Genomic DNA, 57671 nt, shown 5'->3' with positions numbered 1-57671 from the left:
AAAATTTTCAATATGCTGTTTTGGTATTATTAAAACATGAATTGGAGCTTTAGGACTTATATCATGAAATGCCAAAAATTCATCATTTTCTAAAACTTTATTTGCTGGAATTTCGCCTTCAACTATTTTACAAAATATGCACATTTTTACTCCCTTATTGTTGAATTAAATGCTAATAAGAGTATATAACATAAAATCTTATCTTTTTATAATGAAAACTATAATATTATTTTGCAAAATTAAAAATAGGGGTGTTTTTTGGAAGAATGGTTAAAAAAGATTGAAGAGGCAATAAATTTAGAAGAAATTGAAAAAATAAGAGTTGCTATTTTTGGTAAAAAGGGAATTTTAGCAAAAGAGTTTGCTAAACTTAGAGAATTACCAAATGATGTAAAACCAAAAGTTGCAAAAGAATTAAATGAATTAAAAGATAAACTAAATAAAGTTTTGGCTAAAAAAAGAGAAGAATTAGAGAAAAAAGAGTTAGAAAATGAATTGAAAAAAGATGCTATAGATGTATCTTTATATTCTCCTTTTAATAACAAAGGTGCACTTCATCCTGTTCAATATACATTAGATAGAATAATTGAATATTTTATCTCTATGAATTTTTCAATTGAAACTGGCCCTTTAGTTGAAGAGGATTTTTATAATTTTGAAGCATTAAATTTACCAAAATATCATCCTGCAAGAGATATGCAAGATACATTTTATTTTAAGGATGAAAAGCTACTTAGAACTCATACCTCCCCAGTACAAATAAGAACAATGTTAAAACAAGAACCCCCAATTAGAATGATAAGTCCTGGAGCTGTGTTTAGAAGAGATTTTGATTTAACTCATACTCCAATGTTTCATCAAGTAGAAGGACTATTGGTTGATAAAAAAGGTAAAGTAAGTTTTGCAAATTTGAAATTTATATTAAGTGATTTTTTACATTTTATGTTTGGAGATGTTGATATTAGATATAGACCAAGTTTTTTCCCTTTTACCGAACCAAGTGCTGAAGTTGATATCAGTTGTATTTTTTGTAAAGGAAAAGGTTGTAGAGTATGCTCTCAAACTGGGTGGCTTGAAGTTTTAGGATGTGGTATGGTAGACCCTAATGTTTTTAAAGCTGTTGGCTATGAAAATGTAAGCGGTTATGCTTTTGGACTAGGAATTGAGAGATTTGCTATGCTAATTCATAAAATACCAGATTTAAGAAGCCTTTTTGAAGGTGATTTAAGATTATTGGAGCAGTTTAGATGATAATAACAAGAAGTTGGTTACAAGAATGGATTGATATTTCACAAATAGAGAGTGAAGATCTTATAAAAACTCTTAATAATATTGGATTAGAGGTTGCTGAATATAAAAAAATTGATATTCCATCAAAAGTAGTTGTTGGGAAAGTAGTTGAGTGTGAAAAACATCCAAATGCTGATAAATTATCAGTTTGTAAAGTTGATATAGGTAGTGAAATTAAACAGATTGTATGTGGAGCAAAAAATGTTGCTGCTGGACAGTTTGTTCCTGTAGCTGTAATTGGAGCCGTACTTCCTGGTAATTTTAAAATAAAACCAGCAAAATTAAGAGGCATTGATAGTGAAGGAATGATATGTTCATCAACCGAAATAGGCCTTCCAAAATTAGAAGATGGGATTATGGTTTTAGATGAAAGTATAGGTGAATTAAAATTAGGAAAAGAGTTAAAAGAGTATAAAATATTAAATGATGAAATCATAGATATAGAATTAACTGCAAATAGAGGAGATTGCTTAAGCATTTATGGTATAGCAAGAGAAATTGCAGCTGCATATGATATATCTTTAAAATCTCCAAAAGATATAGAATTTGAAAAAAAAGATAAAATGCAATTGGGAATAGGTCGAGTACTTCATGTAAAACATGAAAGCAATATAGTATCAAATCTTGTATATAAAGTTTTTTCAAATGAAAAAATTGAAATACCTTTGAAAATAAAAGTAAGATTATCTTTTGTTGATGAAAAATTTGATAATAAACTAGAAAATATGACATTTTACACTACATATACTACAGGAGTAATTTTAAGAGCATACAGTTATGATATCTTTAAAAAAGAGGATACTGCTACTATTGAAGTAAAAAAAGATGAAAATGATTTAGATGCAATTTTTGATAGTAAAAAAGTTTCAATAGTAGGTATAAATCAAATTGAAGAGTCAAAACCTACAGATAAAAATGAGTATTTTATAGTTGAAGCAAGTTTTATTGACCCGCAAATATTGTCTAAAAAATATTATGAGGCTTCAAAAAAATCAAAAATTACTACAGATTGGGTATATTATAGGAGCAGTAGAGGTAGTAATCCAGAATTGAATTTTGGAATGGATTATTTTTGTTATATTATAAGAAAATATAGTGAAATAGATATATTTTCAGGAAGTCATGAAATTTTACAAGAAATAAAAGAAAAAAATATCAATGTCAATCTTTTTGAAATTAATAATTTAATAGGTCAAAATATCTCTCAAAGCAAAATTGTTAATATATTACAAAAATTGGGATTTGAGATAGTAAAAAAAGAGGATGAAAATATTGTTGTAAAAGTTCCAGAGTTTAGACACGATATTGAGAATGAACAAGATATTGCAGAAGAGTGTATAAGATTTATAGGGATTGATAAAATTGAGCCAATTCCTTTTGTGTTTGAAGAGGAAAATAGAATAAATCAAGCCTATTATCATTTTAAAAAGAAAAAAGAACTTAGAGAATATGCAGTTGCTGCAGGATTTTATGAAACTACAAATTATATTTTTACCAATAAAGAAAATCTTAAAAAGTTTGGATTTAAAACTGTAAAAAAAGAGTTAGATTTAATAAATCCAATTACAAATGAATTAAATACTCTTAGAACATCTTTGGTTCCTGGGCTTCTAGAACAAGCTATATATAATTTTAAAAACGGAAAAAGAAAAATATCTCTTTTCGAAGTTGGAACAGTTTTTGATGAAAATAGAAATGAAAGAATAAAGATTAGTTTTGTGTTTAGTGGTGTAAAAGAGAGTGATAATATAACAAATCAGGGAAAACCCGAAGAGATAGATTTTGGTGATTTTGTAAAAAAAATCTCAATGGTAATTGGTGATTTTGATTTAGTTAAAAAAGAGCCTCAAAATAGTCTTGCTCATCCATTTGTTTGTGCAGATATTATAAAAAATGGTAAAAATATTGGTGAAATTTATAAACTCCATATTCTATATCAGAAAGGTTTTGATCTTCTATCAACATTTTTTTGCGAAATAGATTTTGAAAAAATTCCATATGAGTTAAAAGAGGCAGAAGAATATTCTAAATTCCAAATATCTTTTAGAGATCTTAGTATATTGATAGATAAAAATATGCAATATTCTGAGATTAAGCCAATTATAGAAGATATAGTTCCAAAAGAGATAAAAAGATATTATCCAGTTGATATATATGAGAGTGAAAAATTGGGTGAAAAGAAAAGTTTGACTATAAGATTTGTTGTTCAATCAGATGAAAAAACATTATCAGAAGATGAAATAAGCCAAATTATCGAAAAAATCTTAAATAGTTTAAAAACAGAAATTGGAGCTGAACTTAGATGAGTTTTATTAAAGTAAAAAAGGCTGATAGGTTTGATATCTCAATTGATTCAATAGCTGCAGACAAATCTATTTCTCATAGATGTGCTATGTTTTCACTTTTAAGTGATAAGCCTTCTTATATAGAAAATTTTTTAATGGCTGAAGATACATTAAATACATTAAATATAGTCTCAAAACTTGGTGCAAAAGTAGAGATAGACAAAAATAGTGTAGCAATTATACCTAATAGATTAAAAGAGCCTGATGATATTTTGGATTGTGGAAATTCTGGAACTGGTATGAGACTATTTTGTGGGTTACTTTGTGGATTTGATGGATTTTATGTTTTAACAGGTGATAAATATCTTAGAAAAAGGCCAATGAAAAGAGTCGTTGAGCCTTTAAGAAAAATAGGTGCAAAAATTGATGGGAGAGAAAATGGTAATTTGGCTCCTCTTGCTATAAGAGGTTCTAAATTAAAAAATTTTAAATATGAAAGTCATATTGCCTCAGCGCAAGTAAAAAGTGCACTTATTTTAGCAGCATTAAAAGCTGATCAAATTAGCTATTATAAAGAGCCAGAATTAAGCAGAGACCATACTGAGAGAATGCTAAAAGGAATGGGAGCAAGGCTTGATACAAAAATTAAAAAAGATGGTTATGAAGTAGTAATATATCCTCTTAATAAGCCTTTGAAACCTTTAAAAATGAAAGTGCCTTCTGATCCTTCAAGTGGTTTTTTCTTTGCAGTTGCTGCAGCAATAGTTCCAGGTAGCAAAGTTTTAATAAAAAATGTTACTTTAAACCCTACAAGGATTGAGGCATATAAAGTATTAAAAAGAATGGGAGCAAAAGTAGAATTTATTGAAAAAGAGAATATTTATGAGCCAATAGGAGATATTTTAGTTGAATATGCACCATTAAAAGCTATTGAAGTTAGTAAAAATATTTCTTGGCTTATTGATGAGCTTCCGGCTCTTTCAATAGCAATGGCAGTTGCCAAGGGAAAAAGCATAGTTAAAAATGCAAAAGAGTTAAGAGTAAAAGAGAGCGATAGAATAAAAAGTGTAGTTGACAATCTAAAAAAATGTGGTATAAATGTAATAGAGTTTGAAGATGGATATGAGATTGAGGGAGGAGAAATAAAAAAGGCTGTTATTGATAGTTATGGAGACCATAGAATTGCAATGAGTTTCGCAATTGCTGGTCTTTTAAATGGAATGGAAATAAAAGATATTGATTGTATTGCAACATCTTTTCCAAATTTTTTAGATTTATTAAAACAGATTACAGAGGTTGAAATTGGAGATTAAATTAGCAAAAAATTATGGATTTTGTTTTGGTGTAAAAAGAGCTATAAAAATTGCTGAAACAACAAAAAATAGTAATACTTTAGGGCCATTAATACATAATAAAAAAGAGATAGAGAGATTAAAAAAAGAGCATAATATCGGTTTAGTTGAAGAAATTGATGAAGTAAAAGAAGGGGATACTGTAGTTATTAGGACTCATGGAATTGCAAAAGATAAATTAAAAAAACTACAAGAAAAAGATGTAAATATAATAGATGCAACTTGTCCTTTTGTAACAAAGCCTCAACAAATTGTAGAACAGATGAGTAAAGAGGGATATAGTATTGTTATTTTTGGAGATATTAATCATCCTGAAATAAAAGGTGTTATGAGTTATGCAAAGGATCCTATTGTAGTTTTAAGTGCTGATGAACTTAAAGATAAAAAATTAAAAGAAAAAGTTGCAACTGTTGCACAAACAACAAGAAAATTTGATGAATATAAAAAAATAGTTAACTATCTAATGGAAAATCATAAAGAAGTAAGAGTATTTAATACTATATGTAATGCAACTTTCGAAAACCAAGATGCAGCTAAAGAGCTAAGTAAAGAAGCTGATGTAATGATAGTTATTGGTGGTAAAAATTCATCAAATACAAAACAGCTTTATAATATTTGTAAAGAAAATTGCAAAGATAGCTATTTAGTTGAGGATGAAAACGAATTAAAAAAAGAGTGGTTTGAAGGGAAAAAGCTTTGTGGTATCACTGCAGGTGCATCAACTCCTGATTGGATTATAGAAAAAGTTATTGGTAAAATAAGGGAATTTAAAGTATAATAAGCAAATTTAAATTAAGGAAGAGTAATGGATAGAGAGGAATTATTACATGGTGGCGAATCAAGTGAAGATTTTGCATCTATGCTTGAGGAGTCGTTTAAAAAAAGTGAATCTAAAATTTTAGATGGTACTATTGTTGAAATACAAGGTGATGAGAAAGTTCTTGTAGATGTTGGTGAAAAACAAGAAGGTATTTTGAATATTAATGAGATAAAAGATGAAAATGGAAATCTGTTATATAATGTTGGCGATAAAATAAAAGTATTGATTTCTGGTTTTAGAAATGAAAGACCAATAATTTCACATAAAAAAGCTGTCTCAAAGGCAAAAACAGCAGAATTTATAAAAGAGCATAAAGATGATTTTGAAAATATTGTTGTTGAAGGAAAAATTGTTGGAAAAAACAAAGGCGGTTACAATGTTGAAAGTGAGGGCGTACACTTTTTCATGCCAAATTCTTTGTCATATTTAAAAGGAAAAATAGAACCAGGAAGAAAAATAAGAGCTAAAATAGTAAAAATTGATGAAGATAATAATTCAATAATCATATCTAGAAAAAAATATATTGAAGATGAGAAGAGAAGAAAAAAAGAGATCATTGATCAATTAATCAATGAAGATAAAATTGTAGAAGGTTTAATTAAAAAAATTACAAATTATGGAATGTTTGTTGAAGTTGCTCCAGGTGTTGAAGGTTTAGTTCATTATAATGAGATAAGTTATAAAGGTCCTGTGAATCCTGCAAAATATTATAGCGAAGGTGAAAAGGTTAATGTAAAAGCGCTAAAATATAATGAAGAAAAAAATAGACTTTCATTATCAGTTAAAGCAACAATGCCAGATCCTTGGAATGAGATAGAAAAAGAGCTTGAAGTTGGTGATACTATAAATGTAACTGTAAGCAATATTGAACCTTATGGCGTATTTGTTGATTTAGGTAATGATGTTGAGGGATTTTTACATATATCTGAAATAAGCTGGGATAAAAAAGTAAAAAATCCTAAAGATTATTTAAATATCGGTGATGAAATTGATGTGGAAGTTATTGAGATAGATCCTGAAAATAGAAAATTAAGAGTCTCTTTAAAAAGATTATTGCCTAAGCCTTTTGAAGAGTTTATGAAAAAATATAAAGTAGGTGATATTGTCAAAGGCAAGGTTACAACAATTGCTGATTTTGGAGCATTTGTAAAAATTGGAAATGTTGAAGGATTGCTTCATAATCAAGATGTTAGCTGGACTAAAGAGAAAGCTAAAGATATATTAAATGTAGGTGATGAAGTAGAAGTTAAGATTGTTAAAATAGATGAAGAGAATGAAAAAATTTCTCTTAGTAGAAAAGAGTGTATGGAATCTCCTTTACAGCAATATGCTAAAAATAAAAAAGTTGGTGATATTGTTAAGGGAAAAGTTAAAGATATTAAAGATTTTGGTGTATTTGTAGAGGTAGAACCTGGAATAGATGCTTTAATAAGAGATGAAGATTTGGCTCCTTTGAAAAAAGATGAGTTAAAAGTTGGTGATGAGATTGAAGGTGTTATTACATTATTAGATACTAATAGAGATAAAATGAGAATTTCTGTAAGAAGACTTTCAAAAATTAAAGAAAAAGAAGCATTAAAAGAGATAAATAAAAAAGAGAATGACAAAATAACTCTTGGCGAGATTATAAAAGATAAACTGAATAAGTAATTAGTTATTAGTTATTAGTATATTGGAGTTAAGAATTTATATTATAAAGCAACAAAATGAAATTATTTTCAAGCATCAAATTTCCAATAACCAATACACTAATACACCAATTACCATTTTATTAAATTTAAAGGATATGGATGGAAAAGAAAAAAATTGTAGTTTGTGACCATATTCATGAAAAAGGTTTAGAGATATTAAAAAATGAGCAAGATATAGAAGTTGTAAATGCTGCTGATGTACCAAAAGGCGAATCTTTATATAAAGTAGTTAGTGATGCTGATATTGTTATTACAAGAAGTCCAACACCAGTTGATGAGCCATTTTTAGAGGCTGCAAAAAATTTAAAAGCAATTGTTAGGGCAGGTGTTGGTGTTGATAATGTAGATATAGATGGATGTAGCAGAAGAGGAATAATTGTTATGAATGTTCCAACTGCAAATACTATTGCTGCAGTTGAATTAACAATGGCCCATATGTTAAGCTGTGTAAGGTCTTTTCCTTATGCGCATAATCAATTAAAACTTGAGAGAATCTGGAAAAGAGAAAATTGGCTAGGAACTGAGCTTAAAGGCAAAAAACTTGGAATTATTGGTTTTGGTAATATAGGAAGTCGTGTTGGAATTAGAGCAAAAGCATTCGAAATGGATGTAATTACTTACGATCCATATATTCCACCTGAAAAAGCAACAGATTTGGGCATTAAATATACTACAAATTTTGATGATATTTTAGCTTGCGATATTATTACTATTCATACTCCTAAAAATAAAGAGACTATCAATATGATAGACCGTGATGAAATCGCGAAAATGAAAGATGGAGTAATTTTAATAAATTGTGCAAGAGGTGGTTTATATAATGAAGAAGCTCTTTATGAAGGTTTAAAAAGTGGAAAAATAAGATTTGCTGGAATTGATGTATTCGCTAAAGAGCCTGCAACTGACAATAAACTTTTAGAGCTTGATAATATTATAGTAACTCCTCATCTTGGTGCAAATACGATAGAGTCACAAGAAAAAATAGCAACTCAAGCTGCCCAGGCAGCAATTGAAGCAGCTCGCGGAAGCAGCTATCCAAATGCATTAAATTTACCAATAAAAGAAGATGAAATTCCACCATTTGTTAGACCATATCTTGAACTTTCTCAAAAGATAGGCTTTCTAGCTGCTCAAGTAAATAAAGGTGCCTTTAAATCAATAAAAGTGGTAACTGAAGGTGAAATTGGTGAATATTTAAAATCATTAACAACTTTTGTGGTTGTTGGAGCGTTAAAAGAGTCTTTGGGCGAGGCAGTAAATTATGTAAATGCTGAATTTGTTGCAAAAGAGAGAGGAATAGATATCATAAATAAAACTCAGCCAAATACAAGTGGCTATAAAAATAAAATAACTGTAAAATTAACAACAGATAAAGATGTCATTGAAATTAGTGGAACAATTTTTGAAGAGAGTGTTCAAAGAATTGTTGAAATAAACAATTTTGCTATAGATGTTGAACCAAAAGGTAAAATGATACTATTTAAAAATACTGATGTTCCAGGTGTTATCGGCCAAGTTGGTATGATACTTGCAAAACATAACATTAATATTGCAGATTTTAGACTTGGACGTGACCAACATGGACAGGCATTAGCAGTTATTATTGTAGATGATGATGTATCTAAAGAAACTCTTAAAGAGTTATCAAATTTAGAAGCCTGCATTTCTGTACATTATGCTATTCTTTAACAAAACGGTGTTTCCGTTTTGTTACTTCCTCATAACAAATACTTATAGAAAACTTCAAGTTAAACAATGATTAAGAGATAAGTTAATATAATCTTATGCTAATAAAATAGAGTTTTGGAGGAATTAATGAGATATCTTTTTATATTGATTTTTGCGAGTATCTCACTATTTGCAGGATTGGAAAATCTTAAATTAGATGATGCAATAAATCTTCTTAAAAAGAATAACAGCGAAATAAAAATTGCGAAATTTAATGAAGATATTGCAAAATTTAAGACAAAAATAGCAAAAAGCTACAATTATGGTAGTTTGGATTATACATTTTTAGCTCTTAGAAGTAATGATGCTGGAAATGTATTTGGTTTTAAGCTTCAAAGTAGAGAGGCTAGTTTTGCTGATTTTGGATTTGATGAATTCTTGGCTCCTATGGGACAAGTATTAGGACTATTGGCACAGGAAAAAAATACTCAAGCTGCAGCTGCAATATCGCAAATGGGATCAATTTTAAAAATTCAACCCAAAAAACTTAACTATCCAGATCCAAGAAATCACTTTTTAAATAAATTAACCTATCAAATCCCTCTATTTACTGGATTTAAACTTACTCAATATGAGAAAATCTCTAAAGCTATGGAAGAGATGAGTCATCTTGATGCAAAAAAAATTATAAATGAAAAGATTTATCAGACAAAAAAGACATTTTATGATATTACATTAGTAGAAAACTATATAAAAAACTTGCAAACTTTAAAAAGTAATATCGATAAACTTGAAGAAATTATTAAAGCTTTTATGAGTGAAGGTTATGCAAAAGATACAGATCTTTTAGAGGTACAAGCAAAAAAAGCAGAAGTTTTAAGCTATCTTAACCAAGCAAAATTAAATAGAGACTTGGCTTATCAATTTTTAGAGTTTTTAATAGGTGAAAAAGTGGATTCAATATCTCATGTTGAAGAGTTGGCACCTTTACCAAAAGGTAGCGTAAAAGAGCTTGTTGAAAAAACTTTTGATATGAAAAAAGTTAAAATTGGTCTTAAAATAATGGATGAAAATATAAAACTTCAAAAAAGTGGTCTTTATCCTATGATAGGTGCTTTTGGAGAGTATAGTAGTGCTGATGATAAGCCATTTAATGATTTTGAGGACCATGATGCATATACAATTGGTGCTCAACTAAAATGGAATCTTTTTAATGGCGGAGAGACAACTGCTCAGATACAAAAGGCAAAAATTGAAAAAATGAAAATGGCTGAGCAATATATTTTAGCTAAAAGAGGATTGGCCCTTAAAATAAATCAAATAATTACAGAAGTAAAAAGCAAAGATTATGATGTAAATGCAAAGAAAAAACAGTTTGATTTTTCAAAAAGAGTGTATGAACATTATGAAGGAAAATATAAAGAGGGTCTTGTAAAAATAAGCGATGTTTTAATTAAACATTCTGAAGAGATAAAAGCATTGCTTGATCTTTTGAAAGTGAAAACTCAAAGAAATGAAAAAGTATTTGAACTTGAAAGTTTAATAGATAAGGAGAACTAATGAAAAAAATATTTTTATTTATATTGATTTTCGCATCTTCAATTTTTGCAGCTGGAATGAAACTGTCTGGTACTGTTATGAGTGATGATACAAAAATGATTGCGAGTAGATTTATGGGTTTTGTAAAAAAAGTTTATGTTGATGAGGGAGATTATGTTAAAAAAGGTCAACTTCTTTATACAATTGATTCTAAAGAGATAGACCTTGCAAAATCTCAAGTTGAACTTGCTATTTCTCAAGCAAGACTCGCTGTACAGATGAATCAAAATATGTATAACAATGTTCATTTAAATTATGAAAGATATAAAAGATTATATAAAAAAGGCATGGTTGCTAAATATGAGCTTGAAAATATGGAATTAATGGAAAAAAATACAAAAGATATGGTAGAAATTGCAAAAAAACAGCTTTCTCAAGCAAAAGCAAAATTAAAAGAAGTTTTACATCAATATGAATATTTAAAACTAAGAGCTCCAAATGATGCAGTAGTTATTCAAAAAAATATAAAAGAGGGGCAAATTGCAATACCTGGCATGCCTGCACTTATAATTACATCACTTGATAATCTAAAAGTTTTGGTAGAGATTAGTGAAAGTAATTTAAATAATATTTCACTTGGAAAAAGCGTTGATGTTTATATTCCTTCTATAAATTTTAAAACTAAAGGAAAAATTGCATCAATAATTCCTGCTTCAAATCCAATGACTCATAAATTTAAAGTAAAAATTAAGTTTGATAAAAAAGGAAATAAAAAAATTATTCCTGGAATGTATTCAGAAATTATTATTAAATAAGGGTAGAAAATGGCAGAAATTAAATGTAAATATACCCCTAAAGATTATGCTGGGAAACTGGCTTTAACTTTTTTGCACAATCCTTTAACAGCACTTTTGGCAGTTTTTATATTAGCTGTTGGATATTTATCGCTAGAAATTATGCCAAGAGAAGAGGACCCACAAATTGCTATAAGTGGTGGGGCTATTATTGTTCCTATGCCAGGAGCTTCTCCAAAAGAGATTGAACAAGTTATTGTGAAACCGCTTGAAGAAAAAATCAGAGAGATCTCAGGTGTAGAATATATTTATGGTATGGCAATGGAAAATGTAGGTATAGTAAATGTTCAATATTACATTGGTGAAAATAGAGAGATTTCAAATGTAAAGTTATATGATAAAGTTATGCAAAATATGGATAAACTTCCTAAAAATGCAATGCAGCCTATTGTTAAACCTTTTGATATTGACATAGATATACCTATTTTAAGTTTTGCTTTTTATAAAAAAGACCCAAATTTAAGTGATGCCAAGCTTTATAAAATTGTAAAAGATATCCAGTATAAATTTAATAGAATCAAAAATGTATCAAAAACGGAATTAAAAGGTGCACATAAAAGACAATTTAATATATTGGTTGATTTAAATAAACTCAAAGGTTATCATCTATCTCTTGGCCAAATTATGATGGCTGTAAAATCTGTTGCTTTAGAAGTACCAGAGGTTAAAAATAGAACAAAAGATAATAAAATAGTTATTTTTGGCGTTCCAAATGCAATTGAGAGTATCAAAGATGTTGAAAATATTATGGTGGCAAATTATATGGGGAGTCCTATATATGTAAAGGATATAGCAAAAGTTGAAGATGGTATAGATATTCAAAATTTTAAAAGTGCACAAATTTGGAGTAAAGATATAAAGAAAAATATACCTCAATATACTTTAACTGTAGCAAAATTAAAAGGAACAAATGCAGTATTTGTTGCAAATGATGTTTTGGATGAGATTAAAAAATTAAAACCTATGCTTGAAAAAGAGGGTATAGGATATGTTTTAACAAGAGATTACGGGAAAAGAGCAAATGATGCAGTTAATGAATTGGTTGATCATTTGTTGATTACTATAGCAATTATTGCTGTAATGCTTGTTTTCTTTCTTGGATGGAAAGAGGCAGTAATTGTTACTTTTACAGTGCCAGCTATTCTAGCAATTACTCTATTTATAGCATACATTACTGGACAGACAATAAATAGGATTACACTTTTTGCATTTTTATTATCACTTGGTTTATTAGTTGATGCTGCAATTATCGTAATAGAAAATATACATAGACATCTACATGAGCATGATGCTGTTAATAAAGATATGGATACTATAATGGTTGAAGCAACTGATGAGATTGGTGCTCCAACGAATATTGCAACTTTGGCAATTATTTTAACTATGGTACCAATGGGTTTTGTTGGCGGTATGATGGGTGAGTTTATGAAACCAATACCTTTAAATGTCCCAGTAGCTTTAATTGCTTCATTAGTAATTGCTTATATTTTTACGCCATATTTAGCTAGAAGATTACTTAAAAAACCTCATTACCATCATCACCATCACCATTTCCAAAAAGAGGAAAAATTGCCTGAAGAGTGCTCAATTGAAGGAGATAAGAAGTGAAAAGGTATGAAAAATTTATTTATAAAATTTTAGAAAAAAAGAGCTTAAAAAATTTAGTAATTTTATTAACATTAGTTGCTTTAGTAGCATCAGTTGCAATGATTCCTACAAAAATAGTTCTTGCTAAAATGCTTCCAGGAAAAAGTGCAAATACTTTCAGTGTTTATGTTGATTTACCAACTGGAAGTTCAATTGAGGAGACAAAAAAAGTTACTCAGTGTGTTATAGATATATTAAAGAATGAAAAAGAGGTTACTGATATTGAAACCTATCTAGGAATGGGTGCACCTCTTGATTATGCAGGTCTAGTTAAATGGAGTGCATTTAAAAATAGTGAAAATTTAGCTGAACTTGTTGTAAATTTAACAGATAAGCATGAAAGAGAAGAGAGAAGTTACAATATGGTTCATAGATTGAGACCTGTTATTCAAAAAAAGTGTGAGCCAATAAAAAAAGGTACAGTTATTAAACTTATTGAACAACCTGCAGGACCTCCAACTTTAGCTGCTATAGTTGCTGAAATTTATGGAGAAAATCTTGATAGTGTTAGAAAATTTGCAAAAAAAGTAGCTAATGTATTTAAAAAAACTCAAGGTTTAGTTGATATTGACATTTTAGAAGATGATATCTATAAAAAATATAAACTTATTCCAAATATTGATAAGATTCAAAAAAGTGGACTTTCAGTTGAGCAAGTTCAAAAAATTATGTATCTTGCATTTGAAGGAATGGGAATTGGTGTTAAAAATTTTGAAGATTATCCATCTCAAGTGGATCTATTTTTAAGATTAAGTGATGAAACCAGAAGATTTGATAATCAAAGTTTAGAATCAATAAAAGATAGACTCTCTTCGTTTGAACTTATGAATAAAATGGGTATGATGGTGCCTTTAATTGAGGTTGTTGATATTGTTGAGAGTAAAAATGAACCTATGATTATGCATAAAAACTTAAAAAGATATGTAGATGTTATAGCTGAGACTGATCTTGTTTCGCAAGTATATCCTCTGCTTGAAGCAAGAGATACTATTATGAAAGAGTTTAGTAAAGATTATGATATAGAGACTACAGATTATCTATTTAATTTAAGATTTACTGATAAAAAAACTGGCGAGGTTATTGATCTTAAATGGGATGGAGAAATGAAAGTCACTCTTGATACTTTTAGAGATCTTGGTCTTGCTTTTATTGCAGCTTTAATTTTAATATATCTTTTGATGGTTATATATTATAAAAATTACACATTAAGCTCTATTGTAATGGCTGGAAGCTTTTTATCAATCATAGGTGTAATTGTAGGCCACTGGGTTGCAGATTTGGTAACTGAAGATGTATTTTTCTTAACTGCAACAAGTATGATTGGTTTTATTGCTTTAATGGGTATAAGTTCAAGAAACTCACTACTTTTGATTGATTTTGCAAAAGCGTTGATGGAAAATAAAGGAATGGATAAAAAAAGAGCAATTGCTGTTGCAACAGCAACAAGAGCAAAGCCAATTATGTTAACTGCAATTGCTATTATTTTAGGTTCAGCTCTTTTAGCAAGTGACCCAATATTTGGAGGTCTTGGAGTAGCTCTAATTGGTGGTACAGTAGCTGCTGTAGCAGTATCACTTATCTTTATCCCTGTTTTAATGGATAATGCAAAAGCTATGGATTTTACTAAAAATAAAGGAGAATAAGATGAAGGGAAAAGGTAGAAGGAATAGATTTTAAATCCTTCAGCCTTTGGCCTTCTTCTTTTAAAAAAATGGAATTTGGAAAAATCTTTATATTTTTAGGAATAGTTTTAATAATTATAGGCCTTTTTATAACATTTGTTGGAAAATTACCTGGTGATATTTATATAAAAAAAGATAATTTTACCTTCTATTTTCCTATAACAACATCTATTTTAATTAGCATCGTTCTATCTCTTCTTTTTTACTTTTTTTCTCGTTTTTTTAGATAGTTTTGGTAAAATTAGATATTTATTGTGGATGAGTGGATGAATGGTTGAGTAGTGAAGTTGTTTTTATTTTATTACTACTCAACTAATTTAGCCACTTAACTACTCAACAATTTAACTTTTTTAACTAAACAACAAAAATAAAAAGGAGAATTATGTCTTATAGTATGAGTGATTTGAAAAAAGGTTTAAGAATAGAGTTAAATGGTATTCCATATAGAATTGTTGAATATCAGCATGTAAAACCTGGAAAAGGTGCAGCTTATGTTAGAACAAAACTAAAATCACTAATAGATGGAAGAGTTTTAGAAAAAACTTTTCATGCAGGAGATAAAGCAGAAAAACCAGATTTAGAAGAAAAAGAGATGCAGTATCTTTATGATGATGGTGAGAATATGCATTTTATGGATACAACAACTTATGAGCAAATTGCATTAACTCACAAACAAGTGGGCGAAGAGAATATTAAATATATGAAAGATGGAATGAATGTAAAGATTTTATTTCATAACGGAAAGCCAATTTCAGTTGAAATTCCTCCTGTAGTTGAACTAAAAGTTGTTGATACTGCTCCAGCATTTAAAGGTGATACTGCAACTGGTGGTAGAAAACCTGCAACTCTTGAAACAGGAGCAGTTATACAAGTACCTTTTCATATATTAACTGGAGATGTAGTAAAAGTTGATACAATAGAGGGAAAATATCTAGAAAAAGTTAAATAAGGAGGCAGGAATGGCAAAGGTACTAGTACCACTTGCAGATGGTTTTGAAGAGATTGAAGCAATGGCAATTATAGATGTTTTAAATAGAGCAGGCAATAGCGTTACAGTTGCAGGTCTATTTGATAATGAGGTAGAGGGTGCAAATACTGGACTAAAGGTGTTAGTAAATACTTTATTAAAAGATGTAGATATTGATGAGTATGATATGATGGTACTGCCTGGAGGAATGCCTGGATCTGAACATCTTGCAAAAAGCGAGCTTGTTCAAGAGTATATAAAAAAGATGAATGAAAATAAAAAATTGGTTGGCGCAATATGTGCTGCTCCTTGGGCTTTAAAAGAAGCAGGAGTATTGGAAGGCAAAAAACATACAAACTATCCTGGTTTTGAAGAAAAAACAGGAAAAGAGGGATATATAGCTGATCAAAAAGTTGTTGTAGATGGAAATGTTTTAACTTCAAGAGGCCCTGGAACTGCGATTTGCTTTGCGCTTGAAATAGTTAGAAAATTAAATGGCGAAGAGACATATAATCAGTTAAAAGAGGGACTATTAGCTGATTATTGCTAATCAAAAAATAGCTCTTTCCAGCATTTTGCTGGGAAGATTGGTACTTTTTTTCTATATATTTCATACTCTTTACCAAACTTTTTTAGTGCCTCTTTTTCATCAAAATATATCATCAATATAAATATCAAAATAGCTTCAATGGGTGCTATAAAAAATATAAAAGTAGGAAAACCTAATATTAAAGCTAAACTTAGTGGCAAAAACATAAGACCAAATAGCATTGGATGTCTTGTGCAGCTATAAATTCCTTTATTTACTAATTGGTTTGTCTCTAATCTTGGAATATTACCTTTTCTTCCATATTTATGTAAAGCTTTTCCTCCAATTGAAGCTGCATGAAAAGAGATCTTTAAAATAAAAATTCCAATAATAAAACTTATAATATGAAAAGTAGGTGATAAAAGCAAATTTTTAAAATATTTTATATCAAAATAAAATGATAATATTGCTCCACCAAATAGAAATATTATCCAAAGAACTATTCTAAATATTACTGAAATTGATGTTTTCATTCTCTTTTCTTAAACTATGTAAAATTGGTTCAAACTCTTTTAAAATTTCTAAATTTTTATGCTTTTTAGCGCCATTTATTAAAATTTCGCATTTTTTTAATGCAACTTTTTTAACTTTTGGGTCATTGCAAAATGGAAGCATTGCTTTTACTCTCCATCTATCCATTGCAAAATATTTTTGTGATAATTGGTCTTGATGTCCACCATATTTTATAACCATTTTTTCTTTGCTAAATCCAATAGGATATTTTTTTGTTACTCTTAGCCAAAGTTCATAATCTTCGCAAACTTCAAAATCCTCTCTAAAAAGGCCAACTTCATCAAATAACTCTTTTTTTATAGCTACAGCTGATGGAGATATTAGACATAAATGTAATGAGTCATAAAAAATATAACCCTCTTTTTTTTGATGGATCTTTTTTTTATTTAAAAATTTTCCATTTTTTATCCAAATCTCATCAGTTTGATGAATTTTATAAGAGGGATTTTTTATAAAAAAATTTGCTTGAATTTTTAGTTTATCTTTTTTCCACTCATCATCACTATCTAAAAAAGCAATGATTTCGCCTTTTGAGGCTTTTATACCCGCATTTCTTGCGGCACTTACACCTCTATTTTGTTGAGTGATAATTTTAATAGGATATTTTTTAATAATTTTTGAAGTATTATCTGTTGAGCCATCATCAACGACAATTAGTTCAAAATTTTTATAGCTTTGATTTAAAACCGATTCTATCGCTCTTGATATAAATTTTTCTCTATTAAAAACAGGAATAATTACACTAAATTTTGGATAGATATTTTGCAACTGCATCCTCATCATTTGTATGGGGCAAAATAATATCTGCCTCTTTTTTTACTTCTTCAAGTGCGTTTTTAACAGCTACTGCTCTTTTTGCTTTTTTAAACATACCTATATCATTTAAACTATCTCCAAAAACTGTTAAATCTTCACAAGAAAAATTACAATAATCTAAAACTTCCTCTAATGCATGTGATTTGTCACCTTTTGGATGTAGAATTGTTAAAAAATGGCAATCAATATATGGATCTTTTGAAAGTTTTGTTTCTATAGAGTTTTTAAAAATATTTTTTAGTTCACTTTCTAGAGACTCCATATCTTTTTTTGTACCCATATAAACAATTTTGAGATTTTTTTCAAGAGGAGTAATTTTATCTTTTGCTCTAAGTCTATTATCATTTTTATATGAGTTTATTAACTCTTGTTGATAGATATTTAATTTTTTTGGATATAAAAATCTCTCATTTAAACTGTTATCTTTAATTCCAACAATAAATGGCTCAATATCAAACTTTTTTGAAATATCTATAATTTCATTTGAAATTTCTTTATCTAAAGCATTTATTGCAATAGCTTTTCTGTCACTTGTTGCAACCATTGCTCCATCCAGTAAAATAAGTGGAATTTTTAAATCAAGTCCATTTAGAAATTCTAAACTCTTTTTTAAACTTCTTGCTGTGGCAATAGATAATAAAAATCCCTCTTTGGTTTTTCTGTTCCATATCTCTTTACTAAATTGTGAAATAGATAAATCGCTTCTTAAAAAAGTTTTGTCTAAATCTGTAATAAATAGTTTCATTTTCCACCATTGAGTATTTAATTTTTGTTGATATAATATCAAAAAAATTTAAGGATTTAAATGCCAAAAAGTGATAATGAAAAAATTTTTTTTGAAAGAATAAAAAAGATAAATCCAAAACTATTAGAGCTCTTAAAAAGAAAAAAAGAGAAATTTTCTTTTAGAATAAATAGGCTTAAAACTACAAATGAAGAGATAGAAAAATTTTTAAAAAATTTAAATATAGAATATGAAAAAGTAAACTGGTTTGAAGATGTATATATTTTAGATATAAAAGATAGAGACAAAATTATAAAATCTAATGAATATAGCCAAGGAAAGATATATATTCAGAATCTCTCATCAATCTTTTGTGCATTAAATATTGATTTAAAAGAGAATGAGTGGCTTTTAGATATGGCCAGTGCTCCCGGTGGAAAATCTTTGCTTTGGAGCTCGCTTTTAGAAAATAGAGGAAAAATATCAGCAGTAGAAAAAGATAAAAATAGATTTTTTATGTTGAAAAGAAATATAAAATCATATGGTGTAAAAAATATAAAAACATATAATAAAGATGGAAGAGCGATAGGGAAAATATGTCCAAATTATTTTGATAAAGTTTTACTTGATGCGCCATGTTCAAGTGAGAGTGAATTTGATTTTACAAAAGAAAATCCTATAACTTACTGGAATCTAAGAAGAGTATATAGAAATTCTAAACTTCAAAAAGAGTTGATAGTTTCAGCTTGGAACTCTTTAAAACCTGGTGGAATTTTAATATATGCAACATGTACATTTAGTCCAGAAGAGAATGAAGAGGTGGTTGATTTTTTACTTAAAAAATTTGAAAATGCAAAAATTTTAGATATTGATGTTCCATTTGAAAATTATCAACAAGGAGTAACAAAATGGGAAAATAAAGAGTATAATAAAGAGATAAAAAAAACAGTTAGAATTTTGCCAAAAGGAGCATATAGCGGCTTTTTTATGGCTAAGATTGAAAAGATTTAACTCTGTTTAAAATCTCTTCTATTATTTCATCCATACTTTTATTTTCAACATAAATAGTAACATCAGCAACTTTTTCATACTCTTTGACTCTTTGCTTATATAACTTTTTTGCATTTTCATATGATTTAAAAAGTGGTCTTTTTTTTATCTTTTTTTTGGCATTTTTACTTTTAGTGATTCTTTCATAAATCCAATCAAAATCTGCTTTTAGATAAACAACTGTGCCTATATTTTTTATATTTTTTACTTTATAAAATCCTCCCCCAGTTGAAATAATTGTATTTTTTACAGAACTTGCAAGCCAATCAGCCGTTTTTTGCTCTAAATCTCTAAAATACTTTTCTCCCTGTTTTTCAAAAATCTTTTTTATTTTTTTATTTGTAAGACTCTCAATCAAATCATCAGTATCAACTGCATAAAGGTTAGTTTTCCCACTCATAGCTCTTGCAACTGTTCCTTTGCCAACTCCCATAAATCCAATAAGCAAAATATTTTTCATATAGAAAGTCCTATAAGTTTTTTCGAAATTTTACCAGTTTTATACTTAATCGATTATATTTCAATATATCAAGATATCTTGATATGTTGAAATATTTTGGTTATAATTTTGCAAAAGGAGCTTGATGGAAGCATTAGAGGATTTTTTAAAAACAGTGGGCGCTTTGTATGATGAGACAAGAGTATTGATTTTAAAATTTATTGATAAATATGGACCACTATGTGTTTGTGATCTTGAAAACTCCTTTGAGATGAATCAATCAAGACTTTCAAGACATCTAAAGATTTTAAAAGATGCAGGATTTTTAAGAGTAAAAAGGGTTGGAAAATGGAACTATTACTATATCAGAGAGCCTTTAGATAGATTTAGGCAAGAGATTTTAAAAGAGATTGAGATATTGCCAGTAGAGCTTCCAAAACTAAAAAAATTATCAAGAAAGTGTCAATTATGAAAAAAGTGTTGATTTTATGTACAGGAAATAGTTGCAGATCCATTATGGCTGAAGGATTAATAAATAAGTATTTTAAAGGAAAAATAAAAGCCTATAGTGCTGGAAGTAATCCAAGTGGAAAAGTAAATGAAAATGCAAAAAAAGTTTTAGTTGAAGAAGATGCTTGGAGCGATGAGTATCACTCTAAAACAGTTGATGAAGTATTAAAATATGCTCCATTTGATCTAGTTGTTACAGTGTGCGACAATGCTAAAGAGTCTTGTCCAACCTTTCCTGGGGCTAAAAAGATAATACATGTAGGATTTGAAGATCCAGATGGGAAAGATTTTAGTGAGTTTGTAAAAACTGCTAATGAGATTAAAAAAAGACTATTTCCAGTTTTAGAAAAGGAGCTTTTATGAAAATAGAAATTTTAGGCACAGGTTGCGCAAAATGCGCTCAACTTGAAAAAAATGTTCAAGAAGCGGTTGCAAAAAGTGGCAAATTTGTAGAGATTAAAAAAGTGCAAGATATAAATGAGATTATGAAATATGGTGTTATGAGTACTCCAGGTCTTGTAATAGATGGAAAAGTAGTAAGTGTTGGTAAAGTTTTAACACCTTCTCAAATTTTAGAGCTTATAAAGTAAAATAATGTTTGATTGGTGGCAAAAGGCAGTTGACTATTTAATATATGAAAAATTAAAATTTAGCGGAAAATTTGCAGATGCACTAAATTTTTTTCTATTTGATATAGTTAAAATATTTTTACTTTTAATAGTTATAATTTTTTTAGTTACATTTATTAGAAGCTATTTTCCAACAGAAAAAGTTAGAGATTATCTATCTAAAAAGCACCCACTTTTTGGTCATATATTGGCTGCAGTTTTTGGAATAATCACTCCTTTTTGTACCTGCAGCGCAATTCCACTGTTTTTGGGATTTTTGCAAGCAAGAATTCCTCTTGGAGTAACATTTAGCTATTTAATCTCTGCTCCTATGAATAATGAGATAGCAATTGCTATGCTTTTTGCTCTTTTTGGATTTAAAATTACTGCAATATATATAGGTTTTGGACTGCTGGTTGCTATAGTTGCTGGAATAATAATAGGAAGATTAAACCTTGAAGATGAGGTTTTAATAAAGCCACCTCCTATGCAAGATTTACCCGAATGTGAAATAAAAATTGGTTTTAAAGAAAGAGTCATCGATTCTTGGCTTTACACAAAAGATATTTTAAAAAAAGTATGGATATATGTTGTTATAGGTATATCACTTGGAGCTTTTATTCACGGATATGTGCCAACAGATTTTATTATTAAATATGCTGGAAATAAAGAGTGGTATAGTGTCATTGTTGCAACAATTTTAGGAATTCCAATGTATTCCAATGCTGCAGGTGTTATGCCTTTAATAGAGGTTTTAGTGGATAAGGGTATGAGTATGGGAACGGCTCTTAGTTTTATGATGGCCATAACTGCTCTTAGTCTTCCTGAGGCTATGATTTTAAAAAGGATTTTGTCATTAAAGCTTATTTTTATCTTTTTTGGTACAGTGGGTATTGGAATTATAATTATTGGATATATTTTTAATTGGATATTATAATAGTTTTAGCATTAGCTATTTTTTATTAACTTTGATTTTTATTATCTGGCAATATTTATAGTTATAGTTTTAGATCGAGTGAAAGTGGGTTTTATAATTACACCTTTTATTCTTGCATTTTCTCTTTTAGGATTAATATAATTAATTAGAGTATAATTGCATAAAAAATCCAAAGGATTTTTATGAAGCCAAAATTTACTCACCTGCATCTTCATACAGAATATTCTCTTTTAGATGGTGCTAATAAGATAAAAGCTCTTGCAAAAAAGTGCAAAGAGCTTGGTATGGATAGCGTTGCTATCACAGATCATGGAAATATGTTTGGGGCTATAGATTTTTATAAAGCTATGAAAAGCGAAGGTATAAAGCCAATAATAGGAATTGAAGCATATCTTCATAATCAAGAAGATTTAGGAGACAAATCTACAAAGCAGAGATTTCACCTATGTCTTTTTGCAAAAAATGAGATTGGATATAAAAATTTAATGTATCTTAGCTCCCAAAGCTATATTAATGGTTTTTATTACTATCCAAGAATAAATAAAAAACTTCTCAAAGAGCATAGTGAAGGTCTTATATGCACAAGTGCATGTCTGCAGGGTGAGGTAAATTGGCATCTAAATTTAAACAGTGAAAGAAATATAAAATTTGGGGCAAAAGGCTATGAGATTGCCAAAGAGATTGCCCTTGAGTATAAAGAGATATTTGGCGATGATTTTTATCTTGAACTGATGAGACATGGTATACATGACCAACAATATATAGATGAACAAATAATAAAGCTATCTTTGGAAACTGGTATAAAAATAGTAGCAACTAACGATACCCACTATCTTGAACAAGATGATGCAGATGCCCATGAAGCATTTATGTGTATAGCTATGAACAAACTTTATGATGATCCAAATAGATTAAGGCACTCAGTTCATGAGTTTTATCTAAAATCTCCTGAGGAGATGGCTGCTTTATATGCTGATATTCCTGAAGCCTTAGAAAATACGCAAGAGATTGTAGATAAGTGTAATTTAGAGCTTGATCTTGGAAATCCAACACCTCCAAATTTTAAATTTACAAAAGAGTATGCAAAGAAAGAGGGATTAGAGCTTCCTGAAGATAGCATTTATAGTTTTAAAAACGATGAGGTTCTATTTGAATATGAGTGTAAAAAAGGGCTAAAAGAGAGACTAAAAAATGTTCCAAAAGATGAGCATGAAAAATATTGGAATAGATTAGAACATGAGATAAATATCATTAATAAAATGAAATTTCCTGGTTATATGCTTATTGTTTGGGATTTTGTAAGAGTAGCAAAAGAAAGGGGCATTCCAGTTGGGCCGGGACGTGGTAGTGCAGCTGGTAGTTTAGTAGCTTATGCTTTAAAAATAACAGATATTGACCCTTTAAAATATAATCTGCTATTTGAGAGATTTTTAAATCCTGAGCGTGTTAGTATGCCAGACATTGATATGGATTTTTGTCAGGATAGAAGAGGGGAGATTATCGATTATGTTGTTGAGAGATATGGTAGATTTAATGTTGCTCAAGTTATAACATTTGGCTCATTGTTGGCAAAAGGTGTCATTAGAGATGTAGCAAGGGTTCTGGGAATGAGCTATAATGAAGCTGACAAAATGGCAAAGCTCATTCCAGACCAGCTTGGTATTACTTTGCAAAAAGCATATGAGCAAGAGCCAAAAATAAAAGAGCTTATTGAAGAAAATCCACTTGCTGCGAGGGTTTGGAAATTTGCCCTTGCTCTTGAAGGATTAAAAAGAAATGCGGGTATGCATGCAGCTGGTGTTGTTATAAGCAATGAAGAGTTATGGAATAAGACTCCTTTATATAAGCCAAGCGGTGAAGATACTTTAGTTACTCAATACTCATTAAACTTCTTAGAAGATGTAGATTTAATTAAATTTGACTTTTTGGGACTTAAAACATTAACAGTTATTGATAATGCATTAAAACTTGTTGAAAAAAGATATGGCAAAAAGATTGATTGGAATAAAGTAGATATTAATGATAAAAAGGTATATGAACTTATTCAAAGCGGGCATACTTTAGGACTATTTCAGATAGAGTCTCAAGGTATGCAAAGGTTAAATGCAAGATTAAAACCTACAACTTTTGAAGATATTATTGCTGTTTTGGCGCTTTATCGTCCAGGTCCTATGGAATCAGGAATGCTTGAAGATTTTATCGAAAGAAAGCATGGTAGAAAAAAGATATATTATCCTTTTGAAGAGGTAAGTTTTGATGAGTTAAAAGAGACTTTAGAGCCTACATATGGGATGATTGTTTATCAAGAACAGGTTATGCAGATAGTTCAAATAATTGGCGGTTTTTCACTTGGAGAAGCAGATATCATCCGTCGTGCAATGGGTAAAAAGAAAAAAGATATAATGGAGGAATACAAAAAAGAGTTTGTAAAAAGAGCAAGCGAGAGAGGGTTTGATTCTAAAAAAAGTGAGACTCTATTTGAATTGATAGAAAAATTTGCTGGATATGGATTTAACAAATCCCACTCAGCTGCTTATGCAATGATCACTTTTCAAACGGCTTTTTTAAAAGCCTATTATCCACAAGAGTTTATGGCTGCACTTTTAACAAGTGAACAAGATAACACAGATAAGATAGTCAAATATGTAGATGAGGTAAAAAGACTAAAAATTAAATTATTACCACCAGATATTAAAAAATCATCTTTAGAATTTAGTGCCACAAAAATTGATGGTGAAGATGTGATTTTATTTGGTCTTGGAGCTATAAAAGGAGTTGGTGAGAGTGCGATAGAATCCATACTTGAAGCAAGAAAGGAAGAAAATTTTAAAGATTTTGATGACTTTTTGCATAAAATCGATCCAACAAAAGTAAACAAAAAAGTTTTAGAATCATTAATAAAATCTGGAAGTTTAGATAGTTTTGGATATAGTAGAAAAACTTTGCTTCATAATATTGAAAAAATTGTTGAGACTACTCATGAGATAGCAAGAGCTAAAAAGATGGCTGAGAACTCTTTGTTTGGTGATATGGAGGAGATGACAGCTATAAAAATTGAGCTAGAAGATCTTGGAGAATTTGATTTAAAAACGATACTTGAACTTGAAAAAGAGACTCTTGGTTTTTATGTATCAGGTCATCCACTTGATAATTTTAGAGATGAACTCGAAAAGATAAAATATACACTATCTAGCGATTTAGAAAATATTGCTGATCAAAGCGAAGCTCTGTTTGTTGGAAAAGTTGAAGAGATCAAAACAAAAATAAGTAAAAAGGGCAATAAATTTGGCATTGTAAATATTATGGATTTACATGGAAATATTGAGCTTATGCTTTTTAGCGATAAATTGGAAGAGCTTGAAAAAATGGATCTTGATAGGCCTATTGCATTTAAGACATATGTTACAAAAGATGGAGATTTTACAAGAATAAGATGTGATAAGATTATGAGTTTAGAAGAGGCAAAAAAAGAAAAAGTAGATACTAAAATAGAAGAAAAGCAAGAGGAGCCATTAATAATAAAATTAAATCTTTCTCATGAAGTTTATTTGCTTGAAGAGCTATATAGACTCGCACAAAATCATCCAGGTAGAAGACCATTAAAACTTATAATATCTTCAAAACTTCAAGAGGTTGAGATTGAATCGAATGTTTATGTAAATAGCGATTTAGTCAAAGAGTTGTCAAAAATTGAAGGAATATGCGTAGCATAATGGTCTAATGTGAGTAGGGCGAGTGAGGTGAGTATGGTAAGTAGGTAAGCTGTAAAGCAGTGAAATAGCAAATTACAATTATCTACTTACCTTACTCAACACACTTACCTTACTAACCTAAATTTAAAATTCAAAAGAGTATGGAACTTTTTCTTTCTTTTTATAAGGAGCCTCTCTTCCTGCCCACTCTTTTAAATCTTCAAGGTCAAATAGTAAAATATTTTTCTCTTTATTTTTTAAAAGCTCATTACTAAAACCACTTTTTGAAAAAAGAGCATAATAATTTACATCAATTTGAGCGATTTTACATTTTTTCTGAAGAGATGTTAAAGTTTTTTTACATATTTTACTATTTTTCCATTTACATTCACCAACAATAATTTCGCCATTTTCTAGTGAGGCTAAAATATCAAGTTCTACTTTTCTATCCCAATAGCTACCACTTGTTATAAAATTTTTAAATTTATCTTTTATAATCTCATTTGAAAGCTCTTCATAAGTGAGACTTACATAATTGTCAAAATCTTTCTCAATTATAGTCATTATTTTAGTAAAATTTTTTTCTTTTAAATCTTTTAAATTAGGTTCAATATATCTAAACCAAAATCTAAAAAAAGGTTTTTCAAATTTTATTTTATGAGAGATTCGATATTTTCTCAAATTTTTTTTGAGTTTTTGTTTTGGCTGTTTTTTAGGAAGATTTTCTCTTGAATACTCTTTTTTTATCAATTTTAAATCTATTAAATTAGAGATTATATTTTTACCTTTAGATTCATTGATATTTGCTTTTTTTAATGCGCTGTTTATTTTTCTATCACCTATAGCTAAATGGCTTAATATTTTTTTAGATTCATTACTATTTTTATATATTATTTTTTCATTGATAAAATCTATATTTTTTAAGATTTTTTCTTCAATTTGAGGCAGAAGCTCTTTTTGGAAGTCAATTTGAATAATATCTTCTATTCCACTAAAGACTGAATAAAATTCAATAGCTTTTTCTATCTCATCTCTTTTGAAATTGTTATAAAATTTTAAGAAATCTTTTTTTATTTTTTTAGCTCCTAATTTTTTTATTTATTATACCAAAAACTTAAAAAATCTTAAAAAAATTTTGTATAATTAATTAAATAGATTATTAAATAGAAAAATTTTAAAAAAGTAGTATGAAAGATAAGAAATTTTCTTGGGAACAGCCATCTAAAAGAAACAGTAGAAGAAAAAGTTTTAGACCAAGATGTAGATATTGTAAAACAAATAGATATGTTATACCAATAATTTATGGATATATTGTAGATGAAGAAATTTTAGAAAAAGAGAAAAAGCAAGAGATAAAAATTGGAGGAATCGCAAGAAGTATAGATGCACCTAACTGGTTTTGCAAAAATTGTGGAAATGAATTTTTAAGATGAGATATGAAAAAAGTAGTATAACAGATATTGAGAAAATAAAAAAGATTTTGAAAAAAGAGGACTATTTTAATATTTTTGTTTGGGAAGATAAAAAAGAGACTTTTTATCCAACTCACACTCATCCATATGAAGAGATTAGATGGGTTGTTGATGGAGAGATAGTTATCGGTAATGATGAAGCAGAATTTTTATTAGGTCCTGGAGATAGATTAATTTCTCCTCCAAATACTCCACATTGGGCAAAAGTTTTAAAAGATGTAACTTATGTTTGTGCTTCAAGATAGGTATTTCTTAAAATCGAAGGAAAGAATAACTTAAAATTTTATTTGTATTTAATTTGTGAATAGTTTGAATCAAATTGAGAATATATGGTGGGCTCGGCAGGACTCGAACCTGCGACCAACCGGTTATGAGCCGGTTGCTCTAACCAACTGAGCTACGAGCCCGTTGAATATTTTTTGAACTCATTTTAAGTACGGCTGGAATTATACAAAAAATTAAAACGAAATGCAAGTAGATGCTCTAAAATACCAAAAAGTATCATAAAATTAACAAAACTACTTCCGCCATAACTAAAAAGAGGAAGTGGTACTCCCACAACAGGAGCAAAGCCCATCGTCATTGCTATATTAACACTCATATAAGTAAAAAGAAGTAGTGCTATACTTGTAGCTACAACTTGAGTAAAAAAATCTCCTTGTAGTTTATAATTTAAGCTCAATATATGAATGATAAGTAAGCCATATATAAAAACTAATAAAAAAGCACCAAAAAATCCAAATCTTTCAACAAAATAAGCAAAAATAAAATCACTTGAAGCGATAGGTAAAAATTTTAGTTGTGTTTGTGTAGCTTCATTTTTTTCTTTACCAGTCAATCCTCCAGAACCAATTGCAATTATTGATTGTTGTACATGATAACTTGGTTTTTCACTTAGAAAATCGTGAATTCTTTTTTTCTGATAATCGTGAAGTAGATATTTATATGAAATTGGAATAAAAAGAGATAAAATTATTACAATACTTATCCAAATTTTCCAATTTACTCCAACAACAAAAAGTACACCATAGCCTATTATTAGTAAAATTAAAGCAGTTCCTAGATCTGGCTCTTTTGCTATTAATATAAATGGAAGTATTATAAAAAAAGAGATTTTTAAAAAATCTTTTAAACCGTATCCGTTTTTTGGTGGAGGATTTTCTTGAATTATATATGCTAACATTAAAATAAATGCTGGTTTAAAGATTTCAGATGGTTGAAGTGTAAAATGCAAAAATGGAAGTTCAAGCCATCTTTTAGCACCAAGTTTGCTAACACCAAAGATATCCACTGCAACTAAAAGAGCTATATTTATCCAATATATAGTAGGAATAAGCCATTTATATTCCCTTAAAGGTGTTAAAAAAAATGTAACAAATGCACCAATTCCAACTAAAATATATATGGTTTGTTTTTTTGAAAGAAGTGGGTCAATTTCAGATATAAGATAGAAAGATATTGCAACTATTGGAATAATTAAAAATATCAAAATAAAATCAAAATGTGTTATTATTCTTCTATCTATCAAAAATTTCATAATGAACCTAATTTTTTTTGTAAATTATACCAATAAAGGCTGAATTTTGGAAAAGTGTGAAAAATATATTGTAGATGAAAATGAAAGACTTGATAAATATATATCAAAAAAACTTGAAGTATCAAGAAATCAGATAGAGTCACTAGTTAAAAAAGGACTGGTAAAAATAAATGGAAAAATTGCTAAAAAGGGTGGGATAAAAGTTAAATTATATGATGAAATTGAAGTATGTTTTTTGCAAGCAGAAAAAAAAGAGGGGCATAAAGTAGATTTTGATATAGAGATACTTTATGAAGATGATGATATTTTAGTTATTAATAAGCCAAGTGGGATAACAGTTCATCCTGCCCCTAGTGTTAAAGAAGCCACTGTGGTTGATTGGCTTAAAAAACATGGCATTTCTCTTTCAACATTGGCAGGGGAAGAGAGACATGGAATAGTTCATAGACTCGATAAGGAAACAAGTGGAGTAATGGTTATAGCAAAAAATAATCAATCTCATGAAAATTTATCAAAGCAGCTTCAAAATAAAACTATGGGGAGATATTATCTTGCAATAATTGAGCCACCTTTAAAAGAGAATGTAATCGTTGAAAAGCCAATTTATAGAAATCCAAAAAATAGATTAAAAATGGCTATTGTACCTGGTGGGAAATATGCAAAAACAGCATTTTGCAAAATTCAGACAAGCTTTGATGGAAAATTTGAACTAATCGGTGCAAAACTTTTTACAGGCAGAACACATCAGATCAGGGTGCATTTGAGTTCAATAGGAAGGCATATATTAGGTGATAGTTTATATGGTTTTAAGAGCAAAAATGTTAAAATAGATAGAGTATTTTTACATGCTTATATACTTTATCTAGAGCATCCAACAACAAAAAAAAGTTTGAGATTTGTTGCGCCTTTACCAAAGGATATGAGAGATTTTTTAAAAAAGAGATTTGATTGGGAGAAAATAGATGAGAAAATATTACCTGATAGGTTTGATAAGCTTTTTGATTTTGTTTCTTAGTGGATGTGCAAAACATCCTGGATTATCACAAAAATCAAAAATTGATCCGACTCTTCCAAAAGTTGAGCAAATTAGAGTAATAGCTGATATTACTTCAGTAGCTTTTGAGTGGGACCCTGTTTATAATGAAAGAGTAAAAGGTTATTATCTATATAGAGGTGAAAGTGGTTCAAAATTAAAAAGAGTTGCTGTTATTGAGGATAGATTCAGTTCACACTATGTTGATAAAGAATTAAAGCCAAATACTACATATTTTTATAAAATGTCAACATATGATGATAAAGGAAATGAATCATTTCCAAGCGATACTATAAAAGTAAAAACTCTGCCTCTGATAGAATCTGTTAGTTTTATTGAAGCAATTAGCCATTTACCAAGAAGGGTTAAAATTATTTGGAGGCCTCATCCAAACCCTAGGGTAAAAGAATATATTATTGAAAGAAGTGAACAGGATAATCCTGAATGGAAAGAGATAGCTGTAGTAAAAAATAGACTTCAAGCAGAATATATAGATAAAAATCTTAAAGATAATCATATATATTTTTATAGAATTAGAGTTAGAACTTTTGATGGAATTGTATCATCACCTAGCAAAGTAGTTAAAGCTTTTACAAAGCCTAGACCAAAAATGGTTAAAGGGTTAAAAGCTACTAAGGATTTACCCAAGAAAATAGTATTGACTTGGGAGCCAAATAGCGAACCAGATATAGATCATTATAATATTTATAGAAGTCCTTTTTCTTATGGATTTATTATTGTGCATGCTAAAGTAAAAGGAACAAAATATGTTGATTTAATAGGTGAAGATGGAGTAAAAAGATTTTATAAAGTAACTGCTGTTGATAAAGATGGATTAGAAAGTTTTAAACAAGATATACCTGTTATGGGTACAACTTTACCAAAACCTCAAGCACCCATTATAGTTTCAACAAATATTACACCTGATGGTGTAGTTATAAAATGGAGAAAATCAGATGATAGAGCTGTAAGTTATATAGTGTTAAAAAAAGAGAAACAAAATATTTTAGATACAAAAGAGTATAAGTATACAAATATTAAGACTAATAGCTTTATTGATAGATCGATTGTTCCAGGAGTAAAATATATATATACCGTATATTCAGTGGATAAATTTGGAATTGTTTCAAAACCTTCTGAAAAGATTGAAGTTAATATTAAAAAGTAGATTATGCCTCATATAGTTGTAAAAAATTATAAAAAATTCAATACTCCAATTCAAAAAGATAAATTTAATTTTTTATGGTTTGCAAAACCTTTAAAAAATGCAAAAGAGGAGTTAGTAGCTGTAGAATATGAAAACCATAAATTTTTACTTTCGATAAAAGATAAAAACAGTGAAATAGTAATTAAAAGTGATAAAACTACTAGAATATCTCCTTCTACGATTATAAAAAAAGCTATTGTTAATTTTTGTGAATTAGCTAAATGCGAGATTATAAGAAGTAATATTTCCAATATTGATGAAAAACATTTAAAAAAAAGCGAAGAGTTTTTAAAAACGATAGATTTTTTTGAAAAATCATTTCCAAAAAATAAAGAAGTTTGGATAGAGATAGGATTTGGCAGCGGAAGGCATCTTCTTTATCAAGCTAAACAAAATCCAGATATTATGTTTATTGGAATTGAAATACACAAACCTTCAATAGAGCAGGTACTTAAACAGATAGAGATCCAAAAATTGAGAAATATATATGTTATCGATTATGATGCGAGACTATTTTTGGAATTTGTTCCATCAAATATAGTTGGAAAAATATTTGTACATTTTCCGGTTCCTTGGGATAAAAAACCTCATAGAAGAGTGATATCGAAAAAATTTATTGAGGAAGCTAAAAGGGTACTAAAATTAGATGGAGTTTTAGAACTTAGAACAGATAGTAAAAACTATTTTGATTACTCTTTAGAACTATTTTTGGAACAAAAAAAAGTAAAACTAGAAGTTACTAAAAATATAGAACCACCAATTGTAAGTAAATATGAAGATAGATGGTTAAGACTTAATAAAGATATTTATGATATCAGAATGATAAATATTGAAAAATCCGAGCCCTTAAAAATTGATTTTGATTTTGAATTTAAAAAAGAATATAATCTTGAAAATATTGTAAAAAATTTTGATACAAAACCAAAAGTATTTGATGATTTTTTTGTACATTTTGAAAAATTATATCAAATAGATAGTGATAGATATTTGATTAAGATATCATTTGGAAATTTTGATAGGCCGGAGCATAAATATCTATTAATTACAAAAAATAAAATTGAATATTTTCCTAAAAAGCCTGTATTATCGAGAGGAAATATAAAAGCACATAAAAAAATAGAAGAGATACTAAATGGGAAGTAAAATCATAAAAGCGAAAAATTTAACACTTGGGTATAAAAAAGATGAACCTATTATAAAAGAGAGTAGTTTTTCAATAGAGAGTCAAAGTTTTGTATTTGTTACAGGACCAAGTGGAAGTGGAAAATCCACATTAATAAAATCGCTATATGGTGCTCTGCAGCCACAAAGTGGTATTTTAGAAATTGGTGGCATAAAAATAAATAACATAAAAAGAAAATTTCTTATAAGATTAAGACAAAATCTAGGTATAATTTTTCAAGATTATAAATTGATTAATGAGTGGACAGTTAAAAAAAATGTTATGCTACCTCTTTTAATTGCAGGGCATTCAAAAGATGTTTGTGAAACTCAGACTAAAAGACTTTTAAGGCATGTGAAATTATCTAATAAAGCTTTTAAATATCCATATGAATTAAGTGGAGGAGAGCAACAAAGAGTTGCAATTGCTAGAGCACTTGCACACAATCCTATTATAATTCTTGCAGATGAGCCAACAGGAAATCTTGACGAATACTCTTCAAATATTATTTGGAATCTTTTAATTGCTGCCAAAGAGCAGTTAAAAGCTACAGTTTTAGTCGTTACACACCATATTCCAACAAATATTCATATCAACTTTAAACATTTTCACATTGAGGATGGGATACTTTATGAAATCTCTTAAAAATCATTTATCTCTTATAATTCCATTGTTTGCAATTTTTTTTGCAATAGAATTTTATTTAATTCTCGATAGAGTTATAAAACAGTATGAAATAAATCTTAAAAATGATTATACTATTTTAATAGTTTCAGATAAAAATTTAAAAAAAGATGATATTGAAAAATATTTGAATATTTCAAAAATTGTAGAAATAAAACCTGATGATATGATAAAAAAAATTAAAGAGGAAGATATTTCATTAGATTTAGAGACATTAAAGATGTTTTTACCTAAATTTTATCAAATTTATTTAAATCACTTTCCTTCAACTAGTGAATTAGAATGGATTAAATCAAGACTAAAAGTAATACCTGGCATAAAAAGAGTTGAAACATTTTCGAAAACTCATTCAAAAATATATAATCTTTTAATGATTTCAAAACAGATATCTAAAATATTTTTAATTATCGTTTCAATTATAAGTGTTTTACTTATTTTAAAACAGATAAAAGTTTGGCATTTTGAGCATAAAGAAAGAATGTATATCATGGAACTTTTTGGTGCTCCTTTTTGGATGAGAAGCGGAGTTTTATTTAGGCTTGCTATAGTTGATACTTTTATTGCTACACTATTTTTAATTGGGATCTATTACTATTTTTTAAATTCTGATATTTTAAAAAATATATTTAGCTATTTGCATATATTATTAAATTTTGAAGAAATCATAAAAGATTGTCTTATCTTAGGCGGTATCGGTTTAATTATAACTTTTTTTAGTGTATTGGTAGTTTCGACAAGGCAAATTCAAGAATGAGATATATAGGGTTTTTAATCATTTTTGTTACTTTTTTATTTGCTAAAAATGATTTGGAAAGAAAGATATACTATTCTAAGCAGCAACTTTATAGAAAAGAGAAAAGTTTAAGAGGTTTAAATTTAAAATTAGAAAAAATAGCCAAAGATATTGAAAAAACAAGAAAAGCTCTTAAAAATATTGATAAAAAATTAAAAAAGCTTCAAGATGAGCTAAAAGAGAAAGAGGAATTTTATAAAATTAGTAAAGAGAAAATAAAAAATATAAAAGAAAATGAATCAAGTCTTTTAAAAAAACAGAATGAAATAAAAGAAAAACTAACAATTTTGATAGCAAAATATTTCTCTAAATCTCTTATATTAGAAAAAAGCCAAAATTTAACTACTGAAGATATTATAAATGAAGAGATATTAAAAGCATTAAAAAAATCTGAAAAACAAAAAATTAAAATGCTAAATTCTAAATTTATAGAAACCAAAAAAATTGCTGATAGTGAATTAAAAAAATTACAATATCTTCAAAATGAGATTGAGAATCTTGATAAAAAAAGAAAAGAGTATGAAAAACTTAAAAAAAATAAAAAAGAATCTCTAAAACTCTTAAGCTATAAAAAAAGAAAATATAAAGAGGCAATTGAAAATCTTCTTAAAGAGCAAAAAAGCTTACGAGAAACATTAAATAAATTACAAATTTTAAAAAGTGAAAAAGTTTCATTAAAAGATAACAAATCTTCAAAAATAAAAGTAAAAACTATAGGTAAATCTTATCTCAGAGCAAAAACTTTAAGATACAAAGGACCAAAAACTATACCACCTTTAGATAGATTTGTTATAGTGAAAAAGTATGGAAGTTATATTGACCCAATTTATAATATAAAAATTTTTAATGAATCAATTGAATTAAAGCCTTTAAAACAAAATGCAAAAGTTAAAAATGTATTAAACGGAAGGGTTGTTTTAGCCAAAAAGACTCCACATTTAAATAATGTTATCATTATAAAACATAAAAACGGTTTATATACTATTTATGCCCATATTGACAAAATTGCTCCAACTATAAAAAAAGGAAAAAAAGTTAAAAAAGGGTATGTTATAGGAAGGGTTAATTCAAAACTTACGTTTGAAGTTACAAAAAACAGATATCACATAAATCCACTTGATTTAATTAAGGTAAGATGAGTTTAAATTCTTTTTCTAATTGTTTTGTTATAAGATTTTAAGTAAAATTTTAAATTAAAAATAGAGGGAAATGATGGGAAAAAGAGTTTTAGTAAAATTTTCAGGCGAAGCTCTGTCTTCGGAAAATGGATATGGTATTGACACTTCTATTTTAAAATTTATTGCCACTGAAATAAAAATGCTTGTAGAAGAGGGTATTGAAGTAGGTTTAGTAGTAGGTGGCGGTAATATCATTAGAGGAGTTACTGCTTCAAAAGAGGGTATTATAAAAAGATCTTCTGGCGATTATATGGGTATGCTTGCTACTGTAATCAATGCAGTTGCACTGCAAGAGGCTTTAGAATATTTTGGTATTAAAGTCAGAGTTCAAAGTGCAATTAAAATGGAAGAGATTTGTGAACCTTTCATAGTAAGAAGAGCTATTAGGCATCTTGAAAAAGGAAGAGTTGTTATATTTGCAGCTGGAACAGGTAATCCTTTCTTTACAACTGATACAGCTGCTACCTTAAGAGCTATAGAGATTGGTGCAGATATGATTATTAAAGCTACAAAAGTAAACGGTGTTTATGATAAAGACCCTAAAATTTATCCTGATGCAAAAAAGCTTGATAGATTGACTTATGAGGAAGCTATGCAAGATAATATTAAAGTTATGGATGATACAGCAATTGCTCTTGCAAAGGATAATAAGCTTCCAATAGTTGTTTGTAATATGTTTGAAAAAGATAACTTATTAAATATTATAAATGGCGATTTCTCAAAGGCATCAATTGTGACAAATAGTTGAGTGGATGAGTAGTTAAGTGGTTTTTATTTCATTGCTACTCAACTATTTTAACCATTTTAGCCACTCAATAAATATTAACAACTTATCCAATTTAATTTTTTTAACTACTTATCTAAATAAAAAGGAGATTTAATGAGACTTGAAAAAATTGCTGCTAAAGCATTAGAGAGAGTAAATTTTGATAGATATCTATTATCTGTTGTAGTTGCAAAAAGAGCAAATGAGCTTGCAAATGGTTCTGAGCCTTTAATTGATATTGATGTGAAAAAATATAAATATACCGATATTGCAATTATGGAGATTGCAGAAGGTTTAATAAAAATAGAAATGGAAAAAGAGTAATTTGAAATTGTATGAAAAAATTTATAGAAAAAATAAAAGAGTGCAAAGATTTAGAAAAATCAAAAGAGATACTATTTAGTGTTGTAAAAAAAGATCCAAAAGTTGAATATGCATTAAATTTTGCAATAAAAGCTCACGAAAATCAATTTAGAAAAAGTGGTGAACCCTATGTGGTTCATCCAATTCTTGTTGCCTCTATAGTTGGATATATTTCTCATGACGAAACAATGGTAATAGCAGCTCTTTTGCATGATGTGGTTGAAGATACACCGATTACAATCGAAGAGATATATAAAAATTTTGGAAAAGATGTCGCAAATCTTGTTGAAGGTTTGACAAAAATTGTAGAAATTAGAGATAAAAGCTTAATTCCTTCATATATTAATGAAAAACTGATAACTTCTGCAATGAGTTTTAGAAAGATTCTTATTGCTTCAATAAAAGATGTAAGAGTTTTAGTTATAAAACTTTGTGATAGACTTCATAATATGCTAACTTTAGATGCTTTACCTATAAATAAGCAAAAAAGAATAGCTGAAGAGACTTTAGTAGTTTATGCTCCAATAGCTCATAGACTTGGTATATCTTTTTTGAAAAATCTTTTAGAGGATTTAAGTTTTTATTATATTTTTCCTAATGAATATAAAAAGATTGATGATTTTATACAATCACATAAGCAAGAGTTACAGATAAAATTGAATAATTTTATAGATGATGTAAAAAAAGTATTAGTAAAAAATGGATTTAGAGCAAATGATTTTAATATTATAAGCAGAATAAAGCATTACTATTCAATCTATTTAAAAATGCAAAGAAAAGGTATCTCTATCGAAGAAGTATTAGATTTACTTGCTATTAGAGTTTTGGTAAAACATAAAATAGACTGCTACAAAGCTCTTGGAGCTATTCATTTAAATTTTAAACCACTTATCATGAGATTTAAAGATTATGTTGCTATTCCAAAAGAAAATGGTTATCAAACAATTCATACTACAGTTTTTGATAATACCTCAATTTTTGAAGTTCAAATTAGAACTTATGATATGCACAAAACTGCAGAATATGGAGTGGCTGCTCACTGGAAATATAAAATTGGGGCAAATAATATAAATTTAAAATGGCTTGAAAATCTTCAGTTTCAAAATGAAAATATTGAAGAGTTTATGGAACTTGTTAAAAATGATCTTTATAGCGAAGATATATCTGTATTTTCTCCAAAAGGCGATATATTTACGCTACCAAGAGGTGCTGTTGCTTTAGATTTTGCATATGCAGTTCATACCGATATAGGAAATAGAGCAAAAGAGGTTTATATAAATAAACAAAAAAGTACTCTATTAACAGAGCTTAAAAATGGTGATATTGTTAAAATTATTACTTCAGAAAAGCCTATACTTAGATGTAGTTGGATTGATGCAGTGAAAACTTCTAAAGCAAAAGAGCAGATGAGGCAAGCTTGCAAACAAAAAATTAAAGAGATAAATTCTAAAAGTGCTATTAATATTTTATCTAGTGAGTTAAGAGTATCAAAAGAAGAGATTGAAAAATGGGTTGAAAAGAATAATTTAAAAAATTCAATCTATAAAGTTCCGATTGATATTAATTTTTTTAAAGAGATAAAAAATAGATTTTTAGCTGATTTAAGAAAAGAAAAAAAGATTTTACCTTTTATTGGTGGAAGAAATATAAAATTAAAAGAGCAGATTTTTGATAATTTTGTGATATATTCAAGTTTTAATATTAATAGGGTTGAATTTGATTACTGTTGTAATCCTAAAATGGGCGATGAGATAGTTGCTTTTAGAAAAAATAATTTTGCTATAATTCATCATAAATTATGTGAGCATGCAGCAGAATTAATAAACAGTGGCGAGCCTATGCTTTTTATAGAGTGGTCTAGAAGCAGATTGCCAAAATATAAACTTTTAGTATCACTTCAAAATAAAAAGGGAGCTTTAGCCTCATTTTTGGGATATTTGGCAAAACTTGATATTAATATTATCTCAATTGAACTTGGTAGAAATATAGAATATAGTAATATTTGTGAGCTTGAAATTGAAACTGATATTTCAAATAGCGAGCTTTTAAGAAAAAAACTTGAATCTAAAGTGAAAGTTATTGAGATTACTGGTAGTGATGATGCATATAAGAGATAGGGATGAAGTTAAGAAGCTGTGAAGCAGTGAAGAAAAGCTGTGAAATTTAAGATTTTTTGCTTGTTCGATGATTAATACAAAATATTAAAATAGGGGAAAATATGATAAAAGAAGCTTTGGCTGAAATAGAAAGAGGAACTGCAGAGATAATAGATAAAGAAAGAATTGAAAAATTATTAAAAGATTATTTTGAAAATGGTAAACACTATTATGTAAAGGCAGGATTTGACCCTACAGCTCCAGATTTACATCTTGGACATACGGTTTTACTTCAAAAGTTAGCAACTTTTCAAAAATATGGAGCAATAGTACAATTTATTATAGGTGATTTTACTGCAACTATTGGGGATCCAACAGGAAAAAGCGAAACAAGAAAAAAACTAGATCCTCAAACTGTTTTAAAAAATGCAAAAAGCTATGAAGAACAGGTTTTTAAGATATTAGATCCAGATAAAACACATGTATTATTTAATTCTCATTGGATTGAAAAACTTGGTGCTCATGGACTAGTGGAGTTAACAACTTTAGTTAGTGTTGCAAGAATGTTGGAAAGAGATGATTTTGAAAAAAGATATAAAGCTGGAAAACCAATAGCAATTAGTGAATTTATTTATCCACTTCTTCAGGGATATGATAGTGTTTATTTGAAAAGCGATATTGAAATAGGCGGCACTGATCAAAAATTTAATCTTTTGATGGGTAGACAACTTCAAAGAAGTTATGGAATAGGAAAAGAGCAAGCAGTTATAATGATGCCAATTTTAGAAGGTCTGGATGGTGTTCAAAAAATGAGTAAATCTTTAGGCAATTATATTGGCGTAACAGAAGATGCTAATACAATGTTTGCTAAAATAATGAGTATCTCTGATGAACTTATGTGGAGATATTATGAGCTTTTAAGTTCTAAAACATTAGAAGAGATAGAGGTATTGCAAGAGGGAGTAAGAACCGGAAAAGTTCATCCAAAATATGCCAAAGAGCTTCTAGCAGCTGAAATTACTGCTAGATTTCATGGAGACGAAGAAGCCAAAAGAGCAAAAGAGGAGTTTGATAAAGTTCATAAACAAAAAGAGATTCCAACAGAGATTGAAGAATATGAAGTAGTAGGTCCAATATGGATTGCAAAAGCGTTAGTGGAATGTGGCATTGAGCCTTCAACATCGCAAGCAAGAAGAGATATTCAAGCAGGAGCCGTTAAGGTAAACAAAGAAAAAATAAATGATAAAGATTTTCATTTAGAACCTGGAGAATATATTTTACAGGTTGGAAAAAGAAAATTTGCAAAATTAAAGGTTAAAAAGTGAAATTAGCAAGTTTAAAAATAGGTAAATATGAGATAAAATATCCAATTATTCAAGGTGGAATGGGTGTAGGTATAAGCTGGGATAGATTAGCTGGGACTGTGTCAAAAGAGGGTGGTCTTGGGGTTGTTAGTTCAGTTGGAACAGGGTATTATGAAAACAAAAAATATATTGAAAAAGATATAAATGGAAGGCCACTTGAGACAGAAAATTTTTATTCAAAAAAAGCCCTTTTTAAAATATTTGAAAATGCAAGAAAGATTTGTGGTGATGCTCCACTTGGATGTAATGTATTGTATGCGATAAATGATTATGGAAGAGTTGTAAGAGATTCTTGTGAAGCTGGAGCAAATATAATCATTACTGGAGCAGGGCTTCCTACTAATATGCCAGAATTTACCGAAGGTTTTAGTGATGTAGCACTTGTTCCAATAGTATCAAGTGCAAAAGCACTAAAAATTATATGTAAAAGATGGGAAAAAAGATATAAAAGAGTTCCTGATGCAGTTATAGTAGAGGGGCCACTTAGTGGAGGACATCAAGGATTTACATATGAGCAGTGTTTTATGGATGAGTATAGATTAGAAAATATTGTTCCTCAAGTTATAGAAGAAGCTAAAAATTGGGGAGACATACCAGTTATTGCAGCTGGCGGAATTTGGGATCATAATGATATAGTTAAATTTTTAAAACTTGGGGCTGCTGGTGTACAAATGGGTACAAGATTTATAGGAACATTTGAGTGTGATGCGCATGATAATTTTAAAGAGATTTTATTAAATGCAAAAAAAGAGGATATTTTGCTTTTAAAATCTCCAGTTGGATATCCGGCTCGTGGAATTAGAACAAATCTCGTTAATCTTGTTGAAAAAAGAGAGGGACCAGCAATAAAATGTATAAGTAACTGTGTTGCTCCATGTCAAAGAGGTATAGAAGCAAAACAGGTAGGTTATTGTATTGCTGATAGATTAAGTGATGCATATATGGGTGATAAAGAGCTTGGTCTATTTTTTAGCGGTGCTAATGGTTACAAATTGGATAAACTTATTTCTGTTAAAGAGTTGATGAAAAAACTTGTAGAAGGGGAATAAAATTAAAAGATTAATTTTTCTTACCCTTCTTTTTGTCTCTTTATTTGCATCGCAAAATCCTATGCTTGATGATGCAAATAGACTTCTTCAATCTTCAAAAAAAGAAAATATTTTAAAATCTTATAATAAATTTAAAACTCTTTATATACGATCAATTCTAGAATCAGATCTAAATCTAAAAAAAGAGGCCTTAAAAGGGCTTATTAAAAGCTCTAAAAAGCTTGGTTTTGATTATAAAGATTACGAAAAGGAGCTTTACTCAATAATTCCAAAAACAATTAAAAAAGAAAGCTTAAATAATCGTATAAATAAAAGAAACATAAAAATTGATAAAGCTAAAAAAAATATACTTAAAAATATAAGTTTAAAAAAAGGTGAAATAGATTTTGTTTTCTTATATTCAATAAATACAAAAGATATAAAAAGTTTTGATTTAAATTACAAAAATAAAAAGGTTTATAAAAAGGTTTTTGATATTAAAGGAGTTTGGCCATACTCAAAAAGAGTATATAAATTAAGAAGTGTGGATAGACTCAAGATAGCTCAATTTGATAAAGATATAATTAGACTAGTTTTTGAAAATAGTAAAAAAGTAGATATTTTTTATAAAATAGATAAAAATGTATTAAAAATTGCATTTGATAATAAATTAAATAAAAATATATCAACAATTAACAAAATCCAAAAAGTTAATAAAAAAAGTAGTGTCATTAAAAAAAGTGTATATAAAAAATTTTATCCAATAACTAAAACTATAGTAATAGATCCAGGACATGGTGGAAAGGACTCAGGTGCTATTGGATATAAAAGAAAAAAAGAAAAAGATGCAGTTTTACAAATAGCTAAAAAGTTATACAAAGAGTTAAAAAAGAGAGGCTATAAAGTTTATCTAACAAGAACTAAAGACTATTTTATTCCTTTGAGAAATAGAACAAAATATGCAAACAGAAGATTTGCAGATATATTTATATCAATTCATGCTAATGCTGCACCTAAAAAAAGTAGATATTTAAGTATGAAAGGAGTGGAGACTTTTTTTCTATCCCCTGCAAGAAGTCAAAGAGCTAAAAAAGTTGCTGCTCTTGAAAACAGGGCAGATTTATCTTCCATGAGTTACTATTCAAAGCAAACTTTTTTGAACTTTTTAAATAGAGAGAAGATTGTTGCTTCAAATAAGCTTGCGATAGATGTACAAAAAGGAATTTTATATAATCTTAAAAAAAGATATAAAAATGTCGTTGATGGTGGTGTTAGGGAAGGGCCATTTTGGGTACTTGTAGGTGCTCAAATGCCTTCTATTTTAGTAGAAGTTGGATATATCACAAATCCTACTGAAGCTAAAAGAATTTTTAATCCTTTATATCAAAAACTTTTAGCAAAAGGTATAGCTGATGGGATTGATAACTATTTTATTCACAATCAGTAGGCTTTAAAGATATTTTTATTAATTGGCAATAGAAAAATCTATTGCCATAAAAATTATTTATAATTATCGATAGCTTCTTGAAGGATTTTTTGAGCTTCCTCTTTTCCTTTATACTCTTTAACTTTTACCCATTTATTTGGCTCAAGAATTTTATATGTTTCAAAAAAGTTTTTGATTTTATCCAAAGTATGTTTTGGTAAATCTTCAATAGATTTGATGTTATCATAAGAAGGATCAACTTTACTTACAGGAACGGCTATTAGTTTTTCATCCATTCCACTTTCATCTTCCATGATTAGAACACCTATAAGTCTACATTTTATTACGCTTCCTGGCATCAAAGGGTATTCATTTAAAACAAGTATATCTGCAGGATCTCCATCTGCTGCAAGAGTATTTGGAACAAATCCATAATTTGCAGGATAGTACATTGCACTATACATTACTCTATCTACCCAAATTGCACCACTTTCTTTATCCAATTCATATTTTATATTTGATCCATAAGGAATTTCAATAAGAGCATGCACTTTATCTGGATTTTCACCATGTCCAATTTTTTCTATATTCATTTTTTTCTCCTGACATAAAATTTGCTGCAATTATATTAAATTTTTCTTTTATTTAAGATTATATATAGATTTTTTCACAACATATAAACTTTAATCTTTGCCTAGTCCAAATACATTAGAAAGTGTATTTATGTAATTAAAGTAACCTGTTATGGCTACTGCTTCAACAATCTCTACATCACTCCAGCCAAAATTTTTTATATTTTCAATATCTTCTTTTGTCATTTTATAGTTGTCTTTTTTTGAAGCCCTTATACAAAAATTTAGTAAAGCTTTTGTTTTATCATCTGTATGCATTGCTTCTATACCGGATAAAATCTCATCAATTTGTTCCTGTGTAAGACCTAACATTTTTGCGATATTTTTATGTACATCCACACACATTTTACAACTATTCTCTTTTGATATTAAAAGAGCAATTGCTTCTTTAATATAGTATGGAAGATGAGTTTGTTTTAAAAGATAGTTTTGTACCATTGTGTCTGTAGCATTATAAATATTTTCATCAATTGCTAAAAGCTTAAAAATTTCTCCCAATGTTCCAGTTTTTTCTAAAATTGGTCTTGCTTTTTCTTGAATAGAAGGTGTCATCTCTTCAAATTCTGGTAAATTTATATAAGCCATTTATTTTCCTTTTTTTAGTAGATATTTTTAATATTTTAAATTTTATTTGGAAAATAGTAAGAAGTCAAATTAAATATATAAACTATAAAATTTCATAAGAGATGGAGTATTCGACATCACTAAAATATCTATCTAAAATTTTTTCTATAGTTTGAATTTTTTTCTTAGCATCTATTTCACTTAAAGATAAAAAAGCAATAGCAATTTCTGCCTCTTTTGGATATTCACTTGAAATATCTAAAATTGATAGATTATGCTTTGATAATCTCTCTTTTATAGAGTTTATAATTTTTCTTCTACCTTTTTTACTCTTTACATATGGAAGATCAAGAGTGATTAGAAGATTGACTATATGCAATTTTTGCCTTTTTTATATTTAAAGCCTTTTTTCTCAACCTCTTTTATAAAAAATTCAATCCAATTTTTTGCTTCATCATTACTATATGAAGCTATAGAGATAACATCTTTGTATTGTCCTTCTTCTATAGAAGGAAGTGAAGAAAATTCAACATCTTTTGGTATTTTTTTCATAATATCCATTAAATCATTTTCACTTGCTTCAACACATATAGTATATCTATATTTTTCACTATTTTTTGGATAATACTTATCAAGAGCATACTTAATCATAAAATGAGACATTTGAGGAAAACCAGGAACAAAAAAGTATCTTTCATCAAGATAAAATCCTGGGACTTTATTTACTGGATTTGGTAATAGTTTTGCATTTTTAGGCAATTTTGCCATATTTATTCTATATGGATATGCTTTTTCTTTGAACTGTTCAATTATTAGCTCTTTTGCTTTACTATTCTCTTCCATTTGAGAGTTTCTAAAAACTTTAGCAGCAATCTCTCTTGTTAAATCATCTGGAGTTGCACCAATTCCACCAAAACTAAACATTACACTTTTAGGATCATCTTTAATAAGTCTAAAAGTTTTTTCTATTAAACTAGGATTATCATTTATTATAAAAGTTGCTGTTAATTCCCAACCTCTTTTTAAAAGTTCATCTCTTACAAATTTAAAATGTTTATCCTCTCTTCGTCCATTTAATATTTCAGTACCTATTATCACAAGATAGAAGTTTGGATTTTTTATTGACACGCAACTCCTTTAACAATGGTAATTGGTTATTTGTGTATTGGTATATTAGATATTTAACTTTTTACCAATAACTAATAACCAATATACCAATTAACCAATTTTACTCTTTATAAACTCTTCCATCTCATCAACTATCTCTTCGATAGTTCTTTCACCATTAATTTTTTTTAGTAATCCTTTCTCTTCATAAAATTTTTCAATTTCCCCTAATGGTTCTAAATAAACTTTCATTCTATTATTAAAAACTTCAACATTATCATCAGCACCTCTTGCTCTACCTAAAACTCTCTCTCTTGCTACATCTTCACTTACAACTACTTCAATTACAGATTCAAGTTTAATATCAGGATTTTTTGAAAGTATTTCATCAAGAGCTTTCATCTGTTCAACGCTTCTAGGAAAACCATCTATAATAATAACTTCTTTATCGCTATTTTTAATGGCATTAACAATGGTATCAATTACAATATCTAAAGGAACAAGTTTCCCATTGTCAACATAACTAGCAATTGTTGCTCCAAGAGCAGTTCCTTTTTTTACCTCTTCTCTAAGAAGCTCACCTGTAGAATAGTGAGCAAATTTATCAGAATTTCTTTTTGCAATAATTTCAGCATCTGTAGTTTTTCCACTACCAGGTGCTCCAATAATTAAAAAAAGCTTTTTCATTGTTTTCTCCTCGTTTGGTTATATTAGTTAAAAAAGTTAAATTGGTTGAGTTGTTATTATTTAGTGGTTAAAATAGTTGAGTAGTAATGAAATAAAAACCACTTAACTACTCAACCCCTCAATTACTTAACTACTCAACTTTTTTAACAAGTATTTTTTGTGCTTGTCCCCTGCAAAGAGCTATTTTTGCACCATTTGCTTCTATTTGTATTGGTCCAAAAAAACCTTTGTTTAATACTTTTATTATATCACCTATCATAAAACCCATGGCTGATAATCTACATTTAAATTCGTCACATTCACCTTCAAAACCAACAATTTTTACAATATCACCACTTTTTGCGTCTATTAATCTCATACTTTTTTTGGTTCTCTAACTCTTATATGTAACTCTTTTAATTGATCTGGCTCTACTTTACTTGGTGCATTTGTTAATAAACATTGTGCTTTTTGCGTTTTTGGAAAAGCTATAACATCTCTAATATTATCTTTTTTTGTTAAAAGCATTATAAGTCTATCAAAACCTATAGCAAATCCCCCATGTGGAGGTGCACCAAATTTTAAAGCTTCTAGTAAAAATCCAAATTTTTCTTCTGCTTCTTCCTGGGTTATGCCAAGAATTTCAAATACTTTCTTTTGAATTTCTGTTTTATGTATCCTTATACTTCCACCACCTAACTCAACTCCATTAACAACCATATCATAAGCTTGGCTTGTCATATCTTCAATCTCTTCTTCATCTATATTTTTTGGCATTGTAAATGGATGATGAAGAGCTTTAACTTTTACGTGCCCTTCTTCAATTTCAAACATAGGAAAATCTACAACCCATAAAAATTCATATACATTTGGATCTTTTAAGCCTAGCATATCACCCAATCTATCTCTTAATCTTCCCATATAATCTAAAACTACTCTTTTACTTCCAGCTCCAAAAAATATCAAATCTCCATTTTTTACATTGCATCTTTCAATAAGAGCATTTTTTTCTTCATCACTTAAAAATTTTACAATAGGTCCTTGAAGCTCATTATTCTCTTTTACTTTTACCCAAGCAAGGCCTTTAGCACCAAATTTAGCAACAAATTCTGTTAGTGAATCTATCTCTTTTCTTGTTAGTTTTTCTCCCCCTGGTACTGGAAGAGCTTTTATACGATTTAATTTTTTAAATTGTGCAATCTCTCTAAAAACTTTTAAATTTGTATTTTCAAAGATATCAATAACATCAACAAGTTTTAAATCAAATCTTAAATCTGGTTTATCAGTTCCATAGTTTTCCATAGCTTCAGTATAAGGCATTCTTTTAAATGGAGTTTTTATATTTATTCCGCATGCAGCAAATATCGTTTTTATCAATCCTTCAGCTATATTTATCACATCATCTTCAGTGCAAAAACTCATCTCAACATCTATTTGAGTAAATTCTGGCTGTCTATCTGCTCTTAAATCCTCATCTCTAAAACATTTTGCAATCTGAAAATATCTATCAAAACCACTTACCATCAAAAGCTGCTTAAAAAGCTGTGGAGATTGTGGAAGTGCATAAAACTCTCCAGGATATAATCTACTTGGAACTAGATAATCCCTTGCGCCTTCAGGAGTAGATTTTGTAAGTATAGGTGTTTCAACTTCTAAAAAACCATTTGCATCTAAAAAGTTTCTTGCCGCAATTGCAGCTTTACTTCTGAGTCTAAAAGTTTCATAAGCTTTTTTTGTTCTAAGATCTAAATATCTATATTTTAATCTTATCTCTTCATTAACATTTTCATCACCAATAACAAAAGGTGTCGGTTCACTTCTATTTTCTATTTTTAGTTCATCAACAACTACTTCTATTTTCCCGGTTTTTAGTTTTGGATTTTCTAAACCTTCGCCTCTTAGTCTTACTTTTCCTTTAGCTATTAAAACATATTCATCTCTAACTTCAGTAGCAATTTTATGAGCTTCTGGACTATCTGCAGGATCACATACAAGTTGAATAATTCCAGTTTTATCTCTTAAGTCAATAAATATTACACCACCATGATCACGATAGCTATTGGCCCATCCACAAAGAACAACCTCTTTGCCAGTATCTTCTTCATTTAATTCAGCACAGAAATCTGTTCTCAAATCATATCCTTTAACAGTTTTTTTGAGGCTGATTTTACATGAGTTTCGTTTAAGTTATGATAAAATTATGACTTTAAGAAATATAAAATTAGTTATTAGTATATTGGTAATGGATGTATGATTTAAGATTTAAAAAGTGAAAAAGGTAGAAGAGGGAAGGTTGAAGGAAAACTAATTCCCAATTCTTAATTACCAATTACTAAAATTATGAAGGAAATTTATGGATATTAAAAAAGTTGGAGTAATCTTAAGACCATCATCACCTGAATTAAAAGAGCTTTTTTTTAAAATTAAGAGTGCTTTTGAAAAAGAGAATATTGAAGTTTTAATAGATAGCATAAGTGCCTCAATGATTGATGTTATGGGACAAGAGTTTGATTCAATGTGTAAAGATAGCGATATTTTAGTATCTATTGGAGGCGATGGAACTTTAATCTCTTTAGTTAGAAGAAGTTATAGATGCCATAAACCAGTTCTTGGAATATATGTAGGTAAACTTGGTTTTTTAACTGATATTTTGCCAAATGAGATTGAAGACTTTATAAAAAAATTAAAAAAAGGTGAATATAGAATTGATAATCGTATGATGATGGAAGCATCGATATCTGGAAAAAAAGAGAAGATGTATTCTTTTAATGATATAGTTATTACAAGGCGTTCAATATCTAAAATGATTCACGTTGATGCATTTATAGATAAAAAATGGTTTAATACATATTATGGAGATGGATTGATTATCTCTACTCCAACTGGATCAACTGCTTATAATCTTGCTTCAGGTGGACCGGTAGTTTATCCTTTAACTGATGCATATATTTTAACACCAATATGTCCTCACTCACTTACACAAAGGCCGCTTGTATTGCCTGCAGAGTTTGAGATAGAGATAAAAACTGTAAAAGAAAATGCGTTAATGGTTATAGATGGCCAAGAGATATATGAATTTACTCCTGAAGATTCTATCACAATAAAAAAGGCAAAAATTGGTGCTAAACTTATTCATAGATTAGAGAGAAACTATTTTGAAGTTTTAAGAGAAAAGCTTCATTGGGGGATGTAATTGATTGAGAGATTTTATTTAAAAAATTGCTTATCTTTTGAAAATATTTCATTAGAATTTAAAAAAGGTCTTATTGTTTTTACTGGCCCAAGTGGTGCTGGAAAATCAGTTTTAATTGATTCAATACTTGCTCTTTTTGGACTAAAAAATCAAAATGCTACTGTTAGCGAAGTGACTTTAGATATAGATTTAAACTTAGAAGATTATGGAATAGAAAATGATGAATTATTAGTTATAAAAGGAATAAAAAAAGAAAAAGTAAGATATTTTATTAATTCACAAATGGTATCTAAAAAAAATTTATCAAAAATTTTTAAAAATTATGTGAGTTATTTGAGTCAAAAAGATGAAGAAATTTTTAAAAGTAAAAATATTATAAAAGTTTTAGATGATATTGCTTCAAAAAAATACGAAGATTTTAAAAATATTTTAGAACAATTTAAAAATAGTTATTACAGATATAAAAAATTAAATGAAGAGTATGAAAAGATTAAAGAAGAGGAAAAAAAAGTAAATGATTTAATTGAATTTGCAAAATATGAAATTGAAAAAATAGATAGAGTCTCTCCTAAAATAGGGGAATATGAGGAATTAATTTCTATCAAGAAAGATCTTTCAAAAAGAGAAAAAATTCAAGAGGCAATAACTAGGGCAGAAAATATTTTTGAATATGAAAGTTATATCATTGATGCTTTAGAAAAGATAGGAAAAGATAGCTCTTTTTTTGATGAAGCTATGAATGAACTAAGAGAGATATTTGAAAATGAAAAGCAAAGATTGCTTGAACTTGAGGATATGGATATCGAAAATATTTTAAATAGGATTGAAGAGCTATCAGAATTAAAAAGAAGATATGGTTCTATAGAAGAAGCTATAGAATATAGAGAGAAAAAAGTTAAAGAGTTAAAAAAATATGAAAATATTAGTTTTGAAAAGGAAAAATTAGAAAATGAGCTTCAAAAGTTATTAGATGATTTGAAAAAATTAGTAGATGAATTGAGTAAATACAGAAAACAAGCTTCAACTCTTTTAGAAGAAGATATTAACAAATTTATAAAAGATCTAAAACTTCCAAAAGCAAATATCAAATATAGTTCAAAAGAGATGGATGAAACAGGTACAGATCATTTTTCATTAGAGCTTCAAGGTGTAAATTTTAAAAATATAAGCTCAGGAGAGTTTAATAGGCTAAGACTTGCCTTTATGGCTGCATGGAGCAGATATAAAGATATCAAAAATCATATTTTGATTTTAGATGAGATTGATGCAAATGTTAGTGGTGAAGAGTCAATGGGAGTAGCAAAAATATTAAAAGAGTTATCAAAAAAATATCAAATTTTTGCAATATCTCATCAATCTCAGCTTAGTTCATTAGCCAATCAACATTTTTTAGTCACTAAAGAGGATGGAAAAAGTGTTGTAAAAGAGTTAAATTTAAATGATAGAATTAAAGAGATAGCTAGAATAATAAGTGGTGAAGAGATAACAAAAGAGGCTCAAGAGTTTGCTAAGAAGATGTTAAGTAATACTAGATTAGTGGAATAGGGGCATAGCGGGATAGTGAGCGAGGGCAAAGTGAAGCTTTGAGCAAGCAAACTGCTTTGCTTGCGTCCCGAAGCGAAGACGAGAGTATATGCGAAGCCGAAATCAAGGAATTTTGTGTCTGAGCATACGAACAGCTAGTTTACATTGAAAAAAATCAAATGAGCGAAGCGAATGAAGATTTTTGGTTAGATTTTTGTGAGTGAGAGAGTTAGAAAGTTAGAAAGTAAGGAGGTAAGGGGATAAGGGGTGAAGCGGCCAATTCCCAATTCCTAATTCCTAATGCCTAATTAAAAAAGGAGATATTTTGATAATTGATACACATTGTCATTTGGATGATGAAAGGTTTAAAGATGATTTGGACGAAGTTATAAAAAGAGCAAAAGAGCATGATGTTAAAGGATTTATCATTCCAGGAGCTGATCCTGATGATTTAGAGAGGGCAAAAGAGATTAGTGAAAAGTATGATGAAGTTTTTTTCGCAGCCGGGGTTCATCCATATGAGATAGATAAGTTTGATAAAGATTATCTTTTAAAATTTTTAGATCATCCAAAATGTGTAGCTGTTGGCGAGTGTGGGTTAGATTATTATAGACTTCCTAAAGAGCAAAAGGAAAAAGAAAAGATAAAAAAAAGACAAAAAGAGATTTTTATTGAGCATATAAAAATTGCAAAAGAGGTAAATAAGCCTTTAATTGTTCATATAAGAGAAGCAAGTTTTGATTCAAGAGAGATTTTAATAGAAAATGGTGCAAAAGAGGTTGGTGGTGTGTTGCACTGCTTTAATGCAAGTGAGATTTTATTGGATTTAGATAAACACAATTTCTACTTTGGTATAGGTGGTGTTATAACTTTTAAAAATGCAAAAAAATTAGTAAATATTCTTCCAAAAATTCCTATAAATAAAATTTTAATAGAGACAGATTCTCCATATCTCACTCCTCATCCATATAGAGGAAAAAGAAATGAGCCTTACTATACAATATTTATTGCGAAAAAAATAGCTGAGATTTTGAATATGGATTTTGATGAGGTATGTAATATAACTACAGAGAATGCAAAAAGATTATTTAAATGTTTTTTATAAAAATTTTAATAAAATAAAGCAAAATCAAAAATTGAGGAGATTTTTTGAAAAAGATTTTTTTAATACTATTATTTGCTATACAGATTTTTGCAAGTCTTGATTTTGGAAAATTTTATAATAAAGAGATAGAAATATTAAGAAGTCTTGATGTGGATACATCTTTTATTGCAAATAAAGATTTTATTGCAATTAAAAAAGAGTTCAAAAAATATAAAAAAAGCCACTTTTTTAATACAAAAAGTGATTCATTTATATATATTCCTACAATTAAAAGATTGATAAGTGAAGCAAAAATACCTCAAGTTTTTCTTTTTATGGCTATGGCTGAATCAAATTTTTCACTACATGCAAAATCAAATAAAAAAGCTATAGGAATTTGGCAATTTATGCCTCAAACTGCTAAAAAATATGGATTAAGAATTGATGAGTACGTTGATGAAAGAAAAGATCCTGTAAAATCAACCAAAGCGGCTATAAAATATCTAAAATATCTTCATAAAAAATTTGGAAGATGGTATCTTGCTGCTCTTGCTTACAATTCAGGAGAGGGAAGGGTAATAAGAGCTATTAAAAGAGCTAAAACAAAAGATTTAAATGTTTTAATCGATCCTAAAAAGAGATATTTACCAAAAGAGAGTAGGAGATATATTAGAAAAATTATAGCTTTAGCACTTATTGGAAATGATGAAAACTATTTTTTGAAAAGCGATTTTGATTATATTTTAAATAGAGGTTCTGCCTATTCTTTAGCCATTGTAAAAGCAAAAGGTGGTGATGTAATTGATGATATAGCAAAAAATATAAGAATAAAAAGTTCTATATTAAGAGAGTTAAATGCCCATTTAAAGTATGGTTTTGTTCCACCATATGCTAAAAATTATGATATTTATATTCCATATATTAAACTTGCAGATTTTAAAGAAAACTACAAACCATCAAATATTAAAAAAGCTTTTATAATCTATAAGGTTAAAAAGGGTGACTCATTAGCGAAAATTGCTAATAAATATGAAATTTCATATAAAATGATAAAAGATTTTAATAAATTAAAATCAAATATATTAAAAATTAATCAAACTTTAATTATTCCAATACCAAAAAAGAGTAAAATAGTATATAGAGTTAAAAAAGGCGATACTCTTTTATCTATCTCAAAAAGGTATGGGATTACTGTAGCTAAATTAAAAAAACTCAATGATAAAAAAAATCATTTAATTAGAGTTGGAGAAAAGCTTGTCATTATCAATTAAAAAATTTTATTTTATTTTACTAATAACATTTCTTTTTTCTGGCTGTGCAAATAGATATAGTTATACATATCCATCAGCAGTATATTCTAAACCAAAATCTTCTAAAGCAGTTCACAGAGCTACAATGAGACCATACAAAGTTGGAAACAGAGTATATTATCCAACAGTTGTTAGAGTGGGAACAATCTATAGAGGTATTGCAAGTTGGTATGGTCCAAATTTTCATGGGAAAAGAACAAGCAATGGCGAATATTATAATATGTATGATTTTACAGCTGCTCACAAGACTCTTCCTATGAATACCATGGTCAAAGTGACCAATTTGAGAAATGGAAAAAGTGTTGTAGTAAGAATTAATGATAGAGGTCCATTTGTTAAAAATAGACTTATTGATCTTTCCTATAGTGCAGCAAAAAAATTGGATATCATTGCAACGGGAACTGCTCCTGTAGAACTGCAAGTATTGGGCTTTGATAAAATTATATCAACTTTAGCAAAAGAGGAAAATGTAAAAAAAGAGGTAAAATTATCAAATTTTGGTGTACAGATAGGCTCATTTAGAAGGTATCAAGGAGCCTTAATTACAAAAAGAAGATACTCTTTGGTAGATAATAGATATAAAGCTGTGATAAAAAAATTTATTGTTGATGATAAACCTTTATATAGAGTTTGGTTAATGGGATTTAATAGTGAAGAAGAGGCAAGGGATTTCATCGCTAGAGGTATGTTTGATGGTGCATTTGTTGTAAGGAAATGAGAGGAGATTAGTCATTAGTCATTAGTAGAATTTAGTGATAGTGGATAGTGATAGTTTAATACCAAACTTAATACTAATTCCCAATTCCCAATTACTAATATTAAATAAGGAATTTTCATGATAGAGATAAAAAGAGAAACAAAAGAGACAGAAATTTTTGTTAAACTAGATATTGAAGGAAGTGGAAAATATGATATTAAAACTGGCATAGGTTTTTTTGATCATATGTTAGAGAGTTTTTCAAAACATTCACAAATAGATTTAGAAGTTGAATGCAAAGGTGATATTCATGTAGATTTTCATCATAGTGTGGAAGATGTGGGTATTGTTATAGGAGAGGCTTTATATAAAGCTATATATCCTTTGCAAAATAGGGAAAGATTTGGTGACGCAATTGTTGTAATGGATGAAGCAGCAGTAGAGTCTGCTTTAGATTTAAGTAATAGGCCTTTTTTAGTTTATGATGTAGATATAGATGGGAAAATTGGCGAATTTGACGCTGAACTTTTTGAAGAGTTTTTTAGAGCATTGGTATTTAATGCAAAGATAACTGCTCATATTGTTAAAAAAAGAGGGAAAAATAGACATCATATTGCTGAAGCAGCTTTTAAGTCATTTGCTGTTGCATTGAGAAGAGCCTTAAAAATAAATGAGAAAGCTCACATTCCTAGTACAAAGGGTGTTGTTTGATAGATTTAATAGTTTTAGATGTTGATGGATGTATGACTAATGGAAAAATAATATATTCAAATAGTGGTGATGAAATAAAAAGCTTTAATATAAAAGATGGCTTTGCAATAAAACAGTGGATGAGATTTGGAAAAAAAGTTGCAATAATTACTGGAAGAGACTCAATGATAGTTGAAAAAAGAGCAAAAGAGTTGGGTATTCATTATCTATTTCAAGGAATGAATAATAAAGTAGAAGCTTTAGAAGAGATAAAATTAAGCTCAAACATAGATTATGAAAAAATAGCTGCAATTGGTGATGATTTGAATGATTATAGACTTTTAAAAAAAGTAGGGATAAGTTTTTGTCCTAATGATGCTATTGAATATATTAGAAAAAATGTGGATGTTGTTTTAAGTAGAAATGGTGGGGAAGGGGCAGTTAGAGAAATGATAGAATATCTATTAAAAAAAGAGGGAAAACTTGATGAATATTATAACTATTGGACAAAAGGTATAGCTTGAAATTAATCAATTTTTTTCTATTTTTGATAATTTTTTCTATCCTTTGGACAATATATTTAAAACCTTATAAAATTTCTCCTAAAAATATCAAAGATATACCAGAAGTTGTTTTTGAAAATTTTATATTAAATGAAATTGAAAAAAATGGTACAAAAAGTACTCTAATCGGAAAAATTGGAGAAAAATATAAAGATAGATTTGAAATAAAAGATTTTGAATATAAAAAAAATGATAAAAATATTGAAAATCTAATAGCAAAAAAAGGTGTTTACAAAAAAGATATTATAAATTTATATGATAGTATTGAATATAAAACAAAAGATTTTAAGTTTTATACAGATATGGCAGTTTATAATTTAAAAAAAGAGATAATTAGTACAAAAACAAAATTTAAATTAATTACAAAAAGTGCCATAGTTTTGGGAGATAATTTGATTTATTATAGAAATAAAGGTAAAATTTTAGCTAAAAATATTAATGCAAAAATCAAAAATAAGAAGTAAAAAATGAAAAAAATAGCATTATTAATGATACTTTTTTTAATGTCAGCGTTGGCAGAAGATATTGAAATTACATCAAAAAATTTTGAGGCAGATGAGAAAAAACTTATATCAATTTTTACTAAAGATGTTCATATTAAAAAAGGAAAAGATAAAATTGATGCACAAAAAGTGATAGTCTATTTTGATAAAAAAAGAAAACCTGTTAAATATGAGGCGATAAAAAATGTAAAATTTTTTATTGTTTTGGATAATAATAAAACATATGAGGGAAAGGCACAAAAAATTATCTATTTGCCAAATTCTAAAGAGTATATCTTTGAAAAAGATGTCTTTATAGTTCAAATGCCTGACCAAAGAAAAATCTACGGTGAAAAAATAGTTGTAAACAAAAGTAGCGGAAAAGCAAAAGTAGAAGGAAGTGAAACAAAACCTGTTAAATTTATATTTAAAGTTGAAGAAAATTCAACAAAGGCTAAAAAGTGATTAAGGCTGTAAAGGCCGAATTTTTAACTTCTGCTCCATCAATTAAAGATGCTCCTCCTGAGAGTTTTAGTGAAGTAGCTTTTTTGGGAAGAAGCAATGTTGGAAAAAGTTCTCTTTTGAATTCCCTTGTAGATAGAAAAAATTTAGCAAAAAGCTCATCTACTCCTGGAAAAACAAGATTAATAAATTTTTTTGAAATAGAATATAAAGTAGATGATGAAAGGTATCCTTTAAGATTTGTTGATTTACCTGGTTTTGGATACGCAAAAGCTTCAAAATCATTAAAAAATGAGTGGCAAAAAAATTTAACAAATTTTATAAAAAAGAGAGATTCTATAAGAGTATTTGTATTTATAAGAGATGCAAGACATCCAAATTTAAAAATAGATGAGGAGGCAAAAAATTTTATTTTATCCATATTAAGACCAGACCAAAAATTGATAGAAGTTTTTACTAAAATTGATAAATTAAAACAGAAGGATTTTTCAAAATTAAAAAAAGAGCATAATGGTGCAATATTTGTTTCAAATCTGAAAAAAAAAGGAATAGAAGAGCTTAAAAAAGTTATATTGGAGTATATTTTTGGAAAAAAGTTTGAAGATTGAGTTTTTAAAACCAAAACTTTATGATATTGATGAGATGCAGCATGTTGTTAGAAAAGCTGTAGAAGATGGAATTATTTTGCCAAGAAGTGATGATGAGATTGCAACAAATATTAGATCTTACATTGTTGCAAAAATTGATAATAAAATTACTGGTTTTACAGCTCTTCATATTCATACAAAAACATTAGCTGAAATTAGAAGTTTAATTGTTGATGAAAAATACAGAGGTAAAGGAATTGGCAAAAATCTTGTTTTAAAAGCATTGGAAGAGGGGAAAGATCTTGGTGTAAAAGAGGTTTTGTCTCTTACTTATAATAAAGAATTTTTTGAAAAATTAGGATTTATAGAAATTGAAAAAGAAAAAATACCAGAACACAAAATTTGGACAGATTGTATAAAATGCAAGCATTTTCCTATATGCAACGAAATATCGATGATCAAAAAAATATAAGGCATCTAATTGTCTTTATTTTATCAATATTTTATGAAGTCTTAACAACTATATTTCCTTTTTTCCCACCAATGCTTGGATTAGCATTTTGGTTTTTTTTAAATAGCTATAAAGAAAGAAAAAATATTATTTTAATATATATTCTTTTTTATACTTTACTTTTTGAAATAGATCATAATATCCCAATATTTTCAACTTTTTTACTATATCTTTTGCTTTATCCACTATTTTTTAGATTATTTAAAATTATTTCAAATTCAGCCTTATTAAAAATTCTTTCCATAATTTTTTTCTATATATCTTACCCTATGTTTTTATTTTTATTGCATAAAATATTTAATATCGATTTATTTGAGATAGGTTTATACTATATTTATTATATATTGTTAGAAATATTTATTGTTTTGGTTGTGGGATAATGAGACTAAAAATTGTTTTTTATATTTTTATTTTTGTATGGATACTTTTATTAAGTAGATTATATTTTCTTAGTATAAAATCAAATAGCTATTATGAGATTCTTGCAAAACAGAATATGATAAAAACTGAATGGATAATCCCAACAAGAGGAGAAATATTAGATAGAAATTTAAATCCACTTGCAGTTAATAAAATAGGTTTTAAAATTAAAGTAGCACCACATCTAAGTTATAAAAAAAGATATAAAAAATTGGAAAAAAATTTAAAATATATAAAAAAGCTCTTTTCAGAGGTTGATTTTGAAAAGATGTTAAGAAAATATAAAAGAAAAGATTCTCCTTATAATCATGATTTTATAGAGGTAGTTGATTTTTTACCATTTGAAAAAGTCTTGCCATATTATTCAAAACTAAATTTAAATCCAGATATTTTGGTTGAGCCAACATTTAAAAGATTTTATCCAAATGGAGATCTTGCTTCGCATATTATAGGTTATGTTTCAAGAACAAATCCAAAGGAGGCAAAAAAAGATAAAGTTGCTAAAATGGTAGGAATAATTGGTAAAGCTGGAATAGAAAAGTTTTATAATAGATATCTTGAAGGAGAACTTGGTTACAAAAAAGTAAAAGTAACTGCTTTTAATGAAGAGATAGAGACTTTAGAAATAAAAGAGCCTATACAAAATAGAAATCTCATTTTATCAATTGATATTAGATTACAAAAATATATAGAGAAACTTTTTAAGGGAAAGGCAGGGGTTGCTATAGTTATGGGGATAGATGGCGAGATTTTATCTGCTGGAAGTTTTCCCGAATATGATATTAATATGTTTGTATCTGGTATATCAAAAGATAAATGGTTTGAATTGATTTCAGACTTCAATCACCCTTTTACAAATAAACTTATAAATGGATTATATCCACCAGGCTCAACAATAAAGATGGGAGTCGCACTTGCGTTTTTAGATTCGAGAAAGATTAGTGAGTATACTCCATTTTTTTGTAATGGATCAATAGAAATTGGCAAAAGAAGATTTAGATGTTGGAAAACTACTGGTCATGGCGAAACAAGAATGAAAAAAGCTATAAGAGAGAGCTGTGATGTCTATTTTTATGAAGGAAGTTTAAAAGTTGGAATTAATAAAATATCAGATACTTTAAAAAAACTTGGATTTTCAAAAAAAACTGGTGTTGATCTTCCAAATGAATTTATAGGTATTATTCCAAACAAAGAGTGGAAAGAGAAAAAATATAATAGAAAATGGTATATAGGTGAAACAGTAGTTGCTTCAATCGGACAAGGATATGATCTTGTAACTCCTATGCAAATTGCAAGATATACTGCACTTCTTGCTTCAGGAAGACTTCCAACCCCTCATTTTGCAAAAAAATTTGTTGATAAAGATTATAAACCAAAATATGAATATGCACTATCAG

The 57671-nt window shown here is 28.2% G+C and carries 59 protein-coding genes and 1 tRNA gene (2 of these 60 running past the window's edge); 45 read left to right on the top strand and 15 right to left on the bottom strand.

Translation table 11 applies throughout. The annotated features are described in order from the left end of the window. Window positions 1-144, bottom strand: the start of a protein-coding gene (locus QML81_RS09110; protein WP_281951122.1) for a histidine triad nucleotide-binding protein. The gene continues 216 nt to the left of window position 1, outside the view; only the first 144 of its 360 coding nucleotides appear in the window; it begins with the start codon at window positions 142-144; the stop codon falls past the left edge of the window. Between the two features lie 114 nt (window positions 145-258). On the opposite strand from QML81_RS09110, the gene pheS reads away from it, so the two are divergent. The 13 genes from pheS to QML81_RS09045 all read left to right on the top strand — a co-directional run bounded on the left by pheS (window position 259) and on the right by QML81_RS09045 (window position 16345). Next, window positions 259-1251: a phenylalanine--tRNA ligase subunit alpha gene (gene pheS / locus QML81_RS09105; RefSeq protein ID WP_281951121.1), complete on the top strand. Its 993-nt coding sequence runs from the start codon at window positions 259-261 to the stop codon at window positions 1249-1251. After that, window positions 1248-3596: a phenylalanine--tRNA ligase subunit beta gene (gene pheT / locus QML81_RS09100; protein WP_281951120.1), complete on the top strand. Its 2349-nt coding sequence runs from the start codon at window positions 1248-1250 to the stop codon at window positions 3594-3596. Before pheS ends, pheT begins: the two co-directional genes overlap by 4 nt. Continuing rightward, on the top strand, window positions 3593-4888 hold the full coding sequence (gene aroA, locus QML81_RS09095) for a 3-phosphoshikimate 1-carboxyvinyltransferase (RefSeq protein ID WP_281951119.1): 1296 nt from the start codon (window positions 3593-3595) through the stop codon (window positions 4886-4888). The genes pheT and aroA overlap by 4 nt, the downstream gene beginning before the upstream one ends. Next, window positions 4878-5705: a 4-hydroxy-3-methylbut-2-enyl diphosphate reductase gene (locus QML81_RS09090; RefSeq protein ID WP_281951118.1), complete on the top strand. Its 828-nt coding sequence runs from the start codon at window positions 4878-4880 to the stop codon at window positions 5703-5705. The genes aroA and QML81_RS09090 overlap by 11 nt, the downstream gene beginning before the upstream one ends. 27 nt (window positions 5706-5732) lie before the next feature. Beyond that, a complete protein-coding gene (locus QML81_RS09085) occupies window positions 5733-7397 on the top strand; it encodes a 30S ribosomal protein S1 (RefSeq protein ID WP_281951117.1) in 1665 nt (554 codons plus the stop codon). 140 nt (window positions 7398-7537) lie between these two features. Beyond that, window positions 7538-9127 carry a phosphoglycerate dehydrogenase gene (gene serA, locus QML81_RS09080; RefSeq protein ID WP_281951116.1) on the top strand — a complete coding sequence of 530 codons (1590 nt, stop codon included), beginning with the start codon at window positions 7538-7540 and terminating at the stop codon, window positions 9125-9127. 126 nt (window positions 9128-9253) lie between these two features. After that, window positions 9254-10666 carry a TolC family protein gene (locus QML81_RS09075; RefSeq protein WP_281951115.1) on the top strand — a complete coding sequence of 471 codons (1413 nt, stop codon included), beginning with the start codon at window positions 9254-9256 and terminating at the stop codon, window positions 10664-10666. Then, the gene (locus QML81_RS09070) at window positions 10666-11460 is read left to right on the top strand and encodes an efflux RND transporter periplasmic adaptor subunit (protein WP_281951114.1); all 795 of its coding nucleotides are present in this window, start codon (window positions 10666-10668) and stop codon (window positions 11458-11460) included. The genes QML81_RS09075 and QML81_RS09070 overlap by 1 nt, the downstream gene beginning before the upstream one ends. A 9-nt stretch (window positions 11461-11469) precedes the next feature. Next, the gene (locus QML81_RS09065) at window positions 11470-13107 is read left to right on the top strand and encodes an efflux RND transporter permease subunit (protein ID WP_281951113.1); all 1638 of its coding nucleotides are present in this window, start codon (window positions 11470-11472) and stop codon (window positions 13105-13107) included. Beyond that, window positions 13104-14789, top strand: coding sequence for an efflux RND transporter permease subunit (locus tag QML81_RS09060; protein WP_281951112.1), 1686 nt, complete (start codon window positions 13104-13106; stop codon window positions 14787-14789). The genes QML81_RS09065 and QML81_RS09060 overlap by 4 nt, the downstream gene beginning before the upstream one ends. A gap of 68 nt (window positions 14790-14857) precedes the next feature. After that, window positions 14858-15058 (top strand): DUF2905 domain-containing protein, encoded by a 201-nt coding sequence (locus QML81_RS09055; protein WP_281951111.1) that lies wholly within the window; start codon window positions 14858-14860, stop codon window positions 15056-15058. 152 nt (window positions 15059-15210) lie between these two features. Beyond that, window positions 15211-15777: an elongation factor P gene (gene efp / locus QML81_RS09050; RefSeq protein ID WP_281951110.1), complete on the top strand. Its 567-nt coding sequence runs from the start codon at window positions 15211-15213 to the stop codon at window positions 15775-15777. Between the two features lie 10 nt (window positions 15778-15787). Next, window positions 15788-16345 (top strand): DJ-1 family glyoxalase III, encoded by a 558-nt coding sequence (locus QML81_RS09045; protein WP_281951109.1) that lies wholly within the window; start codon window positions 15788-15790, stop codon window positions 16343-16345. On the opposite strand, the gene QML81_RS09040 is transcribed toward QML81_RS09045, so the two are convergent. The 3 genes from QML81_RS09040 to QML81_RS09030 are packed head-to-tail and all read right to left on the bottom strand — an operon-like array spanning window position 16342 to window position 18458. Further along, window positions 16342-16857, bottom strand: a complete 516-nt coding sequence (locus QML81_RS09040) for a methyltransferase family protein (RefSeq protein WP_281951108.1) — start codon at window positions 16855-16857, stop codon at window positions 16342-16344. The two genes, QML81_RS09045 and QML81_RS09040, sit on opposite strands and share 4 nt — an antisense overlap. Continuing rightward, window positions 16829-17671: a glycosyltransferase family 2 protein gene (locus QML81_RS09035; RefSeq protein WP_281951107.1), complete on the bottom strand. Its 843-nt coding sequence runs from the start codon at window positions 17669-17671 to the stop codon at window positions 16829-16831. The genes QML81_RS09040 and QML81_RS09035 overlap by 29 nt, the downstream gene beginning before the upstream one ends. Further along, window positions 17640-18458, bottom strand: a complete 819-nt coding sequence (locus QML81_RS09030) for a Cof-type HAD-IIB family hydrolase (protein ID WP_281951106.1) — start codon at window positions 18456-18458, stop codon at window positions 17640-17642. The genes QML81_RS09035 and QML81_RS09030 overlap by 32 nt, the downstream gene beginning before the upstream one ends. Window positions 18459-18518: 60 nt before the next feature. On the opposite strand from QML81_RS09030, the gene QML81_RS09025 reads away from it, so the two are divergent. Beyond that, complete coding sequence (locus QML81_RS09025) at window positions 18519-19448, top strand: RsmB/NOP family class I SAM-dependent RNA methyltransferase (protein ID WP_281951105.1); 930 nt, start codon at window positions 18519-18521, stop codon at window positions 19446-19448. Here the strand turns inward: QML81_RS09025 and QML81_RS09020 are convergent. Continuing rightward, window positions 19429-19947 carry a shikimate kinase gene (locus tag QML81_RS09020; RefSeq protein WP_281951104.1) on the bottom strand — a complete coding sequence of 173 codons (519 nt, stop codon included), beginning with the start codon at window positions 19945-19947 and terminating at the stop codon, window positions 19429-19431. The two genes, QML81_RS09025 and QML81_RS09020, sit on opposite strands and share 20 nt — an antisense overlap. Window positions 19948-20071: 124 nt before the next feature. Between QML81_RS09020 and QML81_RS09015 the strand changes: the two genes are divergently transcribed. The 5 genes from QML81_RS09015 to dnaE all read left to right on the top strand — a co-directional run bounded on the left by QML81_RS09015 (window position 20072) and on the right by dnaE (window position 25694). Beyond that, window positions 20072-20398 carry an ArsR/SmtB family transcription factor gene (locus tag QML81_RS09015; RefSeq protein WP_281951103.1) on the top strand — a complete coding sequence of 109 codons (327 nt, stop codon included), beginning with the start codon at window positions 20072-20074 and terminating at the stop codon, window positions 20396-20398. After that, entirely contained in the window at window positions 20395-20799 is a 405-nt protein-coding gene (locus tag QML81_RS09010; RefSeq protein WP_281951102.1) for an arsenate reductase ArsC, read from the top strand. Before QML81_RS09015 ends, QML81_RS09010 begins: the two co-directional genes overlap by 4 nt. Beyond that, complete coding sequence (locus QML81_RS09005) at window positions 20796-21026, top strand: thioredoxin family protein (RefSeq protein WP_281951101.1); 231 nt, start codon at window positions 20796-20798, stop codon at window positions 21024-21026. The genes QML81_RS09010 and QML81_RS09005 overlap by 4 nt, the downstream gene beginning before the upstream one ends. A 4-nt stretch (window positions 21027-21030) precedes the next feature. After that, complete coding sequence (locus QML81_RS09000) at window positions 21031-21981, top strand: permease (protein WP_281951100.1); 951 nt, start codon at window positions 21031-21033, stop codon at window positions 21979-21981. A 182-nt stretch (window positions 21982-22163) separates the two neighbouring features. Continuing rightward, the gene (dnaE, locus tag QML81_RS08995; RefSeq protein WP_281951099.1) at window positions 22164-25694 is read left to right on the top strand and encodes a DNA polymerase III subunit alpha; all 3531 of its coding nucleotides are present in this window, start codon (window positions 22164-22166) and stop codon (window positions 25692-25694) included. 123 nt (window positions 25695-25817) lie between these two features. Here the strand turns inward: dnaE and QML81_RS08990 are convergent, their stop codons facing one another. Continuing rightward, window positions 25818-26423, bottom strand: coding sequence for a DUF234 domain-containing protein (locus QML81_RS08990; RefSeq protein WP_281951098.1), 606 nt, complete (start codon window positions 26421-26423; stop codon window positions 25818-25820). Between the two features lie 437 nt (window positions 26424-26860). Between QML81_RS08990 and QML81_RS08985 the strand changes: the two genes are divergently transcribed. Continuing rightward, complete coding sequence (locus QML81_RS08985; protein ID WP_281951097.1) at window positions 26861-27106, top strand: hypothetical protein; 246 nt, start codon at window positions 26861-26863, stop codon at window positions 27104-27106. Then, window positions 27103-27390, top strand: coding sequence for a cupin domain-containing protein (locus tag QML81_RS08980; protein ID WP_281951096.1), 288 nt, complete (start codon window positions 27103-27105; stop codon window positions 27388-27390). The genes QML81_RS08985 and QML81_RS08980 overlap by 4 nt, the downstream gene beginning before the upstream one ends. Before the next feature lie 85 nt (window positions 27391-27475). Here QML81_RS08980 and QML81_RS08975 read toward each other — a convergent pair. Beyond that, window positions 27476-27552 (bottom strand) — tRNA-Ile (locus QML81_RS08975). Window positions 27553-27575: 23 nt separating this feature from the next. Further along, window positions 27576-28682: an FtsW/RodA/SpoVE family cell cycle protein gene (locus tag QML81_RS08970; RefSeq protein WP_281951095.1), complete on the bottom strand. Its 1107-nt coding sequence runs from the start codon at window positions 28680-28682 to the stop codon at window positions 27576-27578. Between the two features lie 43 nt (window positions 28683-28725). On the opposite strand from QML81_RS08970, the gene QML81_RS08965 reads away from it, so the two are divergent. The 12 genes from QML81_RS08965 (at window position 28726) to QML81_RS08910 (ending at window position 41803) form a co-directional block, all read left to right on the top strand. Then, a complete protein-coding gene (locus QML81_RS08965; protein ID WP_425596326.1) occupies window positions 28726-29697 on the top strand; it encodes an RluA family pseudouridine synthase in 972 nt (323 codons plus the stop codon). After that, complete coding sequence (locus QML81_RS08960; RefSeq protein ID WP_281951093.1) at window positions 29645-30883, top strand: fibronectin type III domain-containing protein; 1239 nt, start codon at window positions 29645-29647, stop codon at window positions 30881-30883. Before QML81_RS08965 ends, QML81_RS08960 begins: the two co-directional genes overlap by 53 nt. Before the next feature lie 3 nt (window positions 30884-30886). Next, window positions 30887-32065: a tRNA (guanosine(46)-N7)-methyltransferase TrmB gene (trmB, locus tag QML81_RS08955; protein WP_281951092.1), complete on the top strand. Its 1179-nt coding sequence runs from the start codon at window positions 30887-30889 to the stop codon at window positions 32063-32065. Then, window positions 32055-32729, top strand: a complete 675-nt coding sequence (locus tag QML81_RS08950; RefSeq protein WP_281951091.1) for a cell division ATP-binding protein FtsE — start codon at window positions 32055-32057, stop codon at window positions 32727-32729. Before trmB ends, QML81_RS08950 begins: the two co-directional genes overlap by 11 nt. Then, a complete protein-coding gene (locus tag QML81_RS08945; RefSeq protein ID WP_281951090.1) occupies window positions 32716-33522 on the top strand; it encodes an FtsX-like permease family protein in 807 nt (268 codons plus the stop codon). Before QML81_RS08950 ends, QML81_RS08945 begins: the two co-directional genes overlap by 14 nt. Next, a complete protein-coding gene (locus tag QML81_RS08940) occupies window positions 33519-34700 on the top strand; it encodes a murein hydrolase activator EnvC family protein (RefSeq protein WP_281951089.1) in 1182 nt (393 codons plus the stop codon). Before QML81_RS08945 ends, QML81_RS08940 begins: the two co-directional genes overlap by 4 nt. A gap of 73 nt (window positions 34701-34773) precedes the next feature. Then, window positions 34774-35487, top strand: a complete 714-nt coding sequence (gene pyrH, locus QML81_RS08935; protein ID WP_281951088.1) for a UMP kinase — start codon at window positions 34774-34776, stop codon at window positions 35485-35487. A gap of 132 nt (window positions 35488-35619) precedes the next feature. After that, window positions 35620-35829, top strand: a complete 210-nt coding sequence (locus QML81_RS08930) for a DNA-directed RNA polymerase subunit omega (protein ID WP_281951087.1) — start codon at window positions 35620-35622, stop codon at window positions 35827-35829. Between the two features lie 11 nt (window positions 35830-35840). Further along, on the top strand, window positions 35841-37985 hold the full coding sequence (locus QML81_RS08925) for a RelA/SpoT family protein (protein WP_281951086.1): 2145 nt from the start codon (window positions 35841-35843) through the stop codon (window positions 37983-37985). 101 nt (window positions 37986-38086) lie between these two features. Then, on the top strand, window positions 38087-39289 hold the full coding sequence (tyrS, locus tag QML81_RS08920; RefSeq protein WP_281951085.1) for a tyrosine--tRNA ligase: 1203 nt from the start codon (window positions 38087-38089) through the stop codon (window positions 39287-39289). Further along, window positions 39286-40377, top strand: coding sequence for a nitronate monooxygenase (locus QML81_RS08915; RefSeq protein WP_281951084.1), 1092 nt, complete (start codon window positions 39286-39288; stop codon window positions 40375-40377). Before tyrS ends, QML81_RS08915 begins: the two co-directional genes overlap by 4 nt. Before the next feature lie 61 nt (window positions 40378-40438). After that, window positions 40439-41803, top strand: a complete 1365-nt coding sequence (locus tag QML81_RS08910; protein ID WP_281951083.1) for an N-acetylmuramoyl-L-alanine amidase family protein — start codon at window positions 40439-40441, stop codon at window positions 41801-41803. Window positions 41804-41856: 53 nt separating this feature from the next. On the opposite strand, the gene ppa is transcribed toward QML81_RS08910, so the two are convergent. From ppa to aspS, 7 genes are all read right to left on the bottom strand, one after another. After that, entirely contained in the window at window positions 41857-42375 is a 519-nt protein-coding gene (gene ppa, locus QML81_RS08905; protein WP_281951082.1) for an inorganic diphosphatase, read from the bottom strand. A 90-nt stretch (window positions 42376-42465) separates the two neighbouring features. Further along, window positions 42466-42999, bottom strand: a complete 534-nt coding sequence (locus QML81_RS08900; protein WP_281951081.1) for a carboxymuconolactone decarboxylase family protein — start codon at window positions 42997-42999, stop codon at window positions 42466-42468. A gap of 82 nt (window positions 43000-43081) precedes the next feature. Beyond that, entirely contained in the window at window positions 43082-43357 is a 276-nt protein-coding gene (locus tag QML81_RS08895; protein ID WP_281951080.1) for a DUF503 family protein, read from the bottom strand. Next, the gene (locus QML81_RS08890) at window positions 43348-44106 is read right to left on the bottom strand and encodes a competence/damage-inducible protein A (protein WP_281951079.1); all 759 of its coding nucleotides are present in this window, start codon (window positions 44104-44106) and stop codon (window positions 43348-43350) included. Before QML81_RS08890 ends, QML81_RS08895 begins: the two co-directional genes overlap by 10 nt. Before the next feature lie 90 nt (window positions 44107-44196). After that, the gene (locus tag QML81_RS08885) at window positions 44197-44772 is read right to left on the bottom strand and encodes an adenylate kinase (RefSeq protein ID WP_281951078.1); all 576 of its coding nucleotides are present in this window, start codon (window positions 44770-44772) and stop codon (window positions 44197-44199) included. 130 nt (window positions 44773-44902) lie between these two features. Further along, entirely contained in the window at window positions 44903-45130 is a 228-nt protein-coding gene (locus tag QML81_RS08880; protein WP_281951077.1) for a FeoA family protein, read from the bottom strand. Continuing rightward, window positions 45127-46884 (bottom strand): aspartate--tRNA ligase, encoded by a 1758-nt coding sequence (aspS, locus tag QML81_RS08875; protein ID WP_281951076.1) that lies wholly within the window; start codon window positions 46882-46884, stop codon window positions 45127-45129. Before aspS ends, QML81_RS08880 begins: the two co-directional genes overlap by 4 nt. Before the next feature lie 220 nt (window positions 46885-47104). On the opposite strand from aspS, the gene QML81_RS08870 reads away from it, so the two are divergent. The 12 genes from QML81_RS08870 to mrdA all read left to right on the top strand — a co-directional run. Beyond that, entirely contained in the window at window positions 47105-47944 is an 840-nt protein-coding gene (locus tag QML81_RS08870; RefSeq protein ID WP_281951075.1) for an NAD(+)/NADH kinase, read from the top strand. Further along, window positions 47945-49489 carry an AAA family ATPase gene (locus QML81_RS08865; RefSeq protein ID WP_281951074.1) on the top strand — a complete coding sequence of 515 codons (1545 nt, stop codon included), beginning with the start codon at window positions 47945-47947 and terminating at the stop codon, window positions 49487-49489. Between the two features lie 304 nt (window positions 49490-49793). After that, window positions 49794-50573, top strand: coding sequence for a TatD family hydrolase (locus QML81_RS08860; protein ID WP_281951073.1), 780 nt, complete (start codon window positions 49794-49796; stop codon window positions 50571-50573). 44 nt (window positions 50574-50617) lie between these two features. Then, window positions 50618-51823 carry a LysM peptidoglycan-binding domain-containing protein gene (locus QML81_RS08855; protein ID WP_281951072.1) on the top strand — a complete coding sequence of 402 codons (1206 nt, stop codon included), beginning with the start codon at window positions 50618-50620 and terminating at the stop codon, window positions 51821-51823. Next, window positions 51807-52580, top strand: coding sequence for a septal ring lytic transglycosylase RlpA family protein (locus QML81_RS08850; RefSeq protein WP_281951071.1), 774 nt, complete (start codon window positions 51807-51809; stop codon window positions 52578-52580). The genes QML81_RS08855 and QML81_RS08850 overlap by 17 nt, the downstream gene beginning before the upstream one ends. Window positions 52581-52697: 117 nt before the next feature. Beyond that, the gene (hisB, locus tag QML81_RS08845) at window positions 52698-53270 is read left to right on the top strand and encodes an imidazoleglycerol-phosphate dehydratase HisB (protein WP_281951070.1); all 573 of its coding nucleotides are present in this window, start codon (window positions 52698-52700) and stop codon (window positions 53268-53270) included. After that, window positions 53267-53773 carry a KdsC family phosphatase gene (locus tag QML81_RS08840; protein ID WP_281951069.1) on the top strand — a complete coding sequence of 169 codons (507 nt, stop codon included), beginning with the start codon at window positions 53267-53269 and terminating at the stop codon, window positions 53771-53773. Before hisB ends, QML81_RS08840 begins: the two co-directional genes overlap by 4 nt. Next, entirely contained in the window at window positions 53770-54276 is a 507-nt protein-coding gene (lptC, locus tag QML81_RS08835; RefSeq protein ID WP_281951068.1) for an LPS export ABC transporter periplasmic protein LptC, read from the top strand. The genes QML81_RS08840 and lptC overlap by 4 nt, the downstream gene beginning before the upstream one ends. Before the next feature lie 3 nt (window positions 54277-54279). Next, the gene (gene lptA, locus QML81_RS08830) at window positions 54280-54759 is read left to right on the top strand and encodes a lipopolysaccharide transport periplasmic protein LptA (protein ID WP_281951067.1); all 480 of its coding nucleotides are present in this window, start codon (window positions 54280-54282) and stop codon (window positions 54757-54759) included. Then, entirely contained in the window at window positions 54759-55364 is a 606-nt protein-coding gene (gene yihA / locus QML81_RS08825; protein ID WP_345741177.1) for a ribosome biogenesis GTP-binding protein YihA/YsxC, read from the top strand. The genes lptA and yihA overlap by 1 nt, the downstream gene beginning before the upstream one ends. A gap of 34 nt (window positions 55365-55398) precedes the next feature. Beyond that, entirely contained in the window at window positions 55399-55815 is a 417-nt protein-coding gene (locus QML81_RS08820) for an N-acetyltransferase (protein WP_345741176.1), read from the top strand. Between the two features lie 418 nt (window positions 55816-56233). Then, a protein-coding gene (mrdA, locus tag QML81_RS08815) for a penicillin-binding protein 2 (protein ID WP_281951064.1) crosses the window boundary here: on the top strand, window positions 56234-57671 show its 5' portion. Its footprint extends 356 nt past the window's final position; 1438 of the gene's 1794 nt are visible here — the first part of the coding sequence; the start codon lies at window positions 56234-56236; the stop codon falls past the right edge of the window.

It is taken from the genome of Nitrosophilus kaiyonis, assembly GCF_027943725.1.
Lineage (GTDB): Bacteria > Campylobacterota > Campylobacteria > Campylobacterales > Nitratiruptoraceae > Nitrosophilus_A > Nitrosophilus_A kaiyonis.
The sequence above is the reverse complement of the archived record's forward strand: the minus strand, read 5'-3'. Positions and strand labels throughout refer to the sequence as shown.

Excerpts from the sequence above, each read along its gene's own strand:
- pheT (WP_281951120.1), top strand. The coding sequence starts at position 1,248 with ATGATAATAACAAGAAGTTGGTTACAAGAATGGATTGATATTTCACAA.
- aroA (WP_281951119.1), top strand. The coding sequence starts at position 3,593 with ATGAGTTTTATTAAAGTAAAAAAGGCTGATAGGTTTGATATCTCAATT.
- QML81_RS09085 (WP_281951117.1), top strand. The coding sequence starts at position 5,733 with ATGGATAGAGAGGAATTATTACATGGTGGCGAATCAAGTGAAGATTTT.
- serA (WP_281951116.1), top strand. The coding sequence starts at position 7,538 with ATGGAAAAGAAAAAAATTGTAGTTTGTGACCATATTCATGAAAAAGGT.
- QML81_RS09075 (WP_281951115.1), top strand. The coding sequence starts at position 9,254 with ATGAGATATCTTTTTATATTGATTTTTGCGAGTATCTCACTATTTGCA.
- QML81_RS09070 (WP_281951114.1), top strand. The coding sequence starts at position 10,666 with ATGAAAAAAATATTTTTATTTATATTGATTTTCGCATCTTCAATTTTT.
- QML81_RS09065 (WP_281951113.1), top strand. The coding sequence starts at position 11,470 with ATGGCAGAAATTAAATGTAAATATACCCCTAAAGATTATGCTGGGAAA.
- QML81_RS09055 (WP_281951111.1), top strand. The coding sequence starts at position 14,858 with ATGGAATTTGGAAAAATCTTTATATTTTTAGGAATAGTTTTAATAATT.
- efp (WP_281951110.1), top strand. The coding sequence starts at position 15,211 with ATGTCTTATAGTATGAGTGATTTGAAAAAAGGTTTAAGAATAGAGTTA.
- QML81_RS09045 (WP_281951109.1), top strand. The coding sequence starts at position 15,788 with ATGGCAAAGGTACTAGTACCACTTGCAGATGGTTTTGAAGAGATTGAA.
- QML81_RS09040 (WP_281951108.1), bottom strand. The coding sequence starts at position 16,857 with ATGAAAACATCAATTTCAGTAATATTTAGAATAGTTCTTTGGATAATA.
- QML81_RS09035 (WP_281951107.1), bottom strand. The coding sequence starts at position 17,671 with ATGCAGTTGCAAAATATCTATCCAAAATTTAGTGTAATTATTCCTGTT.
- QML81_RS09030 (WP_281951106.1), bottom strand. The coding sequence starts at position 18,458 with ATGAAACTATTTATTACAGATTTAGACAAAACTTTTTTAAGAAGCGAT.
- QML81_RS09025 (WP_281951105.1), top strand. The coding sequence starts at position 18,519 with ATGCCAAAAAGTGATAATGAAAAAATTTTTTTTGAAAGAATAAAAAAG.
- QML81_RS09020 (WP_281951104.1), bottom strand. The coding sequence starts at position 19,947 with ATGAAAAATATTTTGCTTATTGGATTTATGGGAGTTGGCAAAGGAACA.
- QML81_RS09015 (WP_281951103.1), top strand. The coding sequence starts at position 20,072 with ATGGAAGCATTAGAGGATTTTTTAAAAACAGTGGGCGCTTTGTATGAT.
- QML81_RS09010 (WP_281951102.1), top strand. The coding sequence starts at position 20,395 with ATGAAAAAAGTGTTGATTTTATGTACAGGAAATAGTTGCAGATCCATT.
- QML81_RS09005 (WP_281951101.1), top strand. The coding sequence starts at position 20,796 with ATGAAAATAGAAATTTTAGGCACAGGTTGCGCAAAATGCGCTCAACTT.
- QML81_RS09000 (WP_281951100.1), top strand. The coding sequence starts at position 21,031 with ATGTTTGATTGGTGGCAAAAGGCAGTTGACTATTTAATATATGAAAAA.
- dnaE (WP_281951099.1), top strand. The coding sequence starts at position 22,164 with ATGAAGCCAAAATTTACTCACCTGCATCTTCATACAGAATATTCTCTT.
- QML81_RS08985 (WP_281951097.1), top strand. The coding sequence starts at position 26,861 with ATGAAAGATAAGAAATTTTCTTGGGAACAGCCATCTAAAAGAAACAGT.
- QML81_RS08980 (WP_281951096.1), top strand. The coding sequence starts at position 27,103 with ATGAGATATGAAAAAAGTAGTATAACAGATATTGAGAAAATAAAAAAG.
- QML81_RS08970 (WP_281951095.1), bottom strand. The coding sequence starts at position 28,682 with ATGAAATTTTTGATAGATAGAAGAATAATAACACATTTTGATTTTATT.
- QML81_RS08960 (WP_281951093.1), top strand. The coding sequence starts at position 29,645 with ATGAGAAAATATTACCTGATAGGTTTGATAAGCTTTTTGATTTTGTTT.
- trmB (WP_281951092.1), top strand. The coding sequence starts at position 30,887 with ATGCCTCATATAGTTGTAAAAAATTATAAAAAATTCAATACTCCAATT.
- QML81_RS08950 (WP_281951091.1), top strand. The coding sequence starts at position 32,055 with ATGGGAAGTAAAATCATAAAAGCGAAAAATTTAACACTTGGGTATAAA.
- QML81_RS08945 (WP_281951090.1), top strand. The coding sequence starts at position 32,716 with ATGAAATCTCTTAAAAATCATTTATCTCTTATAATTCCATTGTTTGCA.
- QML81_RS08940 (WP_281951089.1), top strand. The coding sequence starts at position 33,519 with ATGAGATATATAGGGTTTTTAATCATTTTTGTTACTTTTTTATTTGCT.
- pyrH (WP_281951088.1), top strand. The coding sequence starts at position 34,774 with ATGGGAAAAAGAGTTTTAGTAAAATTTTCAGGCGAAGCTCTGTCTTCG.
- QML81_RS08930 (WP_281951087.1), top strand. The coding sequence starts at position 35,620 with ATGAGACTTGAAAAAATTGCTGCTAAAGCATTAGAGAGAGTAAATTTT.
- QML81_RS08925 (WP_281951086.1), top strand. The coding sequence starts at position 35,841 with ATGAAAAAATTTATAGAAAAAATAAAAGAGTGCAAAGATTTAGAAAAA.
- tyrS (WP_281951085.1), top strand. The coding sequence starts at position 38,087 with ATGATAAAAGAAGCTTTGGCTGAAATAGAAAGAGGAACTGCAGAGATA.
- QML81_RS08910 (WP_281951083.1), top strand. The coding sequence starts at position 40,439 with ATGCTTGATGATGCAAATAGACTTCTTCAATCTTCAAAAAAAGAAAAT.
- ppa (WP_281951082.1), bottom strand. The coding sequence starts at position 42,375 with ATGAATATAGAAAAAATTGGACATGGTGAAAATCCAGATAAAGTGCAT.
- QML81_RS08900 (WP_281951081.1), bottom strand. The coding sequence starts at position 42,999 with ATGGCTTATATAAATTTACCAGAATTTGAAGAGATGACACCTTCTATT.
- QML81_RS08885 (WP_281951078.1), bottom strand. The coding sequence starts at position 44,772 with ATGAAAAAGCTTTTTTTAATTATTGGAGCACCTGGTAGTGGAAAAACT.
- QML81_RS08880 (WP_281951077.1), bottom strand. The coding sequence starts at position 45,130 with ATGAGATTAATAGACGCAAAAAGTGGTGATATTGTAAAAATTGTTGGT.
- QML81_RS08870 (WP_281951075.1), top strand. The coding sequence starts at position 47,105 with ATGGATATTAAAAAAGTTGGAGTAATCTTAAGACCATCATCACCTGAA.
- hisB (WP_281951070.1), top strand. The coding sequence starts at position 52,698 with ATGATAGAGATAAAAAGAGAAACAAAAGAGACAGAAATTTTTGTTAAA.
- lptA (WP_281951067.1), top strand. The coding sequence starts at position 54,280 with ATGAAAAAAATAGCATTATTAATGATACTTTTTTTAATGTCAGCGTTG.
- QML81_RS08820 (WP_345741176.1), top strand. The coding sequence starts at position 55,399 with ATGCAGCATGTTGTTAGAAAAGCTGTAGAAGATGGAATTATTTTGCCA.